The organism is Thermoplasmata archaeon (assembly GCA_036395115.1).
Lineage (GTDB): Archaea > Thermoplasmatota > Thermoplasmata > RBG-16-68-12 > RBG-16-68-12 > RBG-16-68-12.
The window spans coordinates 1-56,951 of the sequence record DASWDU010000016.1 but is presented as its reverse complement, the minus strand read 5'-3'; the positions used below and the strand labels follow the sequence as shown (position 1 = coordinate 56,951).

58 protein-coding genes, 1 tRNA gene and 1 pseudogene (1 of these 60 running past the window's edge) are annotated in these 56,951 nt (G+C 66.0%); 30 read left to right on the top strand and 30 right to left on the bottom strand.

Translation table 11 applies throughout. From position 1 onward, the window contains the following. Positions 1–1,318, bottom strand: partial view of a tetratricopeptide repeat protein gene (locus VF992_03725; GenBank protein HEX9340265.1) — the 5' portion only. The gene continues 638 nt to the left of window position 1, outside the view; 1,318 of the gene's 1,956 nt are visible here — the first part of the coding sequence; the start codon lies at positions 1,316–1,318; its stop codon lies off the left edge, out of view. Between the two features lie 119 nt (positions 1,319–1,437). Between VF992_03725 and VF992_03720 the strand changes: the two genes are divergently transcribed. Further along, positions 1,438–2,199, top strand: a complete 762-nt coding sequence (locus VF992_03720) for a hypothetical protein (GenBank protein ID HEX9340264.1) — start codon at positions 1,438–1,440, stop codon at positions 2,197–2,199. On the opposite strand, the gene VF992_03715 is transcribed toward VF992_03720, so the two are convergent. The 4 genes from VF992_03715 to VF992_03700 form a co-directional block, all read right to left on the bottom strand. Further along, positions 2,189–2,665, bottom strand: a complete 477-nt coding sequence (locus VF992_03715; GenBank protein ID HEX9340263.1) for a DUF1922 domain-containing protein — start codon at positions 2,663–2,665, stop codon at positions 2,189–2,191. The two genes, VF992_03720 and VF992_03715, sit on opposite strands and share 11 nt — an antisense overlap. 1 nt (position 2,666) lies before the next feature. Then, positions 2,667–3,134 (bottom strand): pyruvoyl-dependent arginine decarboxylase, encoded by a 468-nt coding sequence (locus VF992_03710; GenBank protein HEX9340262.1) that lies wholly within the window; start codon positions 3,132–3,134, stop codon positions 2,667–2,669. Positions 3,135–3,224: 90 nt separating this feature from the next. Continuing rightward, positions 3,225–3,731 carry an N-acetyltransferase gene (locus tag VF992_03705; protein ID HEX9340261.1) on the bottom strand — a complete coding sequence of 169 codons (507 nt, stop codon included), beginning with the start codon at positions 3,729–3,731 and terminating at the stop codon, positions 3,225–3,227. 34 nt (positions 3,732–3,765) lie between these two features. Beyond that, the gene (locus tag VF992_03700) at positions 3,766–4,599 is read right to left on the bottom strand and encodes a hypothetical protein (GenBank protein HEX9340260.1); all 834 of its coding nucleotides are present in this window, start codon (positions 4,597–4,599) and stop codon (positions 3,766–3,768) included. 180 nt (positions 4,600–4,779) lie between these two features. On the opposite strand from VF992_03700, the gene asnS reads away from it, so the two are divergent. After that, positions 4,780–6,069, top strand: coding sequence for an asparagine--tRNA ligase (gene asnS, locus VF992_03695; GenBank protein HEX9340259.1), 1,290 nt, complete (start codon positions 4,780–4,782; stop codon positions 6,067–6,069). 40 nt (positions 6,070–6,109) lie between these two features. Next, positions 6,110–6,607: a hemerythrin domain-containing protein gene (locus VF992_03690; GenBank protein ID HEX9340258.1), complete on the top strand. Its 498-nt coding sequence runs from the start codon at positions 6,110–6,112 to the stop codon at positions 6,605–6,607. Here the strand turns inward: VF992_03690 and VF992_03685 are convergent. From VF992_03685 to VF992_03675, 3 genes are all read right to left on the bottom strand, one after another. Then, the gene (locus VF992_03685) at positions 6,601–7,044 is read right to left on the bottom strand and encodes an HIT family protein (protein HEX9340257.1); all 444 of its coding nucleotides are present in this window, start codon (positions 7,042–7,044) and stop codon (positions 6,601–6,603) included. The genes VF992_03690 and VF992_03685 overlap by 7 nt on opposite strands. Positions 7,045–7,058: 14 nt before the next feature. Beyond that, positions 7,059–8,219, bottom strand: coding sequence for an acyl-CoA dehydrogenase family protein (locus VF992_03680; GenBank protein HEX9340256.1), 1,161 nt, complete (start codon positions 8,217–8,219; stop codon positions 7,059–7,061). Between the two features lie 78 nt (positions 8,220–8,297). Next, positions 8,298–8,468 carry a hypothetical protein gene (locus VF992_03675; protein HEX9340255.1) on the bottom strand — a complete coding sequence of 57 codons (171 nt, stop codon included), beginning with the start codon at positions 8,466–8,468 and terminating at the stop codon, positions 8,298–8,300. A gap of 116 nt (positions 8,469–8,584) precedes the next feature. Here VF992_03675 and dcd point away from each other — a divergent pair, with 116 nt between their 5' ends. Beyond that, positions 8,585–9,067, top strand: a complete 483-nt coding sequence (gene dcd, locus VF992_03670) for a dCTP deaminase (GenBank protein HEX9340254.1) — start codon at positions 8,585–8,587, stop codon at positions 9,065–9,067. Positions 9,068–9,227: 160 nt separating this feature from the next. Here dcd and VF992_03665 read toward each other — a convergent pair. Then, positions 9,228–10,037 (bottom strand): annotated as a pseudogene (locus tag VF992_03665) (tRNA (guanine-N1)-methyltransferase). Positions 10,038–10,204: 167 nt separating this feature from the next. Here VF992_03665 and dph5 point away from each other — a divergent pair. Next, positions 10,205–10,981: a diphthine synthase gene (dph5, locus tag VF992_03660; GenBank protein HEX9340253.1), complete on the top strand. Its 777-nt coding sequence runs from the start codon at positions 10,205–10,207 to the stop codon at positions 10,979–10,981. On the opposite strand, the gene VF992_03655 is transcribed toward dph5, so the two are convergent. After that, entirely contained in the window at positions 10,969–11,730 is a 762-nt protein-coding gene (locus VF992_03655; GenBank protein ID HEX9340252.1) for a class I SAM-dependent methyltransferase, read from the bottom strand. The genes dph5 and VF992_03655 overlap by 13 nt on opposite strands. 164 nt (positions 11,731–11,894) lie before the next feature. Between VF992_03655 and VF992_03650 the strand changes: the two genes are divergently transcribed. Further along, complete coding sequence (locus VF992_03650) at positions 11,895–12,506, top strand: winged helix-turn-helix transcriptional regulator (protein ID HEX9340251.1); 612 nt, start codon at positions 11,895–11,897, stop codon at positions 12,504–12,506. A 257-nt stretch (positions 12,507–12,763) separates the two neighbouring features. Beyond that, entirely contained in the window at positions 12,764–13,066 is a 303-nt protein-coding gene (locus VF992_03645; GenBank protein ID HEX9340250.1) for a hypothetical protein, read from the top strand. Between the two features lie 32 nt (positions 13,067–13,098). Here VF992_03645 and VF992_03640 read toward each other — a convergent pair whose 3' ends face one another. The 3 genes from VF992_03640 to VF992_03630 all read right to left on the bottom strand — a co-directional run bounded on the left by VF992_03640 (position 13,099) and on the right by VF992_03630 (position 14,466). Further along, positions 13,099–13,437: a transcriptional regulator gene (locus tag VF992_03640; GenBank protein HEX9340249.1), complete on the bottom strand. Its 339-nt coding sequence runs from the start codon at positions 13,435–13,437 to the stop codon at positions 13,099–13,101. Between the two features lie 13 nt (positions 13,438–13,450). Continuing rightward, complete coding sequence (locus VF992_03635) at positions 13,451–14,119, bottom strand: hypothetical protein (protein ID HEX9340248.1); 669 nt, start codon at positions 14,117–14,119, stop codon at positions 13,451–13,453. Positions 14,120–14,214: 95 nt separating this feature from the next. Continuing rightward, positions 14,215–14,466 carry a hypothetical protein gene (locus VF992_03630; protein ID HEX9340247.1) on the bottom strand — a complete coding sequence of 84 codons (252 nt, stop codon included), beginning with the start codon at positions 14,464–14,466 and terminating at the stop codon, positions 14,215–14,217. A gap of 312 nt (positions 14,467–14,778) precedes the next feature. Here VF992_03630 and radA point away from each other — a divergent pair, with 312 nt between their 5' ends. Then, positions 14,779–17,292, top strand: a complete 2,514-nt coding sequence (radA, locus tag VF992_03625) for a DNA repair and recombination protein RadA (protein HEX9340246.1) — start codon at positions 14,779–14,781, stop codon at positions 17,290–17,292. 73 nt (positions 17,293–17,365) lie between these two features. Beyond that, complete coding sequence (locus tag VF992_03620) at positions 17,366–18,451, top strand: alanine--glyoxylate aminotransferase family protein (GenBank protein HEX9340245.1); 1,086 nt, start codon at positions 17,366–17,368, stop codon at positions 18,449–18,451. A 5-nt stretch (positions 18,452–18,456) separates the two neighbouring features. Here VF992_03620 and VF992_03615 read toward each other — a convergent pair whose 3' ends face one another. Then, a complete protein-coding gene (locus VF992_03615; protein HEX9340244.1) occupies positions 18,457–20,256 on the bottom strand; it encodes a S9 family peptidase in 1,800 nt (599 codons plus the stop codon). Between the two features lie 71 nt (positions 20,257–20,327). On the opposite strand from VF992_03615, the gene VF992_03610 reads away from it, so the two are divergent. The 4 genes from VF992_03610 to VF992_03595 are packed head-to-tail and all read left to right on the top strand — an operon-like array spanning position 20,328 to position 22,719. After that, positions 20,328–20,813 carry an NUDIX domain-containing protein gene (locus VF992_03610; protein HEX9340243.1) on the top strand — a complete coding sequence of 162 codons (486 nt, stop codon included), beginning with the start codon at positions 20,328–20,330 and terminating at the stop codon, positions 20,811–20,813. Positions 20,814–20,852: 39 nt separating this feature from the next. Next, positions 20,853–21,473, top strand: coding sequence for an L-threonylcarbamoyladenylate synthase (locus VF992_03605; GenBank protein ID HEX9340242.1), 621 nt, complete (start codon positions 20,853–20,855; stop codon positions 21,471–21,473). A gap of 4 nt (positions 21,474–21,477) precedes the next feature. Further along, complete coding sequence (gene map, locus VF992_03600; protein HEX9340241.1) at positions 21,478–22,365, top strand: type II methionyl aminopeptidase; 888 nt, start codon at positions 21,478–21,480, stop codon at positions 22,363–22,365. A 60-nt stretch (positions 22,366–22,425) separates the two neighbouring features. Continuing rightward, positions 22,426–22,719: a DUF211 domain-containing protein gene (locus VF992_03595; protein HEX9340240.1), complete on the top strand. Its 294-nt coding sequence runs from the start codon at positions 22,426–22,428 to the stop codon at positions 22,717–22,719. A gap of 13 nt (positions 22,720–22,732) precedes the next feature. Here the strand turns inward: VF992_03595 and VF992_03590 are convergent, their stop codons facing one another. Beyond that, positions 22,733–23,017: a signal recognition particle subunit SRP19/SEC65 family protein gene (locus VF992_03590; GenBank protein HEX9340239.1), complete on the bottom strand. Its 285-nt coding sequence runs from the start codon at positions 23,015–23,017 to the stop codon at positions 22,733–22,735. A 109-nt stretch (positions 23,018–23,126) separates the two neighbouring features. Here VF992_03590 and VF992_03585 point away from each other — a divergent pair, with 109 nt between their 5' ends. Both VF992_03585 and VF992_03580 read left to right on the top strand, forming a co-directional pair. Further along, positions 23,127–24,545, top strand: a complete 1,419-nt coding sequence (locus VF992_03585; GenBank protein ID HEX9340238.1) for a TldD/PmbA family protein — start codon at positions 23,127–23,129, stop codon at positions 24,543–24,545. Positions 24,546–24,549: 4 nt separating this feature from the next. After that, positions 24,550–25,863, top strand: a complete 1,314-nt coding sequence (locus VF992_03580) for a TldD/PmbA family protein (protein ID HEX9340237.1) — start codon at positions 24,550–24,552, stop codon at positions 25,861–25,863. Between the two features lie 6 nt (positions 25,864–25,869). Here the strand turns inward: VF992_03580 and VF992_03575 are convergent, their stop codons facing one another. The 5 genes from VF992_03575 to VF992_03555 all read right to left on the bottom strand — a co-directional run bounded on the left by VF992_03575 (position 25,870) and on the right by VF992_03555 (position 30,029). Continuing rightward, entirely contained in the window at positions 25,870–26,262 is a 393-nt protein-coding gene (locus VF992_03575; protein ID HEX9340236.1) for a 30S ribosomal protein S8e, read from the bottom strand. Positions 26,263–26,369: 107 nt separating this feature from the next. Continuing rightward, the gene (locus VF992_03570) at positions 26,370–27,365 is read right to left on the bottom strand and encodes a presenilin family intramembrane aspartyl protease PSH (protein ID HEX9340235.1); all 996 of its coding nucleotides are present in this window, start codon (positions 27,363–27,365) and stop codon (positions 26,370–26,372) included. A 7-nt stretch (positions 27,366–27,372) separates the two neighbouring features. Then, positions 27,373–27,984 (bottom strand): translation initiation factor IF-2 subunit beta, encoded by a 612-nt coding sequence (locus VF992_03565; GenBank protein ID HEX9340234.1) that lies wholly within the window; start codon positions 27,982–27,984, stop codon positions 27,373–27,375. Between the two features lie 49 nt (positions 27,985–28,033). After that, on the bottom strand, positions 28,034–29,620 hold the full coding sequence (gene pyrG, locus VF992_03560) for a CTP synthase (glutamine hydrolyzing) (GenBank protein ID HEX9340233.1): 1,587 nt from the start codon (positions 29,618–29,620) through the stop codon (positions 28,034–28,036). Between the two features lie 49 nt (positions 29,621–29,669). Further along, the gene (locus VF992_03555; GenBank protein ID HEX9340232.1) at positions 29,670–30,029 is read right to left on the bottom strand and encodes a hypothetical protein; all 360 of its coding nucleotides are present in this window, start codon (positions 30,027–30,029) and stop codon (positions 29,670–29,672) included. 179 nt (positions 30,030–30,208) lie between these two features. Here VF992_03555 and VF992_03550 point away from each other — a divergent pair, with 179 nt between their 5' ends. Continuing rightward, positions 30,209–31,456, top strand: coding sequence for a transposase (locus VF992_03550; protein ID HEX9340231.1), 1,248 nt, complete (start codon positions 30,209–30,211; stop codon positions 31,454–31,456). Positions 31,457–31,517: 61 nt separating this feature from the next. Beyond that, a complete protein-coding gene (locus VF992_03545; protein HEX9340230.1) occupies positions 31,518–32,081 on the top strand; it encodes a thioredoxin family protein in 564 nt (187 codons plus the stop codon). Positions 32,082–32,094: 13 nt separating this feature from the next. Here VF992_03545 and VF992_03540 read toward each other — a convergent pair whose 3' ends face one another. The 3 genes from VF992_03540 to VF992_03530 form a co-directional block, all read right to left on the bottom strand. Next, positions 32,095–32,697: a hypothetical protein gene (locus tag VF992_03540; protein ID HEX9340229.1), complete on the bottom strand. Its 603-nt coding sequence runs from the start codon at positions 32,695–32,697 to the stop codon at positions 32,095–32,097. An 80-nt stretch (positions 32,698–32,777) separates the two neighbouring features. Then, entirely contained in the window at positions 32,778–33,584 is an 807-nt protein-coding gene (locus tag VF992_03535) for a 4-phosphopantoate--beta-alanine ligase (protein HEX9340228.1), read from the bottom strand. After that, a complete protein-coding gene (locus tag VF992_03530; protein HEX9340227.1) occupies positions 33,581–34,636 on the bottom strand; it encodes a DUF1611 domain-containing protein in 1,056 nt (351 codons plus the stop codon). The genes VF992_03535 and VF992_03530 overlap by 4 nt, the downstream gene beginning before the upstream one ends. A gap of 162 nt (positions 34,637–34,798) precedes the next feature. On the opposite strand from VF992_03530, the gene VF992_03525 reads away from it, so the two are divergent. The 7 genes from VF992_03525 (at position 34,799) to VF992_03495 (ending at position 45,021) form a co-directional block, all read left to right on the top strand. Continuing rightward, positions 34,799–38,110, top strand: coding sequence for a hypothetical protein (locus VF992_03525; protein HEX9340226.1), 3,312 nt, complete (start codon positions 34,799–34,801; stop codon positions 38,108–38,110). Between the two features lie 52 nt (positions 38,111–38,162). Further along, positions 38,163–39,353 (top strand): redox-regulated ATPase YchF, encoded by a 1,191-nt coding sequence (locus tag VF992_03520; protein ID HEX9340225.1) that lies wholly within the window; start codon positions 38,163–38,165, stop codon positions 39,351–39,353. A 382-nt stretch (positions 39,354–39,735) separates the two neighbouring features. Next, positions 39,736–41,913: a DNA polymerase domain-containing protein gene (locus tag VF992_03515; protein ID HEX9340224.1), complete on the top strand. Its 2,178-nt coding sequence runs from the start codon at positions 39,736–39,738 to the stop codon at positions 41,911–41,913. A gap of 161 nt (positions 41,914–42,074) precedes the next feature. Next, complete coding sequence (locus tag VF992_03510) at positions 42,075–43,028, top strand: carbohydrate kinase family protein (GenBank protein ID HEX9340223.1); 954 nt, start codon at positions 42,075–42,077, stop codon at positions 43,026–43,028. A 71-nt stretch (positions 43,029–43,099) separates the two neighbouring features. Continuing rightward, complete coding sequence (locus VF992_03505) at positions 43,100–43,849, top strand: DNA methyltransferase (GenBank protein ID HEX9340222.1); 750 nt, start codon at positions 43,100–43,102, stop codon at positions 43,847–43,849. A gap of 3 nt (positions 43,850–43,852) precedes the next feature. Then, complete coding sequence (locus tag VF992_03500; GenBank protein HEX9340221.1) at positions 43,853–44,269, top strand: hypothetical protein; 417 nt, start codon at positions 43,853–43,855, stop codon at positions 44,267–44,269. A 128-nt stretch (positions 44,270–44,397) separates the two neighbouring features. Then, positions 44,398–45,021 (top strand): 50S ribosomal protein L15e, encoded by a 624-nt coding sequence (locus VF992_03495; GenBank protein ID HEX9340220.1) that lies wholly within the window; start codon positions 44,398–44,400, stop codon positions 45,019–45,021. Here VF992_03495 and VF992_03490 read toward each other — a convergent pair whose 3' ends face one another. Continuing rightward, positions 45,022–45,882: a THUMP domain-containing protein gene (locus VF992_03490; GenBank protein ID HEX9340219.1), complete on the bottom strand. Its 861-nt coding sequence runs from the start codon at positions 45,880–45,882 to the stop codon at positions 45,022–45,024. It lies immediately after the preceding gene. A gap of 69 nt (positions 45,883–45,951) precedes the next feature. On the opposite strand from VF992_03490, the gene VF992_03485 reads away from it, so the two are divergent. Next, on the top strand, positions 45,952–46,761 hold the full coding sequence (locus tag VF992_03485) for a sulfite exporter TauE/SafE family protein (GenBank protein HEX9340218.1): 810 nt from the start codon (positions 45,952–45,954) through the stop codon (positions 46,759–46,761). Positions 46,762–46,807: 46 nt separating this feature from the next. On the opposite strand, the gene VF992_03480 is transcribed toward VF992_03485, so the two are convergent. The 3 genes from VF992_03480 to VF992_03470 are packed head-to-tail and all read right to left on the bottom strand — an operon-like array spanning position 46,808 to position 49,436. Further along, a complete protein-coding gene (locus VF992_03480) occupies positions 46,808–47,608 on the bottom strand; it encodes an ABC transporter permease (GenBank protein HEX9340217.1) in 801 nt (266 codons plus the stop codon). Next, positions 47,608–48,387: an ABC transporter ATP-binding protein gene (locus tag VF992_03475; protein ID HEX9340216.1), complete on the bottom strand. Its 780-nt coding sequence runs from the start codon at positions 48,385–48,387 to the stop codon at positions 47,608–47,610. Before VF992_03475 ends, VF992_03480 begins: the two co-directional genes overlap by 1 nt. A 2-nt stretch (positions 48,388–48,389) precedes the next feature. After that, the gene (locus tag VF992_03470; GenBank protein ID HEX9340215.1) at positions 48,390–49,436 is read right to left on the bottom strand and encodes an ABC transporter substrate-binding protein; all 1,047 of its coding nucleotides are present in this window, start codon (positions 49,434–49,436) and stop codon (positions 48,390–48,392) included. A 151-nt stretch (positions 49,437–49,587) separates the two neighbouring features. Between VF992_03470 and VF992_03465 the strand changes: the two genes are divergently transcribed. Together VF992_03465 and VF992_03460 are read left to right on the top strand one after the other, a co-directional pair. Continuing rightward, positions 49,588–50,898 carry an MFS transporter gene (locus VF992_03465; protein ID HEX9340214.1) on the top strand — a complete coding sequence of 437 codons (1,311 nt, stop codon included), beginning with the start codon at positions 49,588–49,590 and terminating at the stop codon, positions 50,896–50,898. A gap of 32 nt (positions 50,899–50,930) precedes the next feature. Beyond that, positions 50,931–52,112: a saccharopine dehydrogenase NADP-binding domain-containing protein gene (locus tag VF992_03460; protein HEX9340213.1), complete on the top strand. Its 1,182-nt coding sequence runs from the start codon at positions 50,931–50,933 to the stop codon at positions 52,110–52,112. A gap of 105 nt (positions 52,113–52,217) precedes the next feature. Here the strand turns inward: VF992_03460 and VF992_03455 are convergent, their stop codons facing one another. Both VF992_03455 and VF992_03450 read right to left on the bottom strand, forming a co-directional pair. Beyond that, positions 52,218–53,672, bottom strand: a complete 1,455-nt coding sequence (locus VF992_03455) for an aspartate aminotransferase family protein (GenBank protein HEX9340212.1) — start codon at positions 53,670–53,672, stop codon at positions 52,218–52,220. Positions 53,673–54,041: 369 nt separating this feature from the next. Beyond that, positions 54,042–54,126: transfer RNA gene (locus tag VF992_03450), tRNA-Leu, on the bottom strand. 97 nt (positions 54,127–54,223) lie between these two features. Here VF992_03450 and VF992_03445 point away from each other — a divergent pair. Next, entirely contained in the window at positions 54,224–54,718 is a 495-nt protein-coding gene (locus VF992_03445; GenBank protein HEX9340211.1) for a hypothetical protein, read from the top strand. Positions 54,719–54,740: 22 nt separating this feature from the next. Here VF992_03445 and VF992_03440 read toward each other — a convergent pair whose 3' ends face one another. Beyond that, complete coding sequence (locus VF992_03440) at positions 54,741–54,965, bottom strand: hypothetical protein (GenBank protein HEX9340210.1); 225 nt, start codon at positions 54,963–54,965, stop codon at positions 54,741–54,743. Between the two features lie 132 nt (positions 54,966–55,097). Here VF992_03440 and glmM point away from each other — a divergent pair, with 132 nt between their 5' ends. Then, entirely contained in the window at positions 55,098–56,402 is a 1,305-nt protein-coding gene (gene glmM / locus VF992_03435; GenBank protein ID HEX9340209.1) for a phosphoglucosamine mutase, read from the top strand. Beyond that, on the top strand, positions 56,399–56,951 hold a 553-nt coding region (locus VF992_03430), incomplete at its 3' end, for a sugar phosphate nucleotidyltransferase (GenBank protein ID HEX9340208.1). The genes glmM and VF992_03430, both read left to right, overlap by 4 nt.

Below are 56,951 nucleotides of genomic sequence, written 5' to 3'. Positions count from 1 at the left end.
CGGTGGCCGGACTGACCGCGGCGACGAGGGCCAGGCCCGCGAGGGGGATCGCACCCGCGACCGCAAGGAGGTCCCTCCAGCGGCCGACCGCCAGACGTCGGGTCGACCAGGCGAGGGGGACCACGGAACCGAGCGCGAGTCCCACCGCCGTCGTCGTCGCCCGGGGGTCCGCCCCGAGGGAGACCCCGCCCACCTGGAGGGCGATGCCCGCGATCAGCAGGAGTCCGTCGGGCCGGGGGAGACCGGAGATGCCGTCTCGGAGAAGTTGCAGGACGAGCACCCCGCACACGGCGAGGAAAACCGCCACGACCCCCGCCGCGACGAACGGCTGCCGCAGGATCCCGGATAGGGCCAGGCTCGCGGCGCCTGCGAGGACGATGCCACTCGCGGCTTCCGGTGATAGGCGGAGTTCGATCCGACGCGGCCGTGCCGCCCGGCGGACACGCGGGCTCGGCGCGGGGACCCGGACCTGTTTGGTCGGCAGGACGGGAGGCGTCGGCGGCTCGGACATGCCCGCCGAGCGGCGATTCGGCGGGGGCGCGGGGAGATCGGGCTCTGGCGGCGTGGGCTTGATTGCGGGCGTCGGTTGGATTGCGGGCCTTGGTAGGGGTCTCGGGACCTTCACGGCGACCGGCTCGGGAAGGCTCGGCGCAGGGGCCGGGGCGGCGGGCGGACGTGGTACTGGCGCGACGTCGGGCTCCGCGGGTGGCGAGGGCCGTTCCGTCGGAGGTTTCGGGGTCGGCGTGGGCGGCGCCACTTCCGGCGGGGGAGGTTCGAAGTGTTCGAGGAAGTCATCGACCCGAGCGAGCACCTCCTCCGTCGTGAGCGCCTCGGGCGCCTTCGCGGGTTCCGGCGTGGGCTTCGGCAAGATGCCCTCCATTAGAGGCTCTCCGCAAATCTCGCATTCCGGCGTGGCAACGTCGTTGTCGGCGCCACAGATCGGACAGAGGACGATGTCGAGGATGTCTTCCTCGGCCGCGCCGACCTCCTCCGTATCCGGCTCGAATTCGGCGGAGCATCGGGGACACTTCAGGTCGCCGCCCGCCACGAAGCCTCCGCAGTTCGTGCAGATGAACAACAATCCGACCTCCCCGTTCTCCAGGACGGCATCCGGGTCGCGGTCCCTCAGTTGATCCGGATGACGGAACCCCTGTTCGAACAGCTTGAGCGCCTTTTCGCGGTCGAGCCCTAGGGCTCGGCTGAGCCGGACGACCGCTTCGTCGATGACGAAGGCCCCGCAGTTCTCGCACTCCGTCTCGTCCGGAGGGATGGGCTCCTGGCAGACGGGACACAGGACCCGGGGCTGTTTCCCGGGCATATCGGTGCGGCGATTCGAGCCGCCGGGAAGCGCATAAACCATCGCGTCTTGTTGTCACGCCCGATAAGTGGCAGGTCCGCGCGCTTAAGTAGCCGCGGCGGGCTTTCCATTCGCATTCCATGGTCTCGCGCGTCGACTTTCTCGTCGCGCTCGCGATCGGCATCGCGCCCGCGCTCTTCCTCGTGTGGTTCTCCCTCCGCCGATTCGACCGACCGTTCGTGGACCGCACCCTCTTCGACGATCGCCGGGTATTCGGAGGCTTCGCGGTCGGCATGGTGTTCGGGACCGTCGCGAGCGCGCTCAACCTCGCGATCGGCTCGGGCTACGTCACCAATCTGGCCGGCTCGATCGCCCTCCTCGCGAGCATCCTGTTCTTGGAGGAGCTGTTCAAGGTCGTGTACCTGAACCGGCGCGGATACCGCGAGCGGTTCGACACGACGTTCTACGGCGTGCCGATCGGGGTGGGCATCGCATCGACCTCCGTCGTCGCCACGATTGCCTGGGTCGTCGGGGACGCGCTGTATTCCGCTCTCGCGTTCCCGCTCATCCTCCTTTTCTCCGTCAGCCTGAGCTTCGTCCACGCGGACTCGGGCGCCCTCATCGGGTTCGGCGCCTCGCGGGGCGATCTCTGGGGCGGCTTGCGGAAGGCGCTCGCGGTCCGGTACGCGCACATCGCGTTGATGCTGCCGTTCCTCCTCCTCTCCGGCCAGGCCGCCGGCACCGACATCCTGATCCCTGCCCTCCTCGGCCTCCTCTCTTCGATCGCCTTCGCGGCGATCGTCTACGACTACGTCTATCGGCTCGTCCTGCCCGGGACCCTGCCGGAGGATCTCCGGCGCGAGCTGCGGCGGCAGAAACGCGCGCGACCCGTCAGGCCGTGAGCCCGACGGTCCGGTAGAAGCCCCGTTTCGGTTCGAAGACGACGTTCGCCTGGATCAAAGCGTCGAGGGCGGCCTGGGGGTCCGGGATGCCGAGCCCTGAGAGGACCTTGTTCCAGTCGTCGAGCGTGAACAGCTCGAGTTCTCGCGAGAGCTCGACGGCGGCGGTGCGGACCCGGACGGACCGGTCGCCTTGCCGCGGGACCGCGGCGACGACCCGGGCGTGCACGTCGCGGCTCCGTGCCCGTTTGCCTGGGGCGAGCGCCCGCTCGAATTCCCGGGCTCCGCCGGCGATCTCCGCGCTGACGCGTGCGACAAGGGGCGCGAGTTCTCTCGGGGAGTCCGCCCGCGCGCGGACCCTCGCCGGCATCACGCGAATCTCGAAACCGCACGCGCAGCTCGTCGTCTTCTGGCGGAGGTCCACGCCCTTCGCGCGTCTGCAACGTGGGCACACGATGACGCCGTACATGTCACGGGAGGAACACGAGGCCCGCGAGACACACCCCGTAGTGGTCCATCGGGATGCTCAGCTCTTCGATCCGGTAGTCGATGGCCCGGAACTTGATCCCTCGCAGCTTCGCCATGCTCCCCATCTTCCATTCCATGACCTCTCGGAGGGAGGTCTTCGTGCCGTGCATGTGCCCCTCCGCGACGTACCCGCCGAATCCGTCGTCCCGGAAACCGTAGGCGATCCCGGCGGAGATCGTCTCCCCCTCCCCTCCCCGTTGCTGCGCGAGGACGCAAAACGTGATCGCGCCCATCGGCAGGTCCCTCTTCCGGACGGGTTTGATGCCGATCGGGAGCACGGACGACACGGACACGATGTTCTGTTCCGACAGGCCGGCGTTCTGCAGCGCCTCATCGAACGCGTTCAGGTCGGACACCTTGGAGACAGCCTTGCCCGACGTGACGAAAAATTTCGTGGGAATCGGGAGCATGGGGGTCCGTGAGGACCGCGCATTGTACGTCGGGACTTAAGGGTTTGCAGGCGTCACGCACGGAAGCGGGTCGCTAATATTCACGTATTTCTATTTATTACGGAAGATGAATCCTGCGCGTCGGCGGACCGCGACCGGCTCCGCGGGCATGATCGTCTTCCGCATGCTGTAGGCGTCCTCGCCCCAGGAGTAATAGCCGTACAGCACGCCGTCCGTCCGGTATCCGAGCCGCCGATAGAACTCGATGGCTCCCAGGTTTTCCGTGCTGACTTCGAGACGGACTGTCGACACGCGTCGCTCGCCGCAGATCGCCTCGGCGGCGTGCATCATCGTCGTTCCGGTCCCGCGACGGCGGGCATCCGGGGCGACCGCGATGGAGAGGATTCGGCATACGACGCCCTCGAACAGGAGCATCACCGCGGCCTCGACGCCTTCGGGGCCGTCCTCGACGAGGGTGAGGGCCTGCCGGTTCCGCAGGATCCAGTCCACATGGTCGCGGCGGAACCGGTGCTCTTGGAAGCAAAGGACCTCGAATCGATAGAGCGCCTCGAGATCGTCGGGACCGGCGGTGCGCAACAAGGCGCCGTCGGACCGCACTAGGGGTAGTTGTGCTTTTCGACCGCGAAATTGATTACAGCAAGACGCGAAGGCCGAACAGTCCTTCCCAGATTACGAATCCGACTCCCGCCGCAAAGTACCCTCGGACGCGCCAGTCCGGGGGCAAAGATCCTCGACGTGCTGAGATTCGACGTACCTCCCTCCAGCAGTATGTGATTTGTGTCAGTCCTAGGACAACATATGCGGCGACCGTCCCGACGCCAATCACTGGAGCGCGGAGGACTCCGATTAAGAGAAGCTGGCCGGTCAACAATACGTTTACAGAGGGGCCTGCTACGGCCATCGCGCTGTAGAACAACGGTTCGAATTCCGGAGAGGTTGTGGAAATGTCCCCGTCCGTCGCGAGGGATGGGTCCCATCTGACCGCCTCCAGGCGGCCTACACGTCGGACGTTGGATGCGTAACGGGCCACAAAGCCCGCGACCCGTTCGGCGATGTCCCGGTGGTTGATTAGGTCAACGACCAGAATTCGTAACAAGAGGCCTGCGCGAAAGACGAAGACAAGAGACGTCGGAGCACCTGGAGGTCCGCCGGTCCGGAGTCGAACTCGTGACAAATCCCGCCAAAGGAGTACTCGGGGCACGAGTCCTCCGCCTCTGGATTGGATCCCGGCTGCGTCGAACTCGAAGATCTGTGTCTGTTTCCCCATCCGGATTGTGAACTCCACACCGAAGATGCTCATCCCGTAACAAAAGGCAAGGATTCCGACGAGGGCGGTACCGAAGCCCGGCCCTACGTAAAGGGCCCCCGACACTCCGACAGGAGCAACCCCGGCAAGGAGCAGGTAGACCGTCCAACGGAACGAGCGCCATCGGTCGGTCGAGTTGTTGACTTGGAGGCGGAGCACCGGAGCCCGTGAGCCCCTTTCAAACTAAGAGGCTTCCTCAAGTCCCGCGAACACAAGTCGCTCAGCATCCTCCTGTTGGAATTTTGTTCGCCCTTTGGTCCCACGGGCCAAACCGAACGATGAGACAAATCGCCGTCCGCGAAAGGGTAATCTAGCCCATGGCGGATTGGACGCGGGTTCATGGTCTCCGTCGGAGACATCCTGAAAGGGCGCCACGTCGGCGAGACGGTCGAGCTGCGCGGCTGGATCTACCGCACGCGGACCGTCGGAGGCAAAGCCTTCGTGGTCCTCCGGGACTCGACCGGGATTATTCAGACGACGATCGCCAAAGACGTCGTGCCGCCGGACGCATTCGCAGCCGCCGAGAAGGCGCTCATCGAGTCCGCGGTCGTGGTGAAGGGGACGGTCACGAAAGACAAGCGCGCCCCGGGCGGCTACGAAGTCCGGGCGACGGATTTTCGGGTCGTGCACTTCGCGGAGAAGTTCCCGATCCAGGAGGACCCAAGCGAGGAGTTCCTCCTCGACATCCGGCACCTCTGGGTCCGCTCCCAGCGGATGACGGCGATCTTCCGCGTCCGTCATACGGCGTTCGAGGCGGTCCACGATTACTTCCGCGAACAGGGATTCTGGGAAGTCCACCCGCCCATGATCACGTCCGCGGGGAGCGAGGGCGGCACGACCCTCTTCGAGTTGGAGTACTTCGGCCGCAAAGCCCACCTCACGCAGTCGTGGCAGCTGTACGCCGAGGCGCTCGTCCTCGCGATGGAGAGGATCTACTACATCGGTCCGTCGTTCCGTGCAGAGAAGTCCCGGACGACCCGCCACCTCACGGAGTATTGGCACGCGGAGATGGAGCAGGCGTGGGCCGGCATGGACGAGGTGATCAAGCACGCCGAGGGCGTGATCTCGCACGCGTGCCAGAGGGTCGCCGAGGAACGACCGGACGACGTGGCGGCGCTCGGCCGGACGCCGGAGTTCCTGAAGGCCGTCAAGCCGCCGTTCGAGCGGCTGACGTACGACGAGGCGCTCAAGCGCCTCAAGGCGAAGGGCCTGGACCACCAGTGGGGCAAGGACCTCCGGACGCTCGAGGAGCGCGCGCTCACGGAAGGCACGTCGAAGCCGATCGTGGTGACGCACTACCCGCGGATCACGCAGGCGTTTTACAAGGCGCGGGACCCCACGCACCCGGATCTCGTCCTCGCCTTCGACGTGATCGGCGGCGACGGCGTCGGCGAGCTGGTCGGCGGGAGCGAGCGGGAGACGGACCTCGAGACGATCAAGAAAGCGCTCGTCGAGCAGGGCGAGGATCCGAAGGCGTACGAGTGGTACCTCGATTCCCGCCGATACGGGAGCGTCCAGCACGCAGGGTTCGGGATGGGGATGGAGAGACTCCTCCAGTGGATCTGCAAGCTCGAACACATCCGCGACGCCGTCCCGTTCCCGAGGACGCCCGCGCGGTTCGCGCCGTAGAGCGCATCCTTTTACGCTGGAAATTGGCTAGCCCCCGTCGATGGGGGACGTCCCGGACGACGATCCGTTCTCCTCGGTCCTCGCGGGCCACGCGGACTTCGTCGACAAGCTGACGGAGCTCGAGGCGACCCTCGATGAGATGATGGCGACGCGGGAAGCGAGCGAAGAGAACGGGATGCTCCTCGACGAAGCGATCCGGTTTTTCGACGAGGAGCTGCTGCCCTTCCTGGCGGCGGAGGACGAGGCGATCCTCCCCAAGCTCGAGGCGGCGATTGGTCGGTATGGGACCCTCGTGAACGTCGTGGCCTACGAGCACGCCGAGATCCACCGGGGCGTCGAGAAATTCAAGGCCGCCCGCCAGGCGCTGAGCCGCGACCCTTCCTGGTCCGCCATCCAGGAGATCAACCGCCATGGGATCTTCCTGGTGCAGTTCCTGTGGGACCACTTCCGGAAGGAACGGACGAGCCTCTACCCGACAGCCCGCGAGCGCCTCCCGCCGTCGGACCTGGAAGCGATCCGAGTCCGATTCGCTCACTGATCGCCCATCGCGCCGCGAATCTTGCCCGCGAGATCGTCAAGGTGCGCCCGTTCGACGATCCGCCCGTAGCCGGGGCTGACGCGCAACCCGAACCCATCCCCGCGGAACCGCGGGATCACGTGGAGGTGCACGTGGAAGACCTCTTGACCCGCCTCTTCGCCGTTGGCCAGGTAAAGGCTCACAGCCTCGCACCGAACCCCGCTCCGTCGGAGGGCCGCGGCGACCTTCCGTCCGACTTCCAGGATCGGACCGACGCTCCCTTCCGGCAGGTCCTCCAAGTACGCGCCGTGGGCTTTCGGGACGACGAGCACGTGCCCCGGATTCATCGGACGGATGTCCATGAACGCCATGGTGGTCCGGTCCTCGTGGATGAGGCTCGCGGGCGCCTCCCTTCGGACGATCTTGCAGAAGATGCAGTCCGGGTCGTTCGACGGCATCGAGCGGGTGCCCCTCACGCCTTCCCCGACGGTCCGAGGATTCGCTCCGCGATGATCAGTTTCTGGATCTCGTTCGTGCCCTCGTAGAGGCCCAGGATTCGGGCGTCGCGATAGTACCGTTCGACGTCGAACTCCCCGCTGAATCCGTACCCGCCGTGGACTTGGATCGCCCAGTCCGTCACCCGCTGGGCCATCTGGGCGCCGAACAGCTTCGCCATCGACACCTCGAGGGTGTTGTCGAGGCCTTGGTCTCGGAGGTGCGCCGCGCGGAGCGTGAGGAGCCGGGCCGCGTCGATCTCGACGGCGGACTGCGCGATCATCTCGCGGATGAGCTGGAAGTCCCCGATCGGCCGGCCGAACGCCTTGCGCTCCTTCACGTACCTCGACGCGGCCTCGAGCGCCGCCCGTGCGACGCCGACCGCCCCGGCGGCGATGCCGATCCGGCCGCTGTTCAGCGTCCTCATCGCCTGCGTCCAGCCGTCGCCCTTCTTGCCGATGAGGTTCTCCTTTGGGATGCGGCAATCCTCGAAGGCCAAGTCGGCGGTCGGGCTCGCCCGGAGGCCGAGCTTCGACGTCGTCTCGACGTTCGTGACCTTGAACCCGGGCGCGTCCCTCGGCACCAGGAAGAGCGAGATCCCCTCGTGCCGTTTCGTCCCCGGCTCTCGCGCGTACACCTGGACGAAGTCCGCGATGCTCCCGTTCGAGATGAACCGTTTCTGACCGTTCAGGACCCATTCGTCCCCATCGAGGCGCGCCGTCGTCTGCAAGTTCCCCGCATCGCTTCCCGCCTCCGGCTCGGTCAACGCCCACGCACCGAACTTCTCGCCCTTCGCGAGCGGCACGAGCCACCGCCGTTTCTGTTCCTCGCTCGCGAACCACATGAGGGACGTCTCGGAGAGGGACGTCTGCACGGAGACCGTCGTGCGGACCGACGACGACCCGCGGCTCAGCTCCTCCACGAGGAGCATGAACGACACGTAGTCCATGCCCGCGCCGCCGTACTTCTCCGGGACCGGGGCGCCGAGGAACCCGAGGCCTGCCATCTTCCCGTAGAAGGATCGAGGTACCTCGCCCTTCGCCTCCCATTCGCGGACGTGGGGGATCAGCTCGCGGTCCACGAAATCGCGAGCGGTCTCCTGGACGAGCCGCTGCTCGTCCGTCAATCGGAAGTCCATCGGCCGGCCTCTCGCGGCCTAACTTGTGCAAGTCGCTTAAACCTTCGGAACGGGGTTATCAGGAGGGCATCGAAGCGATCAGTGCGCCGCCGGACGGATCGCCCACGCCCGGCCTCGGTGGCGGACGAGGACTTCGCCGCAAGAGACGCAGCGGCGGAATTCGGCGTCCCGGTCGAAGCCGAGTTCCTCGGCGTCGGGGTGACGGCACACCCTCCGGTCGGTCTCGCGGCCCTGATCGGGGTCGCTCATTCGCGCACCGAACTCGTTTCGGGCGCGCCTCGACTTGAACCCATCGCAAATGGCCTTCTCCCTTCGAGCGCCGTCCCAAACGAAGCCTTATCCCGTCGCTCCCGGATTGCGTCGGCATGAGTGTCCTGTCGGATGCCGACGTACGTCAGTACCTCGCAAAGGGGGAAATTCAGATCGAGCCGTTCGAAGAGTCGAGCCTGACGCCCAACGGGTACGACGTGTCGATCGAAGAAGTCCTCGTGCCCTCGACGCGCCAGAAGGCGACGGGGGGCGTCGCCCAAATCCCGCCGACCACGCGATTCGTCGTGAGCACGCGGGAGCGGGTGCGGCTCGGCCGACATGTCGCCGGTCAGATCTGGCTCCGGACCACGTGGGCGCGGCGCGGGGTGATCGCCTCGTTCGGCATGATCGACGCCGGGTTTTCCGGCACGCTGACGTTCGGCGCGTTCAACGCCTCGGGCGACCCGATCGAGATCCCGATCGGCGACCGGTTTGCTCAGATCGCCTTCCTGACGCTCGATTCGCCCGCCTCCGAGACGTACGACCAGCGGTCGGGGACCTACCAGGACCAGAAAGGCGTGACCCTCGGGCGACCGTGACGTCAAAGGCCGTCTGATTCTGCGTCGGCGAATACGCGCGGACGTGACGCCGCCTCAGGTCCGTCACCCGCAAGCCTGCGGCGCGGGCGGCGGTTCGGATGTGCTGGATCGTCTGGACTTCCTCGGCCTCCGGCAGGATTCGATACAGGTGGATCGTCCCGCGGGCCCCGATGGCGGCCAACGCGTCCGGCAAGAATTCCAGGGCCGAGTGAGGGAGATCCAGGACGATCCGGTCGACGGGCGCGATCTCCCGTAGGATCGTCCGGGCGTCACCCTCGCGGGCCTCGATTCGATCCGCCCGGTTCGCCGCGATGTTCGCCCGCAACAGCGCCACCGCAAGCGGATTCGCGTCCGACGCGTGGACCGCCCGCGGCCGACGGCGTCTCGCGATCAGGATCGCGTACGGCCCCACGCCGGCGAACGGGTCTGCGACGATCTCGCCCTCCTGCACGGAGTCCGCGATCCGTTTCCGCTCGGAAGCGAGCCGCGGGCTGAAGTACGCCGCCGCGAGATCGACCCGGTATCGCAGGCCGTGCTCCACGTGGACCGTCGTGGTCCGCCGCTCGCCCGCGATCACGCCGATGTCCCGAACCCGATGGTCGCCTTTGACCCCCCGATCGTCCATGACGACCCGGATCCGCGGATTCCATCGGAGGATTGCACCACCGATCGCCTCCTGGTCCGGACGGAGTTCTTCCGGGATCCTCATCACGGCGATGTCGCCGATCACGTCGAACGAGCTGGGCAGCGATGCGCGAAGGCGATCCGGCACCTCGACGAGGTCCTTGTAGCTCCGGATGGCCACGAAGCCGGATTCGAATTCCCGTTCCTCCGTCGGGAGGCCGATCTCCAGCCGCTCCGTTGTCGGGAGCAGGATGCGATCCCCCGCTTGGACGATGCGGAGATGCTGCATCAGGACTCCTCGCTCCGTGAGCATGCGACGGATCTCCTCGGCCCGGCCCCGTGGCACCGCGACGCTCCACGCTCGCACGACGCGGCGATGCCCGAAGTTCCGTTAAGGATTTTCGCGCGTTTCCGGGAAGCGTCGTGAGGGCGAGCCCGTCTTCACCGCGGCCCGCGTCGACGTCGACCCGACCGTCGAAAAGGTATAGACACCCCAGCCTGCTCACCGCCCCGATGGGGGAACTCCTCTTCATCGGACTCGGGCTGCACGACGAGAAAGGCATCACCCTTCGCGGATTGGAGGAGGCGCGGGCCGCGGACGTCGTCTTCGCCGAGTTGTACACCTCCGGGCTCGCGGGGGCGTCGCCCGAAGCGGTCGGGCGGCTCGTCGACAAGCCGATTCGAAAGGTCTCGCGTGCCGAGGTCGAAGATGGCAAAGGCATCCTGGAGGCCGCGACAACCCGTCGCGTCGCGTTCCTGGTCGTCGGCGATCCGATGGCCGCGACGACCCACGTCGACCTCCGGCTGCGGGCCGCGAAGGCGGGCATCCGTACGCGGGTCGTTCATGGCGTCTCGATCCTGACGGCGGCCGCAGGCGCCCTTGGGCTCCAGGCGTACAAGTTCGGCCGGACGACGACGGTGCCGTGGCCGTCGCCCGGGTTCGCGCCGACGAGCCCCCTCGAGGCGATCCTGGAGAACCGTCGTGCCGGTCTCCACACGCTCGTCCTCCTCGACGTCCGCGAGGACGGGACGTCCCTCGAGCCGCGCGATGCGATTGCGTCCCTCCTGCGCATGGCGGTCGATCTCCGTACTGAGGCGATCGGCCCGGACACCCTGGCCTGCGTCCTCGGTCGCATCGGCTCCCCCGACGCCGTCGCCCTCGCGGGCCCTCTCGCCTCGCTGGTCGCCTGGGACGCGGGACCGCCCCCGCACTGCCTCGTGGTCCCGGGGGCGTTGCACTTCCTCGAGAAGGAAGCGCTCGTGGTCTTCGCGGGGGCTCAGGGCCTCTGACCGTCCTCGGCCTCGGGGATGCCCGCGAGCCGGGAGACGTCCCACGACGCGATCTCGTACGTCGTGGTCCACGTGAGCTCCTTCCCGCCCCACCGCTTCCGCAGCGCCCGCACGGCGTCGCGGTGCAGCTCCTCCGGGACCTCCCACTGCGTCGTGAACGCGCGTTGCTCGATCTCCGCGATCGCGCGGTCCGCCGGGAGCCTCTCCGGGAACGGCCCGACCGGCATCACGAGGTCGGGTTTGAGCCGCTCGGGCAGCTTTCTCTCGTGGAGCCCGGGCGGCTGCCAGTGGAACCCGCCGTCCTCCACGAGGGCGTGGTACTCCCGGTTCAGGTCGGGACCGCTGGAGCGGCCGATGACGCTGAAGTACGTCTCCGCGGTCACGCGCGCGATCTCCCGCAAGACGTCCCTCCAATCGGCGATGAGGTGGAGTACGTGATTCGACGTCGCGACGTCGAACGCCCGCGCGGGGAAGGGGAGCCGGGCCGCGTCCGCGAAGATGACGTTCCGCAGGCCTTTCGCCAAGCCGAGATCGACCATCGCATGGGAGATGTCGATGCCGACGAGGTCGATGCCGCTCTTCTGCAGCGGGACCGCGAACCGCCCCGTCCCCACGCCGACCTCCAGGACGCGCTTGCCGCGGAGCTCGTCGACGAGGACGCCGAGGACTCGCGACAGGATTCGAGGCGGCAGGCCGCGCGTCTCGTCGTAGATAGTTGCCACTCGGTCGAACGAGAGGCGTTCGGGCATCCGGCGGGCCATGGCGTTGCCATGGGAAAACGTCTCCGCCGCAATCGGGGAAGCCATTCCCTGGAGGCGCGCGCGGCCGCAAAAGGCCCGTGGACGCGTACCGAATCGGACGCCGCAGGGCGTAAACGTTACGCCCAAATACCCGAAGTTTGTGGGTCGAGGCCGTGCCAGAGCCAGCCCCGGCAGACACCGAATCCGACGCGCACCCCGCGCGGAAAGCCCGCGTCCCTGGGCCGATTGGCGATGAGGCGCCGCCGGCCTCCCGCCTTCCCGAGGAGCGGTCCGACGATGAGCTCTTCCGAGACCTGATGGACCGGTTTACCGTGCTCGCCGAGACCTGCGCGCGGTTCTCCCAAGACGTCTACCGGTGGACCGGCGCACGACCCGACGTGGACATCGACGACACGATCCGCCGGAACCTCCGGATCGTCCGCACCATCTTTGGGAAGTGGTCCCTCGAGATCCTGGCGATCATCCACTTCGACCGGTCCGCCTCCTTCCTGCAGATCAAGAAGGCGTTGGGTCGAATCACGCGCCCCGTCCTGAGCGCGAAGCTCCGGGAGCTCGAGAGGGCGGGGCTCGTCCAGCGCTCCTCGGCGACCGCGCGTCCCACGGCCAGCCGGTACACGCTGACGCACAAGGGCCTGATGATCACCCGCCTCGGGGAGCCCGTATTCCTGTACTTGCGGGTCGCCTCGGGCTGGCGCGGCCACACCGAGAGGGAGCCGGCGGAGGCCACCGCGGGCCCCGAGCCGTCCTCCCCGATTGAGCCCTGAATGAGTCGGCGTCCCCGCGCGCACGCCACAGGCTTATCGATGCTCTAGGCTATCAGGGATCAGAGGGGCTCGGCTCCTCTGACCGTCATGCGATTCGCAGTGCCCGTCTTCCTCGCCGTAGCCGTCTTGGCCAGTTTTGTAGGCTCGGCTCCCGCGCCCGAATCCGATCGGACGCCTATTCTGCGCCTGGACGGCGTAGACCTGTCGACGATTCGCGGGTTCGAGGCCCGGTTTCAGTGCGGGGGCGCGCATGGTGCGTGACCCTCGCGACCGCCGCGCGATGGGATTTCGAGAACGGCTGGGTGGACCAGCTCGGCTCGGGGATGTCCCAAGACACGTCACGGGTGAGCTGCGACTTCGTCAACCACCTCGCGCCGAGGCCGCAAACGGCACTCACGATCGTCGCGCAACTGGTCTGTCTGTCCAGCGACGGCGGGTCCCCGCCTGTGCTGCGCGCAACGGTCCTCGTTCACTTCACGGTCGACTCGTCCACCGCCCGGATTGTCCACGGCACGTTCCTCGCGACGTCGGACGCCGATGCGGAGCTCGTCGTCACCTGAAGAGAAATGTGTCCCGTGTCCCGCGTGCACGCTCACGACGGTGCGGAGGGCGGGACACCGCCTTCGACGTGCGGCTCGACCGGCTCCGTGAGAAAGTAGGCGCGCAAGGCTTCGAGGTAGGCGCGAAACGCTACGTCGCCTTCCGAGGTGATGCGCAGGCGGACTTGGAAGCCCGCGGTCGTAAGGACGCGTCCCCTGAGGATATAGCCCGCCTCCTCGAGCCGTGTCGCATGCGTGTCCAAGTTGCCGTCCGTCAGCCCGAGCGTGTCTCGTGCCCACGTGAACGCAGCGGTTCGGTTCCGGAACAGGAGGGTCATGATGCGCAGGCGCGTGGCCTGGTGGATCACCGGGTCCAAGCTGGGCAACGCCACACGATCGCCGACCTCAGGCGCGTCGGGTGAGGTAGACTCCGCCTCCGAACAGCACGAGGGAGCTCGCGAGGGGGGAGATGACCATGAAGGACTGGCGGGCCTGCGAGATGTCCCCGCCGAGGACGAGGCTGCCGATCAGGCTCGTCACCAGGAGGAGGATGCCCCCAAGGACCCAGAGCCGCCGCTCGGTCACGTCGTTGCAGTTGAGCCCAAGGAGCCCGACGACGGTCAGGCCCAAGCCCTGCGCCATGAGGACCCAGGCGAGCTCCACGATGGGCGCTCGGGTGAGGGCGATCGCGACGAACCCCGCGAAGATGAGGGCGACGATGATGACGCCCGAGACGATCCCTTCCCGCATCCGGGTCGAGCGAACCGGTAGGACGAGACCCACGGAGCGCCACAGGGTCGCGGTGGCGGCCAATCCAAGGGCGGCCCACGGCATCCAGAGGAGGGGGAACAGCGGCGCCAGCGCGTGGTTCGCGCCAACCTCCGATGGGAAACTTGCGACGATGCCGAGGAGGCTGTAGCTGACGAAGATCGCCGGCGCGATCACGCCCCAAATCATCCACGTGAGTCCGCTCGCGCGCTTTCCGAGGGCGTCGTGAAGTCCCTCGATCCGCCGGATTTCCGACACGGCGTCGCGGGGCGAGAGCGTCTCGGTCTCGTGCGATTTGGCGTTCATGAGGAGGGAAAGGGCCCCGGGACACAAGCCGACATCGGTTCTCTGCGGCTCAGAGGGCCGGGGCCTGGGGAGCTCACGGCGACCGCGCACGGCCGCTACGCCGTCTCGACCGACGGGCTCCCGCGGAATCGCACGCCGACGAGGGACACCAGGAATCCGAGGGCCGTGATCCCGATCCCCGCGAAGATGACCAGGTGGGGTGTCGCGAAGATCGACTCCACTTCTCCCGCGTCCCTCGCGACTTCGTGAACGTAGAAGTCCCAGGCGAGCCCGATCCCGGACGTCGCGAGCCCCGAGCCCATGAGCCCCATCGCCGCCCGCCATCGGGTGATGGCGAAGCGAGGCACGTTCACAAGCGCGGCATTGCCTTTCGTACCGATTTCGCTGCGTTGAGGTTTCATGCCGAGATGGAAAGAGGTCCCGCGATAGGTCGAACTCGATTCTCTGCGAGGCAAAGCGACTCTGTCCCACAGAGGATCGATTTTGGCTTGTCTCCCGGCCGAATCCACGACGTACCAGGCAATTCCGGACTACGCTGGCCTCCGCTATGGAACACGATTGTGGCTCTTCGCCGGCCGCGAGCCGAGTCCAATTCGCACCGCATCGGGTGCCTCAAAAAACGATAGTTTCACCCACCCCCCTGTGTTACCGCCTTAAGGATGGCCAAGGATGAGAAGAAGGGTGAAAAGGTGGCCATTGCGGTCAGTGCGGTCAAGTCGATCGAGGAACTTCCCGGGGTAGGCCCCGCGACGGCGGAGAAGCTGCGCGAGGCCGGGTTCACGGACCTGATGGGACTGGCAGTCGCCTCGCCCACGATGGTCGCGGACGCCGCCGAAATCGGTACGAACGTTGCCCAGAAGATCATCATCGCGGCCCGGGAGGCCGTCGACATCGGCGGCTTCGAGACCGGGGACGTGATCCTGGAGCGGCGTAAGTCCGTCGCGAAGCTCACGACGTGCTCGAAGGCCCTCGACGAGCTGCTCGGCGGCGGCCTCGAGACGCAGGCGATCACCGAAATGTATGGCGAGTTTGGCAGCGGAAAGTGCGTGACAAGGAATAGCATGGTCCTCTATCTTAATGACCGACATCCTCACATCGAACCCATCGAGGACGTTTACGAGAAGTACGCCCGATCGTATGGTGAGACCCCCTTGGACGACGGATTTGTGGTTCCTGGCGCCCCCGTACAGGTTCTAGGTCTTCCCTCAACGGGGTTCGGTCTTACTGCAGCGAGCGCCATCTATCGAGAGCGTGCTCACGAGGTGTATCGCATTCGCACATCACGTGGAGCCCTTTTCGAAGTCACGGGAGCCCATCGGTTTCTCACGGTTACCGATCAAGGGGTCCAATGGGTGCCGGCTGCAAAACTCTCTGCTGGCGACCCTGTCGCGGGGCCGAAATCGATTACGATTGAGGGAGGTGGTCTCTCGGAGGACGATGCGTATTTCCTTGGGCTGTTCGTCGCAGAGGGCACCGCGAACCCCGTTTCTCTGTGCAACGCCGACCAACGAATCATTGACTGGGTTCAGGCGTACGTCGGGAGACGTTTCGGCTACTCGCCACGGGTCCGCCCGCATGGATCGGCACCACATGTGAGGGTTGTCTTTTTCCGCCGACCGACCGTGGCGTTCCTCGGCAGCCTAGCGCGGTCTCGGGCGGGGACCAAACGGGCCCCGATGGATGTTCTCTCGGGAAGCGAGGAGGTCGTCCGAAGCTTTCTCGCCGGTTACCTCGACGGCGACGGCTCCATTGAGGAGAAGATCGTTAGCGCGACCACGAAGAGTTCCGGCTTGGCTACCGACTTGGCGTACCTCTTCGGGCGGCTCGGGGTCCGCGTGACGCGGAGCGAGAAGGTTGTCGACGGGGCCACCTACTTCGTGGTCTTTGTTGTCGGCTTCGGCCGGGATGGACTGCAGATCCCGATGTTGACGAAAAAGATTCCCGCGTTTCGGACCCGCAACTCATCGCACGGGTATCCCACACGGATTCCCCAATTTCTTGCGCTGACCTATCGGAAAACACTCGGAGGAAATCGTGGCCGGCGCCGGAAGGCAATTGGCAGAGCAGCGAACGAGGCGGAGACGTTCTATCACGTTTTGACGCGGAGTCGCTATGAAGGGAAGACAATCAATGACGTTACCTTCCGCCGGATCGTCCACGAGTTTTTGACGGGACGCGAGAGGCTACGGAAGGCCCAGAGCCTGGCCGAGACCTTGGACGGGCTCACAAGTCAGGAGTTCAACGAGCTCGTGGATCTCATACCCTTCCCATACGAAAGCCTCGCTGCCAATCTCGGGCTTTCGCCGTCCGCCCTGCGAAACTATCTCTGGCGCGGATTGCCAAAAGATACGACACTACGGCGTCGCCTGCGGGAGGCGCTACTGCCTCGAATCACCGATCGGCTGCGCCTCCTCGAGGAAGCATTTCCCCAGATCAGCAACATCCATGCGATGGCTTGGGACGAAATCGTGTCGATTGAGATTCGTCCCTATGACGACTGGGTGTACGACTTCGTGGTCCCGGATGGTCACGCATTCGTCGGCGGATCAGTCCCGACCTTCATGCACAACTCCCAGCTCGGGCACCAGCTCGCGGTGAACGTCACGCGGCCCGAGGACGACGGCGGGCTGAACGGCGACACGGTCTGGATCGACACGGAACAGACGTTCCGGCCGGAACGCATCCGCCATATGGCGGACGCCCTCGAGCTCGACGCGGACGCAATCCTGAAGCGCATTCATGTTGCTCGCGCGTTCAACAGCCACCACCAAATGCTCCTTGTCGAGAAGGCCCAGGAGCTGACACAGGACTTCCCGATTCGTCTCATCGTGATCGATTCGCTGACGGCGCACTTCCGCGCCGAGTACATCGGTCGTGGCGTCTTGGCGGAGCGCCAACAACTCCTGAACAAGCACATCCACGAGTTGATGCGGTTCGGAGACATCCACAACGCCGTCGTCTACGTCACGAACCAGGTCCATGCGAAGCCGGACGCGTTCTTCGGAGACCCCACGAGGCCGATTGGCGGTCACATCGTCGGCCACAGCGCGACGTTCCGCGTCTATCTCCGCAAGTCGAAGGGCGGCAAGCGGATTGCCCGTCTGATCGACTCCCCGAGCCTTCCCGAGGCCGAGGCGGTCTTCAGCGTGTCGGAGGAAGGGATCCGCGACTGAGCCGGCGGCGACCCGTGACACAGCGTGTCGGGACAGCTTGAAGTAGCGTCGAACCCATCCTTGAACGATTCAAATGGATCCGGGTCTCCTGTTGATACCGGGTCCCGTGCCTCTGCATCCCCGGGTCCTCGAGGAATTCGCGAAGCCGGCGCTCCCTCACTACGGCGACGCGTGGGTCCAGACGTTCACCGAGACCCTCTCCCTGATGAGGTACCTCTGGTCCGCCCCCGACCACCGGGTGTTCCCGCTCGCCGGACCCGGCCACACGGGCCTTGAGTCGCTCGCCTACACGTTCCTGCGTCCGGGCGATCGCGTGGTGGTCGTGTCCAACGGCTTCTTCGGGGATCGGATCCGAGAGGTCCTCCTGACGCACCGAGTCAAGGCGGACGTCGTCGCCTCGCCCTGGGGCTCCGGGCCGGACCTCGACGGGCTGCGGAGTGCGCTGAAGTCGCCGACGAAGGCCGTCGCCCTCGTCCACAACGAGACCTCCACGGGCGTCACGAACCGCCTTGAGCCGATCGTCGAGGCCGCGCACGCGGTCGGCGCATTCGTCGTCGTCGACGCGGTCTCGTCGCTCGGGGGCATCCGCCTGCCGGCGGCCGCGATCGGCGTCGACGCGGCGTTCGGCGCGTCCCAGAAATGCCTCGCAGCACCGGCGGGGATCACGCCGGTCACCGTCGCACCGTCGCTCTGGGAGGCGACCGATCCGAAAGGCGCGGAGGGCTGGTACCTGAACCTCTTCACCTGGGAGCGGTACGCACGCGAGTGGGGCGAGTGGCATCCCACGCCAACGACGGTCTCCTCGAACCTGTTCTACGCGTTCCACCGCGCGCTCGTGCTCGTGAAGGAGGAAGGCCTCGACGCCCGCTACGCCCGTCACGCGAAGGCCTCCGCCCGACTCCGGGACGGCCTCGCGGATCTAGGATTCGCGCCGCTCGCCCCGCCGGACCTCGTCTCGAATACCGTGACGTGCATGACGCCCCCGCAAGGAATCGACGCCAGTGCACTCGTGAAGCGCCTCCAGGCGGAGCACGGCATCACCATCTCGGGCGGGCTCGGACCGCTCCGCGGCCGGACGATCCGGATTGGCACGATGGGCACGCAGGCGGAACCGGACATCGTCGACCGCCTGCTCGACGCGGTCCGGTCCCTCGTCTGACCGGGTCACGCGTCCGGCAGATATCGCGTCAACCAGTCGATCACGCGTTCGTACAGCACGATCTGGTTCGAGACCTTGCGGGGCGCATGTCCCTCGTCGGGGAACTCGAGATAGTCGACGACCTTGCGCATCCGTTTCATCGCCTCGACCATGGCCCTCGCCTCCGTCACGGGACAGCGGGGGTCGTGCGCGCCGCCCGTGAAGAGCACCGGCGCCCGGATCCGGTCCAGGTAGAAGATCGGCGAAAGCTTCCGGAAGAGGTCCGCGTCTTCGTCCGGGTGGCCCATCTTCTGTCGGTCGTATCGCTGGAGGTACCCGCGCTCGTTCGTCGTCGCGGTCGTCCAGTTGAAGTAGCCGACGATGCTCACGCCGACGCTCCACAGCTCCGGGGCCTGCTCGAGGCAATGGGCGACCGCGTATCCACCGTAGCTCCCACCGATGATCCCGAGCCGGTCCGGACGGCAGTAGCCGTTTTCCACGAGCCACCGCCCTCCGGCGATGATGTCTTGCATGTCCGCTCCGCCGAGGTCGTGGTCGCTGAGCCGACGCCAGGCGCGGCCGTAGCCCGTCCCGCCGCGGTAGTTCGGGGCGAGGACCGTGAAGCCTTGGGCGACGAGGAGCTGCGGCCGGATGTACCATTCGTTGACCGTCTGGGACTCCGGGCCGCCGTGCGGCCACACGAGGGCCGCGTGGCGCGAGCGGCGGGCCGGCGGCACGAACAGCCACGCGGGGATCTTGCGGGCGTCCAACGTCGGGTACCACACGAGCTTCCCGTCCGCGAGTTCCCTTGCCGGAAGGGCCGTCCGCACACTCTCGATGAGGCGCGTCGTCCGCGGTCCCCGCCGCGCGACGAACCGCTCCGGACGCAGGAAGTTCGATTGCAGGTAGAACAGGGTCCCTCCGTCCGGCGACCAGAGCGGCCGGAACGCCGACCCGCTTGCCGGAGACTCGGCGACGGATTCGGGGCCTCCGCGGCTCACGGACTTCAGCCGGATGTTCCCGTCGTGGTTCTCGAGGAACGCGATGCGCCGGCCGTCGAGAGACCACACGGGCATCGTCTTGTCCCAGCGGTTCTCGACGAGCCACCGCACCGCGCGGGTCTCGAGGTCTAGCACGCCGATGTCGAGGTGGTCGTGGACGTTCGAGACGAACGCGAGCTCCCGGCCGTCGGGCGACCACGGCCGCGGACGACCGACGTCGCCGCCGATCGAGCTCTCGGACTCGGGGAAGGCGACGAGCTTCTCCATCCGCCCGGTGATGTCGACGATCCCGACGTAGTCGTGCAGTCCGACGCCGGCGGAAAAGGCCAGGCTCCGGCCATCGGGGCGCCACGCGATCTCCGTCACGATGTCGTCCACGTCCGTGAGTTGCTTCGCGTCTCCTCCCGCGGCGTCGACGGCGAACACATTGTCGCGGTCCCCGTCTCGGTTCGAGACGAACGCGATTTTCGTGCCGTCGGGCGACCACCGGGGGAACGAACTGTCGAATCGGGTGTCCGTGATCTTGCGGACGCCCGTCCCCTTCACGGATACGACGTAGACGTTGTAGTTCTCGTCCCCCTCGAAATCGGATTGCACCGCGAGCGAGCGGCCGTCCGGCGAAAACTCGGGATTCACGACGGACTGCTCGGACTTCACGAGGATCCGCTCGCGCTTCGTCCGTAGGTCCATCAGGTAGACGGACCACTGCTCTCGCTTGTTCGCGGCGTACGCGAAGCTCCGGCCGTCCGGCGAGACATCGAAATTGCCCAGCTGCCAGATTTTGCGCAGGAAGCGACCGGGCGTGAAGGTGACGGTCCTCCCCATCGTGCCACCGAGGAAGCCGGAAGTCCGCGGCGGGCATAAAAGCCATCTCCCCGAATCCCTTCGCCGGCCCCATGGCCCTGGACGTCGCGTCCCTCCCCATCACGGTCGGCGTTGGCGCGTTTCTGATCCGAGAAGGCGGCTTGCTCCTCGTGCGTCGGACGTACGGCCCCGCGAAAGGTCTTTGGACGATCCCGTCCGGATATGTCGAGCCGCGCGAGTCGGTCGCTCAGGCCGTCGAGCGGGAGGTCCGCGAGGAGACGGCGGTCGTGGGCCGCGCAGACGCCCTCGTCGGCGTCCGGAACCGCGTCACCGCGACGGCGAACGACACGTTCTTGATCTTCTCGATGGCCTACGAATCCGGAGAGCCGCGGGCGGATGGCGGGGAGGTGAGCGAGGCCGCCTTCCTTCCGATCGAGGAGGTATCTCGGTCCGAGGACTCGGCTCCGTTCACGCGGGCGATCGTACCGAAGCTCCTGCAGGCTCGGGGCATGCGCCTCGAGGCCTACGCTCCGTCGCGGGACGCCTCGGTCACGCTCGCCTATCTGCTGTATCTCTGAGGCCGTGAAAGCCTTTAGGCGGACCGCCCTTGCGCGACCGTGGCCGTCACGATCGTCGCGCAGTCGCTGGGCACGAAGTACGTCCTGGATGCCGCGGCGCTGGGCCGCCTCCGCGAGGTCCTACGGATCGGCGGTCTCGTCGTGCATCCCACGGACACCGTGTACGGTCTCGGAGCGGACCCGTTCCAGCGGGCGGCCGTGGATCGCGTCTTCGCGGCGAAAGGCCGTCCGCGGGACCAGCCGATCTCCATTGCGATCGCTGACCCCGCCGACGTGTTCCGGTTCGGCGCCAAGTCGGCCACCGCCGAGGCGTTCTGCGCGAAGAACCTCCCGGGCCCCTTCACGGTCGTCCTGCGGGCCACACCGGAGGCGCCCGCGCCGATCGTCGGACCGGACGGCCGGATTGCGATCCGCGTCCCGGCCCACCCGATCCCGCGCCTCCTCGCGAAGGCGTACGGCCCCATCACGTCGACGAGCGCGAACGTCCACGGTCGGCCGTCCCCGGTGACGTGCCCGGAGGCGCGCGAGCAGCTCGGCGACCACGTTGACATCTACGTGGACGGAGGCCCGACGCCTCTCGGCGGCGAGTCGACCGTCGTCGACCTCTCCGGCGACCGGCCAAAGGTCCTTAGGCAAGGGGTCCTTCCGACGGGGGCGTAGCCCCATGGACGCCTCCGCGCGCGAGTCCCTGCTCCGGGCCGGCCGGATCTCGCGCGAGGCGCGCGAGCACGCCGTCGGGCTCGTGAAGGAGGGCGCGCTCCTCCTCGACGTCGCGGAGGAGGTGGAAGGTCTTTTCCGCAAGCGCGGCGCGCGTCCGGCGTTCCCGACCTGCCTCTCGATCGACGACATCGCCGCCCACTACACGCCGACGCACGACGACGCGCTCCGGTTCCAGCGTGGGAGCGTCGTCAAGCTGGATCTCGGCGCCCACATCGACGGCTGGATCGCGGACACCGCGGTGACGGTCGAGGTCGGGACGCAGAACTGGACGACGCTGATTCGGGCGTCCGAACTCGCGTTGCAGACCGCGATCGAAGCGGTCCACGGGGGCGTCGCGACGCAGGCCATCGGCGAAGGCATCCAGCGCGCGATCGAGTCGGGCGGGTACCGACCCGTGCGAAACCTGACCGGGCACACGATCGAGCGGTACGTCCTGCATGCGGGGAAGAGCGTCCCGAACGTGCCGCACGGCCACGACGTGCTCGAGGCCGGGGAAGTCGTCGCGATTGAGCCGTTCGCCTCGGCTGGCGCGGGTCACGTCGATGGCCGCAAGAGCGGGAACATCTACCGCGTGCTCCGGCCGAAGGCGCACGGCCACGCGGCGCCGGACGATTTCTTGCAGATGTTGTCGGGGGAGTTCAAGACGCTCCCGTTCGCCGAACGTTGGGCGCATCGCCTCGACCCGCGCGCGCCGGCCCTCCTGAACCGGCTCGTACGCAGCGGCGCCGTGATGACGTACCCCGCCCTCCTCGACGTCGACGGCGGGATCGTCGCGCAGACGGAGCATACGGTGATCGTCGGCGTGGACGGCGCGGAAGTCACGACCGCGTGAGCCACGGAACGTTTATAGTCGAACGCCCCCATCGACGCCGTCCCTCGGAGCGGCCCTCGGTTGAGCGACATCAAGCGGATCGTCCTGGACGTGCTGAAGCCCCACAGGCCGTCCCTCGTGGACATGTCGCTCCGGCTAAGCGGCCTCAAGGGGGTGGACGGCGTGAGCCTCACGCTCGACGAGGTGGACCAGGAGACCGAGAGCGTCAAGGTGACGATCGAAGGGTCGGCGATCAACTACCCGAGCGTCGAGGAGGCGTTGCGGGAGCTCGGCGCCGTGATCCATTCCGTCGACCTCGTCTCGTCGGGCAAGCGGCTCGTGGAGGACGTCCGGACCGGGCAGGACCACGGCTGATCCGCGGTCTGCCCTAGCGGGCCTCCTTGATCCGCTGCGCGACCTTCTGCACGATCGACGTCTTGAAATAGTCCGCCCGGACGAGCACGCGGCCCTCCTTCCGCCACGGCGTCGAAGGGAACGCCTTTCCATCCTCGATCTTTGGCTCGAGGCCGAGCACCTTGGCGGCCGTCGCGATCTCCTGCACCGTCGGCGATTCCACGGCCCACCGCTTCGCGACCCGTCGGCCGCCGTCCCGTGAGCGTCCCAGGTCGAAGTACGCCGGATACAGGACGATCGGGCGGTCTCCCTTCGGCATGGGCGCCGTCCGAATCGCGGCGCCGTCATAAGCCTTTGGTCGGCCGACGCGCGCCGCCGATATCTTCATTCGTCCGACCGCTTTGTCGGGCGCGTTTCGGGGGAGCTCGATGGAGGACGATCGCTCGGAGCTCGTGGATTTTGCGGTGGATCATGCGACCAAGAGGGGGGCCTCGTACGCCGAGGGGCGGTACGAGGGCCAGGAGCAGGAGTCGTTCATCCTGAAGAACGGCGTCCTAGACGCCCTCTACATCGGCGACGATCGGGGGATCGGGGTGCGGGTCCTCGTCGATGGCGCCCTCGGATTCGCGGCGACGAACTCCCTGACGAAGTCGGACGTGCGCGGAGTCGTCGACGACGCGGTGAAGATCGCGAAAGCATCTCGACGGAAATCGAGGATTGTCTTCGCCCGCGAGGATGCGATCACGATGAGCTGGTCCGTCCCGGAGCAGAAGAGACTCGCAGACGTCTCGGTCGAGGAGAAGATCGCGGAGATCCGGTCGGTCGACGCGGACCTCGTCGCGCTCGGACTCAAGATCCCGGCTCGTACCTTCCAGCTCACCGGCAACCGGATCTCCAAATATTTCGCGAACTCGGAAGGATCCCGCATCCGGTCGTATAGCCCGCGGCTGCGGGCGTTCTACTTCCTCACGGTCACGGCGGAAGGCGGCGTGGAACAGACCCACCGGAACTACGGCTGGTCCGGCGGTTGGGAAGGCGTGCAAATGTGGGACCTGAGCCGCCGCGTGGTCGAAGAGGCCCGCTCCATGCAGCGCTCGCTGAAAGAAGGCAAGAAGTCCCCCGAGGGGAAGATGGACCTCGTGGCGGGACCGCAAGTCGCCGGCATCGCCTCGCACGAGTCGTGCGGCCATCCGACCGAGGCGGACCGCGTCTTGGGGCGCGAGGCGAGCCAGGCAGGGAAGTCGTTCATCCCGCCGGACGGCGCGGGGATGCGGGTCGGCTCCGACCTCGTGAACGTTGTCGACGATCCGACCGTCGAGCACGCGATCGCGTACTACGCCACTGACGACGAGGGCGTCAGGGCGAGACGGCGGTACCTGTACAAGGAGGGCCGCGTGACGGAGTTCCTCCATAATCGGGAGACGGCGGCGGCACTCGGCACCCGGAGCAACGGCGCCTCGCGGGCGGTCAACTACAACGTCGAGGCGATCGTCCGGATGGCGAACACGTTCGTCGAGCCGAAGGACTACGCCGTCGACGAGATGCTCGAGGAGGTGAAGTTCGGCGTGTACATGAAGAGCTTCATGGAATGGAACATCGACGACAAGCGCTACAATGCGAAGTACGCGGGCCGGGAGGCGTACCTCGTCGAGAACGGGGAGATCAAGCACCCGGTCCGCGGGACCGTCATCGAGCTCACGACCCCCGCCTTTTGGTCGGCCGTCGACGCTGTGGGGAAGGACCTCGATTTCGAGGCGGGATTCTGCGGCAAGTCCGATCCGGGTCAGGCGCTCGACGCGGCCATGGGTGGACCGACGATCCGCCTTCGCAACGTGTACCTGAGGTGATCCGATGGAGGATATCGCCTCGCGGATCGTGGAGAAGGCCATCTCGCTCGGCTGCCAGGATGCGGTCGCGGAGATCGTGGCGAACCGCTCGTACCAGATTCGCTTCGCCCGGAACGAGCCCGTGATCAGCAATCGCTGGCGCGAGTCCAGCGCATCCGTCTTCTTCGTGTACCGGAAACGGGTCCTCGCGAGCGACATCAAGGACCTTACGCGGGCGGACGAGGCCGTCGAACGCCTCGTGAAGATTGCCAAGGGCTCCCAGGAGAATCCCGACTATGCGGGCATCGCGAAGGGACCGTTCAAATATGCCCGCACGCGACCGGACCCGAAAGTCGTCGCCCTTGGCGAAGGGGGCAAGTACGTCGAGGCGGCGATCGGCGGCGCCTTGGACGAAGGCGCGAAGGAGTGCGCTGGATCGTTCTGGAAGTACGAAGACGAGCACTTTCTCTCGACTTCGAACGGCGCGGAGTCCCATGACCATCGCGCGAGCCTCTACCTGTCGATCCGCGCGCTGGTGGCGCTCGAGTCGAGCGGCCACGGCGTCGCCGCCGCCACGAAGCTCTCGCAGTTCGATCCCGCGAGCGCGGGCCACAAGGCGGGGCGGATTGCGGCGCTCGCGCGAGACCCGAAACCGGGCAAGCCGGGTCGATATCCCATCATCTTCGACCCGTTGATCTTCGGCTCGCTCTCGGAGCAAGTCGGCGGGCGACTCAGCGCCTGGGCCGTCCTCGCCGGGCTGTCGCCGTACGGCAAGAAGATCGGCAAAGCGGTCGCCTCGTCGCAATTCACCCAGTACGACGACGGATCCGCCGACTCGATCGCCCGGAAGCGGTTCGACGCGGAGGGCGTGCCGACGCGGCGGAACGTCCTCGTCAACAAGGGCGTCCTGAAGACGTACCTTCACAACACGACGACCGCGAAGAAGTTCAAGACGAAGACCACGGGGAATGCAGGACTCGTCTATCCGGAGCCGCACGCGTTGTTCGTGAATCCGGGCGACTGGACGAAAGACGAGATTTTCTCGGAGGTCAAGGACGGCCTCTGGCTCACGAACACTTGGTACACGCGCTACCAATCGTACGTCACGGGAGACTTCTCGACGATCCCGAGGGATGGCATCTTCCACATCCGGAAGGGAGAGGTCGCCGAAACGTGGAAGGACGTCCGGTTGACGGACAACATCCTCCGCATGATGAAGAACATCGTGGCCCTGAGCAACAAGACGGAGCAGATGATGTGGTGGGGCGAAGTCAGCATCCCGAACTTCGTGCCCTACGCCCTCATCAAGGACGTCGGCATCACGAAGTCCGCGGAGTGAGCGATCCTAGCTCGCCGGGCCCTCGATGAGGACCGCGTTGATCACGCCGTCCTGACCCGGGCGCGACGTCACCCGCGCGAGGCCGATTTCCGTCTGCACCGTGGCGCCGCGCGTGATGATGTTCCGCGTCACGAAGTTCGGATTCGAGGGGTTCGCCTTGACGGTGATGATCTTGACCTTCTTCGTCGCGGCCGTGCGGCGGTCGAGGACGTTCGCGTGTTCCGCCTTCAGGACGCGCACCTTCCGGTTTCCGCCTTTCGTTCGGTAGAGCTTGAGGCGCTGTGGTCCGATGAATGCGTACTGCTGCTCCCGCCCGATTTCTCGCCTGCGCTTCTTGCGTATCGGTCGGTATCGACCGCCGGTCGGCTTTCGTTTCGAGCGTCCTTGCCAGAGGGCCACGTTCGACCTCGAGGGGCGTTGCGAAGGTCGGGCGCTACAAAAAGCTTTGTCTCGCCCGTCGTCGAGTCGGCGTCCCCCGATCTTGGAGATTTGGTGCGATCGGATCCCTACAGGAGTCCGAAGGAATAGGCCGTCCCATAGACGAGTGCGAAGGAGAGGAGGTACCCGGCAATCGTGCCTCCGTTCAGCAGGGGCAATCCCGCCTGAGGATTTCCTCGCACGACGAACCGCATGAGGAACGCGAAGCCGATGAGGCTCCCGATGATCGCGCAGATTGAGATGAACAGGTTCGATGGAAGGCCGAAGATCATCCGGATGTCCGGCACGGAAGCGCCGATCCCGGGGTCCCATTTCAGCGGGGGAAACGTGAACGCGGAGACGCTCAGGATCCCTGGGATAATGAGGTCTCCGAGGCCCATGAACATCGCCTCCCGTTCTTCTCCGGACGCGACCTGCTCTTTGAGGCTCTTCTGCTCGCGGAACGAGTAGCCCGCTTTCTTCGGGATGACGAGGAGGATCGGGAGTCGCTGACTCGTCAGCTCGTCGGCGAGGGTGATCATGTGCTTCGTCCGGTACACCGCCCACGCATCGTAGACAGCCAGCGCGACGAGCAGGAGGAACGCGGGCAAGATCCCGAACGATATCCCGAGGATCGCCGTCACCCCGGCCGCCGTCAGGAAACCGATCGCGTCGACCACGTACCACTCCGGGAACTTGACCAGCAGGAAGACAAGGAGCGCCGCGACGAGGAACGAGAGCAGCGTCGCCACGTATCCGAGCACGTCGCCGTCGAGCGCGCCTCCGCTGGCGTAGTACAGCCCGTAGTACAGCGGAAGGAGGAGGATGAACGCAAGCGTGAGAAAGATCGACGCCATGATGACGTACTTCGCGAGGTGCTGCTTGCGGTACCGCACGAGGGCGAGGATCGCGCCCGTGAAGGCGAGGATCATGACGACGTAAATGACCGTGTTCGTGACGTCGCCGGGATTTGCAAACGCCTGGAAACTGTTCGCCTGGAACAAGCCCGAGAGGGAGAGCGCCACGAGCTGGCTGCAGAGGAGGATGATCGCCATCGCGGCGATCGACGCGTACTCCCGGCGCATGCGCCGCCTACTCCCGCGTCACGCGTCCGAACGCCACGGTCCCCGCGATTTTCTCGATGAAGACCTTCACGATGGCGCCCTTCGCGGTCCCCGGTACGTAAATCACGTACTTGTCGAGCTTCGCGATCCCGTCGCCCTTCTTCCCGATGTCCTGGATCATGAGCTCGTAGACCTTGCCCTCGACGAGGGGCGCCTCCTCGACCTTGGCGGCCTTCTTCACCGCCTTCACGGGCCGCCGCGCGCCGCACGCGTCGCATTCGAGCATCGCGATGCGGTCCTCCTTCACGAGCCGCGTGTCGGGGCGGCCGCACTCTTGGCACAGGACGTACGCCTCGACGTAGGACTTGATCCGCTCTTCGATCTGCTGCGCCGTGACCTTGCTCTTGAACACGACCCGCCGGCCTTCCAGGGCTCCCGAGGTCCCGAGTTCCCGCAAGAGGTACGTGAGGACCATGTCGGGGTCCCGTCGGATCGCGCCGACGATATCCTCGAAGTTCCGGAGGAGGGTCGTCTTCCCCTCGATCACGACGTCGGGGCCGGGGACCTGGAACCGCTCTCCGCTGCTGAGCGCGGCCGGAAGGGCCTTCTTGGCGCGAGCGAGGAGTTGGTCGTAGCTCAGGGTGGACACGGACGACGCCTAAGGGCCGGGTCGGTTTAAAGGTTGCGGGCTACGACGCGGCGGCGCGAACAAGGCCCAGGTGGATCGGCGACGGCCGAAGCGGGCGGGATCGCAACTCCGGATGGAATTGGGACGCGACGAAGTACGGATGGCCTTCGAGTTCGAGGACCTCCATTCGACGGCCGCCATCGGAGCGGCCTACGTACCGCAATCCGGCGTCCTCGAGCTTGGCGATGTACGCCGGGTTGACTTCGTAGCGGTGTCGGTGCCTCTCGAAGATCTTCGCGGACCCGTAGAGCTTGGCGGTCATCGAGTTCGGCGCGACGTCGATCTCGTGGGCGCCGAGCCGCATCGTCGCGCCCATTCCCTTCACGGTCCGCTGCTCCGGGAGCAGGTCAATGACGGGGTGCGGCGTCTTCGGATTGAATTCGGAGCTGTTCGCGCCTTCGAGATGGAGGACGTCCCGCGCGAACCCGACCGTCGCGAGCTGGAACCCGAGGCATACGCCCTGGAACGGGATGTCGTTCTCCGCCGCGTAGCGGGTGGCGGCGATTTTCCCCTCGATCCCGCGATCCCCGAACCCGCCGGGCACGAGGATGCCGTCCGACCCCTCGAGCGCCTTCGTCCCGTGCTTCTCGATGTCGAGCGACTCCACCCAGTTCAGGTTCACGCGCACGCGGGCGTGGGCGCCCGCGTGGTGGAACGCCTCGATGTGGCTGATGTACGAATCCTTGAGGTGGGTGTACTTGCCCACGAGCGCGATCGTCACCTCCTTCTCGGGATTCTTCAGCTTGTCGAGGTATTCCTTCCACTCCCGCATGTCCTCCGCCTTCGGCTCCAGCTGGAGCGTCTTCATGATGTACTCCGTGAGGCCCTGGCCGTCGAAGAGGAGCGGCACGTCGTAGATTGTGGAGGCGTCCGGCGCGCTGATGACGCCCTCGACGGGGACGTCGCAAAAGAAGGCGATCTTCTTCTTGATGTCCGGCTCGAGGGAGTGCTCGCCGCGCGCGATGATGACGCTCGGTTGGATCCCCATCGAGCGAAGTTCCCGTACGCTCTGCTGGGTCGGCTTCGTCTTCTGCTCCCCGACCGCGCCCATGATCGGCACGAGCGTCGTGTGTACAAAGAAGACGTTCTCCTTCCCGATCTCCTGGCCCAGCTGGCGGACGGCCTCGAGGAAGGGCATCCCCTCGATGTCGCCGACCGTGCCCCCGACCTCGACGAGGACGATGTCCGCGCGCTCCTTCTCCCCGACGCCGCGCAGCTGCGCCTTGATCTCGTCCGTGATGTGCGGGATGATCTGGACCGTCTTGCCGAGGTAGTCGCCGTGTCGCTCCTTCTCGATCACCGAGCGGTAGACCTTCCCCGTCGTGATGTTGTGGTCTCCCGTCAAGTTGACGTCGAGGAATCGCTCGTAGTTACCGAGGTCGAGGTCGACCTCCGCGCCATCGTCGAGGACGAAGACCTCCCCGTGCTGGTACGGGTTCATCGTGCCCGCGTCGACGTTCAGGTAGGGGTCGATCTTGATCGGGCAGACCTGCAGTCCTTTCGACTTCAGCAGGACCCCGATGGAAGAGGTGCTGATGCCTTTGCCGAGTCCGGACAAAACGCCGCCCGTGACTATGACGAACTTCACGTCAATTCACGGGATTCGTCCATTGGGCGAGTTCCACTTATAGTTTATGTCATGAATGGACGAACACCGCCTCGGGATTCACGCGCAGGCTCGCGACGAAGGCCGACGCGATCCGCCACATGTCCCGGCGCGGGATCATGCCGACGAACGTTTTCGGGTCCGCGCTCAGTTCCGTGAGCCCCTCGACGTATGCCTCGACTTGGACGTTCGCGCCGCCTTGTGCGTCCCACGCGCCGACCGTGAGCACTCGCTTGCCCGTCACCCAGATGCTCCCTTTGACGAGGGTCACGTGGTTCGCGGACGAGGCGTCGGCGCGCATGCCTACGGACGGGCCGTACGCGTTCGCGACAGAGAGGACCCCCGCGGCCGTCTGTCCGGCCAGGAAGAATCGCGCGACGCTCCTCCCCACGCTCCCGCGAGGACCGTGACGCGGGAATAACCTTGCGGTGGCGGGGTTCTGTAACAAGTCGGGTGATGAGCAATGGTAAGCACGGTAACGCTATCTCTGATTGCTCCCCAAGCCGGATTTTCACATTCGGGCACCTCCCCCAGGCACCTTGACGCCAGCCTCTTCCCTAGTAGAGAAACGTGCTCGCCCACCGGGCCCTTGTCTTTCCAGTCACGTCGGAGGATCCCCGTCTCGTTTGGCTCCTCGCGGAGTTCCGCCTCCTCGTGAACGAATCGATTCGGATCGCCCTGCGGGACGACATCCGATCTCGCGCTCGACTCACACGGGCCGCGTACACGGACCTGAGCGCGCGCCACGCGGTGTACAAGCAGTACATCCCGTCTGCCTTCGAGGTCGCCTTGTCGGTGCTGAATGCCCATCGCCGGCGCCTGAGAAGAAAGAACCGGTCCTCCGTCCCCTACATGCGGAGGCTCATGCTCAAGGCCGAGAACCAGTCCTATTGGCTCGACCGGGAGACGGGCCGGCTTCGCATCCCGATCCGGGGGACGGAGGGGGTGCAGCTCCACCTGTCGCTCTCCGAGTGGCACCGATCAATGCTCAGCGACCCATCATGGAGTCTCGGATCCCTCACCGTGGTCCCGGGGAAGATCATCGTCGTCCTGCGCAAGGAAGCCCCGAAGCCGTACGAGCCCCGGGGCGCGATCGCCCTCGACACGAACGAGGATTCCCTCGATGGAGTCCATGTGTCGGGCGATTCTGCGGGGCTCGTCCGCGTGTCGTTCGACGGCGTGCGGCGCATTCAGGAGACTCACTTCCGACGACGGAGGAGGCTTGCGAGGAAAAAGTCCCAGGACCGACGCGTCCAGCGGATCCTCCTCGATCGAGAGGGCCGCAGAGAGAGGAACCGAGTTCGGCAGAGGCTCCATCGAGTGTCCAAGCGGCTCGTGGGGTCCGCGATGTCGCGTCGAGCCGCAATCGTCCTCGAGAATCTAACCCTCCACGGCGCGGGAGGCCGCTCCCACCGGATGAACCGTCGCTTGTCCGCCTGGCCCCGTTCCGAGATCCACCGTCAGATCGAGTACAAGGCCGCCCTCGCCGGCGTGCCGATCATCAAGGTCAACCCCCAATGGACGTCCAAGACCTGCCCAGTATGTGGCGCCCGGCGCCGAGATAGGGTGGGCCAGGATTTCGTCTGCGAGATGTGCGACTGGGAGATGGACCGGCAGATCAACGCGGGCATGAACATCCTGAAGACCGCCTTGGCCTCCAACGAGGCCTTGGCAAGGGCCGTACGGTTCCGGCCCGGTGCCCTCCGCCATGACGTCGTGAGTCCCCTCTACGACTTGGTCCGAGGAGGACCGAGCGCACGGGACGAGCCGAGCGGAGTGGAGTCGCAAGTGGGCGTGATTCCATCACCCGATTTGTGACAGAACCCGGTGGCGGTAAAATCCTTAACGGACGGTCGCGTTAGTCGGTCCGGTTGAGACAATGGAACTGAAGCAGTATGAGGGCCTTCCGCTCGGATCGGCGGCGATCGACTTCTCCTTGCGCGGCGTCGATGGCAAGACCTACTCCCTCGCATCGTTCAAGGACAAGCCGATCCTCGTCGTCGCCTTCTGGTGCAACCACTGCCCGTATGTGCAGGCGTGGGAGGACCGGACGATCGCGGTCCAGAAGGACTTCGCCGGAAAGGGAGTGCAGTTCGTCATGATTAACGCGAACGACGAAGAGAGCTATCCCGAGGACGACTTCGCCCACATGGTGGAGCGGTCGAAGCGGAAGGGCTACAACTTCCCGTACTTGCGCGACGAAGCCCAGAAGTCAGCGGAAGCGTATGGAGCCGTGTGCACCCCCGATTTCTTCGTCTTCGATGCGGCCCGTAAGCTTCGATACCGCGGGAAGCTCGACGACTCGAAGGATCCGGAAGGGGTCCGCCAACATGTCATGCGGGATGTCCTCAATGCGCTCGCGGCGCACAAGGATCCTCCAACGACGTTCGTGCCTCCCATGGGCTGCTCCATCAAGTGGAAGGCTGGTCACTGGAACGCGTAGGCAGCCGGAGTCGTCATCCACACGCCGAGTATGGAGTCGAACCTTCCGAGCCCGGATCGGGGATGTAAAGGCAAGTTGCCGTTTCGCCGCGGGAGGCCACGGGATAGGCTTGGAACGGGGTCGCGTAGCACCAGATCAGGAGGGCATCCACATGGGCTTCCATCGTCGCGTTCTCGGCGAACCGGACTGAGTTGAGAAGGAAATCGGCACTCCCCTGGAAGATCGCCTGGCTCGCCAGCCCTCGCTCTCCCTGCACGCTCCAGGTGAAGTACGCGCCCCCGTCGTCCCAGTTCACATAGCCCGCCGGAAGCTCCAGGGCGATCGTTTGCGGGGACGACCCGTCAAGAAGCCACTCAAACCTTTCCATCCGACCGTGATCGCCTCCCATCGGCAACCAACCCCCCAACGTCTGCCCACCGCGCGTGGAGATGTTCACCTCGATGGCGTACGGGACGATCGAGTCGGAATTGACTCGGTTTTCTATGTGAACCCAGAACGTATAATAGTCATACGCGGAGTCGCCGTCGCTCTGTCGATACCAGGTCGCGCTGACTTGGACGGCCCCCTCGGGCAAGGTCACCGATGAAGGGCCGAGGCGGATGAGGTCCGCTCGCAAAGCGGCGAGTACCGCAATCGTGCTCATCAGGACTACCAAGATTACCAGGATGACCCGTCGTCGGTCCGCGCGAAGACGCCCTAGTCTTTTGTAGACCGGATTCTGCGCGGCCGTGGTGACGCCCCTCGCACAACCTTGGGGACCTCGCGGAGGCCCCTCAGTCGCCAGTCTAGGAATGCGAACAGGGCCTTCATGTTTTCCGATTTCCGGTAGGTCTTGATGAGTCGTGCGATTTCTCCCGGATCGCTCTGCAAATCCCGGGCGAACCTCTCCATGTTGGGGAGGGCCCGGGTCAGTTCGTCGACCACGGGGATCGTGGCCCGTTGGGATGTGCGTGACAAGGGATTTAAGTCGATGCTGATGACGGTCTTCCCCATTCGCACGAGCGCCTCGGTGCGATCCCCGTCCTCGAGCGGCACGACCACGACGTCGGCCCCGAAGACGCCTTTCTGGCTGGACAGGGCGCGTCGGGATTCCAACCCCGGGATACGCGCGTCCGGATCACGTCCGAGGACGTTCGTCGCCCCGGCCGCGCGCAGCTTCCGAACGATTCGACGCACCCGCGTCTCGGTGCGGTGAAACAGGTTCACTTCGATCCCCGCGGAAACGATGTTTGCCAGGCCTACAACCTCCCTGGTCGCGAGCGCGGCCACATTCCCGTTGACCGAGATCATCGGCCTTCGAGCGCGCAGGAGGAACGCCGCAGCGGCACGTTCGGCGACGAGCGCTGGAGCCGACGTTGTTTCTCCGAGCAGATAGTCGAACGCCTCGCCGCGACCGTGGGCGATGAGCCCTTCGGGGACCACGATGCCCGCCTTCCACGCGCGCACGAGCTCCTCCCGTCGCATCAGCGACTCGTACCGCGGGTGCGACTTCGGGATTTTCACAGCATCGACCGGATCCGCTCGACGAACTTGTCGCACCCGTGCCAGAGCGGGTCCGCGGCGGGCAGGCCGTACCGGGCCTCCCACTCCCCCACGGTGGCTTCGACCTCCTCGCGCGTCATGTTCTCGTGGTTGACGCCGAGCCCGAAGACCTTCGCGCCGGCCGAGAAGAACTCCAGCCACCGCATCTCGTCGTCCACGGTCGGCATCGGCCACGCGACGACATCGCGCCGGAAGCTTCGTGTCTTGCGAGCGGGCGCGTGCATCATCACCATGCCCGAGGGCATCGAAGCGTTGATGATCGCGCGGGTTCCGCAGACGTAGGCGGGATGGGAGATGCTCCCTTGTCCCTCGACGACGATCACCTTCGGCTTCGTCTCGGCGTACGCTCGGACGATTTCCGACTCGAGCTCGCCGACCATGAAATCGCCTTTGATCGAGTCCAGGGGTACGCCGTACGCCGATCCTTGCAGGAGGCCCGTCTGGCCGGTCGCGACAAACGTCGCCGGGATGCCCGTGGCGTTCAGGGCGTCCGTCAGGAGGAGGGCCGTGGTCCGCTTCCCGATCGCCCCGTCCGTCCCGAGGACGGGGATTCGGAGGCATGGAAGCCCTCTCGATAGATCGCTGAACTGCTTCGACTCGCGGACCGGACGCGGCTTTCGGACGTCGATCAGGCGGACGCCGTGCCGAGCCGCGAGCGCCGCGAACTCGGGGTCGTCGCCCAAGTATTCGTGGAGCCCCGCGACGACGTTCAGGCCGCGTTCGATCGCGTGGCGGATGACCGCTCGGAACTCCGTCGGAATGTAGCCGCCGAACGTCGCGACGCCGATCACGAGGAACTCCGGCCGTCCTTTCTCGATCGCCTCGTCAAGTCCCGCGACGATCGGGATGCCGTTCGGGCGACCGTCGAGGACCTCCCCAGCGTCCCGTCCCGCTTTCGTGCGGTCGATGACCGCGGTGATCTCGTACCGTTTCGAATATCGCACGAGGCCGTTTGCCGTCTTTCCCGTGCTCTGGCCGAAATACCCGTCGCACAGGATCACGGCCCGCTCCATCGAACCAATCCCTCGTGATAACGGCGGGCGAAAGTCCATAATCTCGTATAAAGGCTGGGCGCGCAGGCGACACGTGAACGTCGCAGGATTCCGCCGCACGGAGAGGGCACCCTCCGCCCCCGCTTCCGGTCGGGAGCGAGCCGCTCGCCGGGAGCCCCTTGGGTGAGCGCCCGCGTCGAGGACTTTCCGGCGTGCGCCGCCTGCGGTGGCAAGCTCTTCCCGCTTGTCCTCTGCGATTCGTGCGGTGCCGCGTCGATCCTCCACGACGCCGACGAGCTCGAGTGGGCGGCACGATGTCCGGAGTGCGGGACCTTCAGCCCGTGGCAGCTGATCTGCGACGAGTGCCATTCCCGCTTCCCTGCGCCCGGCGCCGCCCCGGAGGCTCTTGCGGAGCCGGAAGCGCCGACGCCAGAGGCTCCCCCGGCGGCGGCGCCACAGCCGCCCCCGGCCGTCGTCGCGGAAGGCCGGACGAAGCGCAAGCTCCGCGGCGAAGTCGACCCGACCGTCGTCATGGACACCCTCAAGGCGTTCGGCCTCGACCCGTCTCGCGCCCAGGCGCTCGTCGATCGCGGCTACAACGCGATGTGGAAGCTCGCTCGGGCGAAGGAAGTCGAGCTCGGCCGAATTCCGGAGGTCGGACCACTCGCCGCCCGGAAGATCACGGCATCGCTTCGGCTTCTGAAGTACTCTCCTCCGCAGCGGACCAGGGAGCAGGTCGCGAAACAGGAATACGAGTGCCCTCTCTGCGGCTGCATGACCTCCGCTTTCGCCGCATCCTGCTCCGAGTGCGGCGCCTCCTTCGACGAGGAGGAGATGGACGAGGAGATTCGGCGGCAATTCGCGGCGGACGGGAAGGCGGGGCTCCTCGCGTTCTACGATGGCGGCCTCGCCGACAAGCCCGAGGACGCAGACATCCTGTACGCCCGCGGGTTGTTCCTCGAATCACTCGGTCGAATCGACGAGGCGATCGAATCCCTCGATCGGGCTCGATCCAAGCAGCCGGACGCCCGAAAATTCAAAGTTGCCCTCTTGCGGATCCAAGCCTCGCATGCGCGCAATCCCGGCGTTGCGGAGAAAATCCGGACGACCGCCGGATCCCTCCTCGATGATGTCTCCTGGGATCAGGAGGTCGCGGAACTCGACGACATCCTCGCCCGCGCGGGCCGGTCCTGCGACCGATGCGGACGGGCGCTGCCGGAAGGCGCGGACCGGTGCCCGGCGTGCGGCGCGCCGGTCGGGAGTGCCGAGGAGCCGGCGCCTCTGCCGCGGGCCGAGCGCGCGTCGCCGGAGCTCGACACCCTGGTCGACGACCTGCTCGTCGGCGAGCTCGAGGAATCCCTCTCCCCGGATGAACTCGACCGCACGAAGGCGGCGGTGCTTGACTGGCTGATCGAGGAGCTCGAGGAGTCGATGCGGCCCGAGGACAAGACGTCCTCAGTCCCCACGGAGGAGCCAGGCGAGGCAGAGGCCGCGACGCCATCCCCCCTCGCGTCGTCTGTCGGCTTCCTCTCGGGCTGGATGCGCGGCGGCCGGGGCCTCGTCAGCGGGGCCCGTCCGAAGAGCGGCGCGCGCCCCGCCGCGGGCAAGGTGAACGGACTCGTGAACGGCCAGGGCCGCGTGAACGGACTCGTGAACGGGATGGGTCGGGTCAACGGGCTCGTCGAGCCCGCGGGCCGCGTGAACGGACTCGTCACGGGCCGTGGACGGGTGAACGGCCTCGCCGGACCCCAAGGGAGGATCAACGGGCTCGTGAACGGTACGCCGTTCCTACGATCCGGCCGGATGTCGGTGCGCCTTGTAGGTCCATCCCGCCGTGTGCGCTACGCGGCGATCGCCTCCGGGACGCTGGTCGCCATCGTGATTGCCGCCCTCCTGTTCGTCCCGGTCCCCGGACCGACGTCTCCAATTTCGATCGATGGCTCGTTCGACGACTGGGGGCCGGTCCCGCGGTTCGACGCCGCGACGCAAGCGGCAAATCCCGACGTCTCGATTGCGCAGTACGCATCCCTTGTCGATCGCGACTCGTTGTATCTCTTCGCTTCGACGCAGGGAGTGACTTTCGGCGACTCGGTCGGATTCGACGCGGCATACTTCCTGATCGACGCGGACGGAAACGCTTCCACGGGCTTCTCGTTCGCCGGGGTCGGGGCGGATTCGGTCGTCGACGTCTTCGGCGGAAATCGCGCGCTGGCGGGAGCGCGGCTCTACGCCTTCCCGCCCGGCGCCGAGGTCAATTGGAGCCAGCGGCAACCTCGGGGCTCCGTGCTCGCGGCTTCGTCCGATCAAGGCGTGGAGGCAAGGGTCTCGCGATACGACCTCGACCGATTCAATTCCACAAGCTTCCGAATCCAGGTCTACATGGACGACTTCCGCGGCGAATCGAGTCGGGGCCTCGCTCGGCTCGGCCCGGAGGGGGGAGGCGTCCTCCTCGAGGTATCGTCCTTGACGCCGGTCCTGAACGCCGGTCCGACCGCCCTCTTCACGATCCGGGTTCGCGTGCTGGGAATTCCGGCCGCGACGACGTGGACCGTTTCGTCGATCCAGTGGAACGCCACCCCGGGCGTCTTCGTTTCCCTCTCGGCGGAATCCGTAACCTTGACCCAGGGCCAGCCGGCTCCCGTGATCACGGGGTCGGTCTCGGCCCCGGGATTTTTGCCGGGGCAGTTCCTCCAGATTGACGTCACCGGCGCGTACGCGAGCGACGGAGCGTCCAAGAAGCTGCCGGTCTTCGTGCACGGCGGGCCGGTCCGCGCCTATTTCGTCTCCTCGCCTGCGGTGGTGCGCATCGACGGCCTGTTCGCGGATTGGATCGGACGGGACGTCGCCGATTCGGACCCCGATCCCGTGAACAATTCGGATGTGAACATCATCCGGTACGGAGCGGCGGTCGACGCGTCGACCGCCTACTTCCACGTCGCCGTCGCCGGCGACCTGCTCGCGGGCGCGGTCCCCGAGCGGATCGTGCCGTGGCCTCCCGGCCAGGGTGGTAACACGTCGGGGCGACCGATTCCCCTTCCCCGCCAGACCGGGGAAGACGTCCTCCGGGTCTACATCGATCTGAACGCGACGGACACCGCCGGCTCGTGGATCGGCGAGATCTACGCCGACTACCTCTTCGAGATCCGGGGCGAAGGGGATCGGGTCACGTCGCGTTCGCTGTACGTTTGGTCCTCTGGATGGACGAACGTCCCCCTCCCCAGTGTGGCCCTCGCAAAGAACGACGCGGAAATCGAAGGCTCTCTCGCGGTCGGGCCGACGACGAGCCGGACTCGGATGGTCTTCGCGGCGACCGACTGGTCCGGGATCGGAGACGCGACTCCGCCGGTGAACGCGACCGTCCAGGCGCCGGCCCCTCTGTTCGAGCGGTCCGGGGCCGTGATCAACGCGCCAGAATTCCATGAGGTCGCGTTGCCCGCCGTCGCCACGGTGGTCCTCGTTTCCATCCTGGCACGCCGACGTCGACGGGGCGCGTGAGTCGGCCGCGGACCCGCCAAGGTACTTGTGCCGGTAGCCCGATGGTCGCCCCGTGGAGTTGGGGGTCGTCGGGAAGCCGAACGTCGGCAAGTCGACGTTCTTCGCGGCGGCGACGCTAGCGCCGGTCCAGATTGCGAACTATCCTTTCACGACGATCGACGCGAACCGCGGCGTCGCGTACGTGCGGAAGCCGTGTCCGCACGCCGAGCTCGGACGACCGTGCAAGCCGAACAACGCGCCGTGCAAGGACGGCACGCGCCTGATCCCGGTCGAACTCCTCGACGTGGCGGGGCTCGTGCCGAAGGCCCACGAGGGCCGAGGGCTCGGCAACAAGTTCCTCGACGACCTCCGGCAGGCGAGCGCCCTCGTCCACGTGATCGACGCAACAGGCGGGACCGACTTCGAAGGCAACCCCGTCCCCGCGGGGACCCACGACCCGCGGGACGACGTCCGCTTCTTGGAAGACGAGCTCGCGCATTGGATCGCGGGCATCCTATCCCGGAACTGGGACAAAGAGGCCCGGCGCGCGGACCTCGACGAGACGCCGCCGGAGAAGCTTCTCCAGACGCGGCTGACGGGCCTCGGCCTCACGGAAACCCAGATTCACATCGCGCTTCGCGAAATCGCCCTGGATCCGAAGATGGCGCGATGGACCGCCGACGATCTGCTGCGGATCGCTCGGGCGGTCCTCCGGCGGGGCAAGCCGATGATCCTCGCGGCGAACAAAGCGGACCTCCTGTCCCGGGCGGCGCTCGACCGCCTGGCGGACATCGAAGGCTACCGCGCACTCCCGACGTCCGCGGAGTACGAACTGGCGCTGCGACGCGCAGCGGGTGCCGGCCTGGTCGAGTACGAGCCCGGCGCGTCCGCGTTCCGAGTCGTGGCCCCGGAGAAGCTCACGCCCGCGCAGGCGAAGGGGCTCGAGCGAATCGAGGCCTTCCTCCGAGAGCGGGGCTCGACGGGCGTCCAGGCGTGCGTCGAGGAGGCAATCTTCAGGCTCCTCGATCTCGTCGTTGTGTATCCGGTGGAAGACGAACACCGTTGGACCGACAAGGCCGGGAACGTGCTCCCGGACGCGTTCCTCGTGCCCCGAGGCGCCACAGCGGTCGACGTAGCCTTTAAGGTTCACACGGACTTGGGCACCCACTTCATCCGCGCCATCAACGCCCGCACGAAGATGGTGGTGGGCCGGGATCACGCGGTCCAGGATGGGGACGTCATCAAGATCGTGGCGAAGGTGTGAGATGGTCACCTACGATGTTCGGATCATCACCGCTTCGTACAGGCGGGAGCCCCGCGACGGTCCCGAGTCGGCCCAGCTGCCGGTCATCCAGCTCTTCGGGCGCACGAGGGAAGGGAAGAGCATCGCGATCGAGTATTCGGGATTCCAGCCCTACTTCTTCGTGGTCGAGCCGTCACACGCTCTCCGGGGAGCGTTCGGGAGGGACCCGCAGGTCGTCAAGCTCGAGGACGTGACCTTGCAGCTCGAAGGAAAGCCGACCCCGTGCGCACGCGTCGTCCTCCGACAACCGTGGAAGACGCCGGAGTACCGGGAGAAGGCTCGGCGGTACGGCTCCATCCCCCTGGAGGCCGACATTCCGTTCCAACATCGGTTCATCTACGACATGGACCTCGGGGCCGCCGTCCGCGTCCACGGGACCGAAATCGACCCCGCCGGACGATACACGACGGACCTGTTCCTCCGCGCGGAGCGCTTCGACCCGTGCGAACCCTTCCGCCCCGAGCTCCGCATTCTTAGCTTCGACATCGAGAATTCGATTCGGGATGGTCACATCTTTTGCATCGGAGTGGCGTATCGGGAGAAGGGAGAACTCCGGACCCACATCCTGACCGGAAAAGAGCGAGAGATTATCGAGAGCTTCGTGGAGCTCGTCCACACACTCGACCCCGACATCATTTCCGGGTACAACATCGACGGGTACGACGTGCCCGTGCTGGTCAAGCGCGCAGAGAACAACGACATCCCGAAACTCCAGCTCGCCCGGGATTTCTCGGATTTCTTTCATCTCGGTGAGCGGTTCTGGCGAATAGACGGTCGCATCATGACAGACGTGTGGTGGGCCGTAAAGGCTGAGCGGCTGAATTTCCATCTGAAGCAGGAAACGCTCGACTACGTCGCAAAACAACTTCTCAAAGAGGGGAAGCACGAGCTCCAGCGCGGGAAGATTGACGAGGAATGGGAGCATGATAGCGACAAAGTGCTTCGGTATTGCATCAACGACGCGGAGCTCTCTCTGAAGATTTTGGAGCGCGTTCGCCGCATCGAGAAGACGCTCGACCTGGCGGCGGTGAGCAAGCTTCCGCTTGAGGATGTCCTCCACGGGAGGACATCGAACCTAATCGACTCAATCCTGATCCGAGCCGCCGACCGTGCGAAAGTCGCAGTGCCGATGATGAAAATGCGCGGTGGTCGCGTCGAACAAATCGAAGGCGGATACGTGCACAGCCTGCAGCCTGGACTGTATGAGTGGGTCATCTCGCTCGACTTCCGCGCTATGTATCCCTCCCTCATCATCGAGAACAACATCTGCTTTACCACCGTCTCGCCGGATGGGACCATCGAGAGCCCGACGGGCGCGAAGTTTCTCGCCGCGGACGTGAGGAAGGGGCTTCTCCCTGTCATCCTTGCGAACCTGATGGAAGACCGCCAAGAGGTGCGCGCGAGGATGCGGGTTACGACAGATCCACAATTGAAGGAGTTCTACGATGGCTTGCAGGCGGCGATCAAGGTCCTCATGAACGCATTTTACGGCGTACTCGCTTCCTCATTCTACCGGTTCAACGACCCGAAAGTGGGCGCATCAATCACCGCATTCGCGCGCGAGCGGATCAGGGGGATCATCGAGGAACTTGGTAAGGAGGGCGTGAAAGTCGTGTACGCGGACACGGATTCCGTGTTCTTCCAATCTCCCCTCCCCAGCCTCGAGGGCTCACTGGAATACGGGCGGAAAACGGCGGAGCGATTTTCACGCGGACGAATCAGTATGGAAATCGACAAGGTCTACCGCAGGTTGTTCTCGCATGGTCGTAAGAAGCGGTATGCGGGCCAGGTTGCGTGGCCGACGGAGGGAGAGATTGTCGTGCGTGGCTACGAGATTCGCCGGACGGACGCTTTCGACCTACAAAGTCGGGCGCAGCTAGCAGTGTTCGAGCGAATTCTCGATGGCTATCCGGACGACGCGATTGAGCTCGCAAGACAGCTCGTTTCTAACGTCAAGGCAGGCCATTTGTCGTCGGACGACATGCAAGGCAGTCCGTTTGAATCGCTCGTGATTTCACGGACGGTTAAGCCCACGGTGACAAGGGAGCTGCTTACTGATTCGCAGTTCTTGGTTGAGGACGAAGACCAGGAAAGGGATACTCGGAAAATGAGTCCTGAAGCGAAGGAGCAGGAAAAGCGAAGAAAGGGTGGTTATCTCAAGCCGGGTTCCCTCAGCAATGTTCTTGCAGCAAGAAAACTCCTCGAGATGGGGGAGGAATTCACACCGGGGATGAAGGTCTCTTGGATTGTCATAGACCACACTCAAAGCCCAATGGAGGTTGAGCCCTACATCTCGGGCCGTCCGTTCGAGAAGCAGCCGGACTGGGAGTACTACGCGCGGCGGGTCGCGCAGACCTTGGCCTACGTGACTGAGGTCTATGGGTGGGACGAGAAAGCATTGCTGACGGGCAAGCGATCGGAACAGAAATCGTTGTCGAGCGAGGAGTTCACCGGTGAGTCGCTCGGAAGTATGGGGCGACCCAAGACCGGGAAGAAGATGACGTTGGAGGATTACTTCTGACCACGCCGCAGGACGCGATTTGCCGCTTCTGTGGGTGGGAAGGTCCGAATGCGGTCCGCGATGCCCACGGGAGTCTCTTCTGCCCGGAGTGCGGTCGGCCGGCGGACTACAAGGTCATCGTCGACGAACTGAAGCGGCAAGGCCTGTGGAAGGCGTGAGGCATGGGGCGGAGGCGGCCGCGCGTCGTCGCGGTCGGCGACGCGATCGTGGACCTCGTCACGCCGCCGCTTCCGGCGATCCCGCACGGCGAGGACTTCCAGGGCCACGTGCCCGCGCTCGACGCCCTGCCCGGCGGGAACGCGACGAACTTCGCGCTCGGGATCGCGAGTCTCGGCGCGCGCACGAGTTTCGTGGGGGCGATCGGGGCGGATCCGAACGGGGCGATTCTGCGGCGCGCGTACCGTCGGTACGGCGTCCGGGCGCTCTTGCGGGTCGATTCGCACCGACCGACAGGGGCGACGATGGCCCTCACCTGGTCCGCGGGCGGGCGCGCGCTCATCACGGCGCTCGGGGCGAACGCGAGTCTCGCCCTGCGGGACGTGCCGTCCCGCCAGTTCGACAGTTCGGACCACCTCCACCGCTCGGGTTTCTGGTGGACGCAGCGCCTGATCGGGCGACCGACCTCCGTCCTCCTTGCGCGCGCCCGGCGGCGAGGCTTGACGACGTCCCTCGACGTCTCGACTGACCCGCACGGCTGGCCCGACGATCGCGTCGAGGCGGTCCGTGCGTGCCTCCCGAACGTGACGACGTTCTTCGGGAGCGAGGTCGAGGTGTGCGCGGTCGCGGGCGGGGGGTCCCCGATCAAGGCGGCGGGGCGTCTGCGATCCCTCGGCCCCGACGAGGTTGTCGTCCACCAGGCGGACCGCGGCGCGACCGTCGTCCACGGGTCCGGCCGCACGGCGTCCGCCGCGTTCTCCGTGCCCGTCGACAACCCGACGGGCTGCGGCGATGTCTTCAACGCCGGGTACGTGTACGCGCGCCTCATCGGCGCCGACCTCTCGGACGCCCTTCGGTTCGGCAACGCCGCGGCCGCCCTCCATCTCCGCGACCGGCGTCGCCCGTACCCGACCGCAGCCGAGGTGCGCCGGCTCGCACGCACATCCACCCGTCCCTAGGCAGATTTTCACTTTCGCCCATCTCCCCCTGGAAGGCCCGTTCATATGGGCGGGCGACGTACGTTGAACTCGTGGCCCTCGCCTCATCCCCCGCCGACCGATCCCTGGTCCCCGAGGCGTGGGCCATGCTCGGGCTCACGGACCTCGAGGCGTACACGTGCTGGGACTTCCCGACCCAATCCGACGGCCATCCCGAAGCCGGGGAGGCCTCGTTCAACGGCGTCACGCCGGCGCGGTGCGCCGAAAACCTCGTCCGCCGTTACAGCCGGCCCGACGAACTGGTCGTGGACCAAATGGCGGGGTCCGGGACCGTCGGCGATGTCGCCCGATCGCTGGGACGACGCGCGGTCTCGCTCGACCTCTCTCCACGCCGTGTGGGGATCATCCGGGCGGACGCCCGCGCCTGGCCCCTTCGCGACGGGTCCGCGGCCCTGGTTGTGGTCGACTCCCCCTATTCGGACAACATCGTGTACAGCCGCGATCCTCGGTGCCTGGGACGGATCTCGTGTCGGGACCCGCGATTCTTCGCGGAGATGTCCCGCGTCGCCCGCGAGGCCGGCAGGGTTCTGCGGCGCGGCGGCGTCCTCGCTTGGATCATCGCGGACGAATATCGCGGCGGCATCTACACGCCGGTCGGGTTCCGCCTTCTCTCCGCGCTTGAGCGAGAATTCGAGATCCTTGACACGGTTGTCCTCGTCCGCCATCACGACCGGTCGGCATCGCCGATGTGGGAGCACCGCGCGCGGCGGTTCAACTTCTTCCTCCGGGGGTTCAAGTTCCTCCTGATTGTTCGGAAACCCGTTGGGGATCCGGGAGGGTGAGACATGGAGACGGCGATGGATCGGACGAGTGACGCGTCGAGGGAGATCGTAGAAGCGCTGCGACGTCGCGTGCGGCTCGCCGCGGCCCGACACGAAGACCGCGTCGACGAACGCGTGAGCCGCTACTGGATCGCCTGGCGAAGCCACAACCGGGACCGCGTCTTCGCGGAAATCCGGCCGCTGAGGAAGCGGGTCGAGGTGTTCATCCTGCCGGGCCTCCGCGACCTCCGCGGAGGGGCGGGGCTGGCGCGTCGGGCACCGAGAACCCAGGGATGGGGCTGGTTCCGCACCCGATTCGACGTGAGGTCGATGAGCGAGATCGAGGTCGCGACGCGGCTGATTCTGCAGTCGTACCTGCACGGCGTCCGGGGGACGAGAGGGAACGGACGGCACGCGATCCGTCGGAGGCAAGGGCTTTAATACCGACCGCTCCTTGGCGCGGCGCTTTCGACGTCCCTGGTCCGGGAGATGTACCTGCGGGCGAATCCGAAAATCCAGGGGGTGTGGCCGTGGCCGAAGAACCGAGCGCTCCGGGACCGGAGCTTGCGATCGCGGGCGAGGGAGGGGAGAAAGCCCCCGCGCGGCCGAGGAATCTCTACGGTTTCGTCAAGCAGGCGTGGAAGAATCCCCGGAGCGGCGTCGTCGAGGAGACGCATTTTGGGCGCCTCGTCGAGTGGAGGCGCGGGCGCGCGTTCGTACGCATCGAGCGGCCCACGCGCATCGACCGCGCGCGGGAACTTGGCTATCGCGCCAAGCAAGGCTATGTCGTCGTGCGCGCGCGGGTCCGCCGCGGCGGTCGCCGCCGGCCAAGGCCGATGGGCGGCCGTCACCCGAAGCGACGCGGACTCGTGAAGATCACGATGGCCAAGTCGATCCAGCGGATCGCCGAGGAGCGGACCGCGAGGCACTACCCGAACCTCGAGGTCCTCAACTCGTACTGGGTCGGCGAGGACGGGGGCCACAAGTACTACGAGGTCATCCTCGTGGACCCGCAACACCCCGCGATCCGAGCGGACCCGAAGATCAACTGGATCTGTGATCCCGCGAATCGCGGCCGTGTGTTCCGCGGGCTGACGTCCGCGGGGAAGAAAGGTCGCGGTCTCTCGTACAAGGGCAAGGGCGCGGAGAAGGTCCGGCCGAGCATCGGAAGCCACGACCGCCGGGGCAAGTGATCAGGCGGACCGGATCCGGGACGCGATTTGCCCAATCTCGTCCCTGGACAACCCGATCACCGGCTCGAACACGGGAACCGGCACCGTCGGACGAAGGGCCGGATCGAAGTCGGGCCATCGGCTGCCGAGAAACACCGCATCCGCGCGGGCAATCTTGACGAGCTCCACGAGGTGCTCCGACCCGCGCAGTTCGAGGACCTTCAGTCCGACGTCCCATCTCCGCAAAGGGTCGGAGAAGGCGCTGTCCCGGGGCGCCGCTACTGTGACGCGGCATCCGCGCTTCATCCCCATCCAGGCGGCGACCATGCCCGCCTCATCGGCGACGACCGCGAGGGCCCTTCCCTGGCTCCCGAGCGGCAGCCCCCCGGGACCCGGCCATGTCTCTCGGAACACGAAGCCGCGATTCTGCCGCACCTCGATATGGATCTCGACATCCGGTCGCGTCAGGTTGACGCGTGCGTCCGGATGGGCCCGTCGAATGTCGTCTCCAAGGATCCTCGCGAGGTCTTGGCTCGTGTACGGATGCGTGCCCACCCGGCGCGTCCGCAAGGCGAACGCCTGGCGCGGTCCGAGAGTCCTCGCCGCCTCCGCGAGGACCGCATCGCGTAGCGCCGCGACGTCCGCTTTCGTCTCTGCGGCGGGGCTGATGGAGACGACGCCGAACACGCGCCCGAGGATCCCGCGCGCCCGCGCGATGTCGTCCGCGTGGACGTAGACCCGTGCCTCGTCCGCTTCCGTGATGCATTCCACGCCTTCGGCCGCGAACAGGTCCTGGATATTCCCCACGAGCCGGTCGCGAAGCTGGCGTCGGACGAACTTGCTTTTCAGCGCGATCTCGCCGAACCGGACGAGGAGCACCACGGTTTTCCGAGCCGTCCAACTCCCGTAGAATCTCGTCAGTAATTAATACGGCCCTGGCTTTCGCGCCTCGTGGACGCGCTTCTCCTGATAGTGCAAGCCGTCCTCATTTTCGGGGTTGCGTTCATCTACTCGAACCTGGGCCTAGGCGGTGGCCTCCTGTTCGTCCCGATCCTCCTGTCCACCGGGGTCGCGGAAAGCTCCATCGCAGTCCCGATCTCCCTCACGTTCACGATCGCCACGGCGGCGTCGTCCACGGTGAACCACTACCGCCAGGGCCTCGTCGACTTCCGGCTCGGCGGCGCCCTCGTTGCGGGAGCCCTCGTCGGCGCGGTCATCGGCAGTCTCTTCACCCTCGTCGTCCTGGTGGACGAGCGCTCATTCAAGGCGTTCTTCATCGCGGTCCTCGCCGTGTTCGGGACGTACATGCTCTGGGACTGGATGCGGAACGCGCGCTCCGTGGACGAGGACGACCCCTCGAAGCTCACCCCAGCCCGGAAGGCAGGCGTGACCACCGCGACGTTCGGGTCCGGGTTCCTCTCCGGGAGCATGGGGATTGGCGGCGGCCTGCTGAACGTGCCGCTCCTCGTGTACGGACTCGGCCGGAAGACCCGCAAGGCGATCGGGACGTCGGCCCTCCTAATCATCCCGACGTCGGCGGTCGGTTTCGTCGCCTACCTCGGAAACCTCGCCCTCGCGCCGTCCGGATTCGCCTGGCCCGGGGACTATCTTCTGATTCCGGTCTTCATGCCAATCGTGTTCGTCGGCTCGTACCTCGGTTCCCGGTGGGGGCTCAAGAAGCTGAAGACGCGGTCGGTCGCCCTAATCTTCATCCTCGTGTTGTTCCTCGCCGCCGGTAAGCTCGTCCTCGATTTGCTCTGATCCGGGATTGCGGACAAGGCCGGCGGCGGGACGGTCCACCTGCGCTTTACCGGTGGGCGACGAGCCCCCAACGCCGGTTGATCCATTCCTGCGAGCGGGAGAAGACCACGCGGTCCACCACGATCCCGAGGATCAGGATGACCAGCATGACGGCCATCACCTGCGCGGTGTTCAGATATTCGCTCCCCTGCTCGACCAAGAATCCGAGGCCGATCGTCGCGAAGATGACCTCCGCTCCGATGAGGGACCGCCACGCGAACGACCATCCCACCTTCGCGGAGGAGATCAGGTGCGGCAGCGTCGCCGGGACCGTCACCCGCAATATGAGATCCATCCCATCGCATCCCATGTTTCGGGCCGCCTTGAGGTAGATCGGGGGCACCGTCCGCAAGGAGTCCGCGGCCGACACCGTGACGGAGAAGAGGGATCCGATGATCGTGACGAAGAGGAGGGCTGTCTCCGAGAAGCCGAACCAGACGAGGCTCAGTGGAACCCATGCGATTGACGGGAATGTCTGCAGCCCGAGGACGTACGGCTGGATCCCCTTCCCGAAGGTGGCGAAATGGACCATGAGGAGGGCGAGGATCGAGCCGAGGACCAGGGACAACAGGAATCCAACGGCGAGTCGAGAGAGCGTCGCCCCGATCGACCGAGCAAGCGTCGAGTTGTTCCAGAGGTCGGCGAAGGCGGCGCCCACCTCCGAGGGGCCTGGGAACAGATAGATTTTCCACACCTGCAATTGGACGAGGACCTCCCAGATCGCGAGGAATCCGACCGCGACGAGCACCATTGGGATCAGATGGACGAACTCCTGCGATGGCCTCCGCTTCTCTGCGGCGGGCGCCACTACAGCGGGTGATGGTTCGCCCATTGGACTTCCGCCTTGAGGATTTCGTTGGCCCTTTGGATTCGGTCCACGATCGTGGGGTCGTTCACCGTTCTCGGCCTCGGGGCGTCGTTCCTCAAGATTGCGCTGACGGTCCCGGGCCGATGGGAGAGGACGATGATCCGATCGCCCAAGACCGCGGCTTCTCGGACGTCGTGGGTGACGAAAAGGGTCGTCGTCAGGTTCCGCAGCCAGAGGTCTTGCACGACGACTTGCATCTCCTCGCGGATCTGGACGTCCAACGCCGCGAACGGCTCGTCCATGAGCAGGACTTTCGGCCGCAGGACGAGCGCCCGTGCGAGTCCTACCCGCTGTTTCATCCCTCCCGACAGCTCGTGAATCCGCGCGTGCGTGAAGTTCTCGAGTTGCACCATCTTGATGAATTCCGCGACGCGCGCTTCCCGTTCGTCTCGAGGTAGCCCGGCCACCCTCAACCCGAACTGGACGTTCCCGTGGACGTCGAGCCAGGGGAACAGCGCGGACTCCTGGAAGACGACGACCCGATCCGGCCCGGGACCGTCGACGCGCTTTCCATCCATCTCGACCCATCCCGTCGTGGGTTCCTCGAGGCCCGCGACGAGGCTGAGGAGGGTCGACTTCCCGCATCCCGAGGGGCCGACGATCGTGAGGAATTCCCCTTCCCGCGTCGTGAGGTTGATGTCCCGAAGGGCTTCCACGCCGCCCGTTTTGCCTTCGAACGTCTTCCCTAACGAGACGATCTTCAGTGTCGCGCCCTTCATCCTCAACTCACCGGAGGCAAGCCCCTAGTCGCAAGGATGTCATTGAGAAGACTCAAGTCGTAGAGACCGTCGGTGCTGACGCCGGTCGGCAGGAGGCCTAGCTCCTGGGCCCACGTGAGGTATGTGGCGAGGGAGGATTCGACCGGATCGTACGTGACGTTCATGTTCGTGAACGCGGAGGCAATCGTCGCGTTAGGGACGCGATTCTTGGTCGCGTTGTAGATTGCGTCGCTAACCACTCCGATCGTGGAAGTGCTCGAGTTCTGAAGGAACAACGTCAGGTTCACGTGGGCCTCCAGGAACCTCTTGACGATGTCTCGGTGGGAGTCGAGATATCGTTTCGTCGCGACGAGGTGCGTAGTCACGAAACGTCCGTTGGGCCAAAGGGACCTCTCGTCTAAGAATACTTTCCCGCCCGCCTCCAACACGAGCCGGGTCGCCCAGGGTTCCGGGACCCAGGCGCCATCGATCTGGTGAAGCTGGAATAGGGACAAGATGTTCGAGTTCGGGGCGTTGATGACCTCCACATCGCCGCCGTTGTCGGACGTCCGGTGGCCCTGCGTCAGGAGGAAGTGCTTCAGCGCGATGTCCTGGGTGTTCCCCAGTTGCGGCGTCGCGAACTTCTTGCCCGAGAAGTCGGCGCTCGTCATCAGGTTGAGCGTTGGCTGGATCACGAACATCGCGCCGCCGCTCGCGCCCCCGGCGATTACGCGAATCACGTCGGGGCCGACGACGACCAAGCTGCTGAGCGTCGGAGACGGACCCAGGAACACGAGGTCGACCCGGTTGGCCAGGAGGGCCTTGATCGCGTCGGGCCCCGCGTTGAAGACCCGCGCCTCGAGTGTAAAGGGACTTCCTAAGGCGTCTTGGTAGGCTCCGGTCGATACGCCGTACAGCGCTTGGGCGTGCGTCACGTTCGGGAGGTACCCGAGCCGGACGACCGTCCAGGACGGCGCCGACTCGAGGTACGCCGCAAGGATCGCAATGGAAAGAAGGACGGCGGAGACGGCGACCGCAGCGAACGCGAGATTCGTACGGAGGCGCGACACACTCCTAGGGAAGCGGCCTCGCGATAAAGACTATCCGCGACCGCCCCAGGCAGGCGTGCACGAATTGGGTCATTTCGCGCTCCGACCTTGACGTCGGGCGCAAAACCCATATAGTCGCGGGGGGGTGCGGCGGCCTCGCTCGACCGAAGGGATGGGTTTGGAGCGAGCGAAAGGTTCGCGCTGGTTCTACTCGTACCTGCCGCAAGGGATTGCGGGCGGCGCGACGTCCGCGCTGATTCCGCTGTTCGCGTACGCCTTGGGCGGAGGCCTCTCCGTCGTCGGCATCATCGCCGCCGCGACGAGCATCGCCTCGGTCCCCGCGTTCATGCTCTGGGGCTCCCTGTCCGACCACCTCGGTCGGCGGAAGATCTTCCTCTTGATCGGGTTCACGGGGAACACCGTCTGCTTCGTCTTCATGGCCGCCAGCCGGTCTCTGTCGGAATTCTACCTGGCGAACCTGCTCATCGGCGCCCTCGGGGCCGCGAGCGCTCCGGTCGGGACCGTTCTCATCATGGAGACCACCGCACGACCGGAATGGCCGTCGCAGCTCGCCTTCGTGAGCCGAATCGGGGCGGCGGGGTGGGTTGCGGGACTCGGCCTCGGGGTCGTGTGGCTCGCGTTCGGCCCCGCGCTCGTCGGATCCGGTCTCGACGTGATGCGAACCCTGTTCTTGATCGGCGCGGCGTTCGGAGCGATATCCGTCTTGCTCGCGTTCCTGTGGACGCAGGAGCCCACGAAACACGTGGACCGGAAGGAGGTCCAGGGCACGTACGCCCGGCCTCGCGTCGAGCGGGGGCGGTACTTCCCGATGTGGGTCCTCCACTACTTCGATGTCCGGGCCCCTCGACCGCCGGACGCCCGGCTGCCGCCCTCGCTGCGGACCTACCTAATCTGCGTCTTCCTGTTCTTCGGCGGCTTCACCGCATTCTACAGCTTCTTCCCGATCTTCCTCACCCAAGTCTACTCATTGTCGAACCCGGAAGTGTTCGCGGTCTACATCGGGAGCCAGGCGATGTCGATCGCCGCGTACCCGTACGTCGGGAAGTGGATCTCGTCGCGCAAAGGTGCGTCGATGCAGATCTACGCTGTCGTCGGGCGCTCCGTCCTCTTCGGTTCCTTCTTCGCGGTGGGCTTCGTGCCGATGCCTTCCGCCGGCCTCTTCGCGCTCATCTTCCTCCTCCACTCCGGCGTCGGGCTCTGCTGGGCCATCATCAACGTCGCGGGTTCGACCCTCGTGTCTCACCTGGCTCCGGCGAAGGGCCGAGCGCAGGCGTTCGGTGCGTACAACGCCGTCCAAGGGTTCGGATCGATCTTGGGGCCGCTCCTCGGCGGCTTCACCGCGGAATGGCTTGGATACGGTCCGGCGATCGCCGTGAGCGTCGGCCTAATCCTATCCGGATCCGCCCTCCTCGCGGCGCTATCCCTCGGCGATGGCGAAGCGTTTCTCGAAAAGGGTAAATGAGGTCCGCGGCTTCTCGCACTTCGGTCCGAGTCGTGAAGATTCTGATCCTCGGGGGATACGGCGCGATGGCGCAATCGACTGTCCCCGATCTTCTCTCGAGCCCCGGCGTGGAGCGAGTCGGCATCGGCGGCCGGAACGCCGACAAGGCGAACGCCGCCGCGAAGACGTATCGGGACGACCGCGCGATCCCCGTCCCGATCGACGCGCGGGACCCCGTCGCCCTCGGCCGAGAACTCCGGAACTGGGACTGCGTGATTAACAGCTCGTGGTACGATCTCAACGTCCCGATCACGGAAGCGGCGATCCAGGCGGCCGTCCACTACTGCGACCTCGGCGGATTGTACCACCAGACGCTCCGCCAACTGAAGCTGGACAAGCGGGCGAAGGACGCGGGCGTGACGTGCGTCCTCGGGATCGGATCCACGCCGGGCACGATGAACGTCCTCGGGATGTACGGGGCGAGCCAGCTCGATCGGGTTCACAAGGTCCAGCTTCGCAGCAGCGGCGCCGTCGTGTCCGGCGGCGAACCCGGGACGTTCGTGCCTCCGTACGCGATCCGCACGATCCTCGACGAGTTCTCGATGGACGCGCCGATCCTCCGGCAAGGCAAGATCCAGTTCGTCCCCGCGCTCTCCGGCCTCGAGCGGTCCGAGTTCATCGCCCCCGTCGGCGTCGTCGAGGGCTACTACACGATCCACTCGGAATTGGCGACGATGCCCCTGACGATCGGGAAAGGCGTGCAAGAGATGGACTTCATCGTGGCGTTCCCGCCGGCGTTCCGTGAGACGATTGCGACCCTCGTTCGGCTAGGCCTCGCGAGCCGCAAGGACGTCGTCGCGGAAGGCTCGAAGGTACGACCGTACGACCTGACGTCCACCGTGATCGACCGGCTGCCGAAACCGCGGGAGCCCGAACTCGACGTCGACATTCAGCGGTGCGTCCTCTTCGGGGAGCGGGACGGTCGCGATGTGACGTTGCGGTACGAGGCCGTCACGTGGCCTCACAAGACGTGGAACGTCGGCGGCGGAGTCGTCGACACGGGGGTGCCTCCCTCCATCGCCGCGCAGTGGGCCGTGAAGGGGTTGATCAAGGAGCGAGGGGTCATCCCCCCGGAAATCGCGTTCGACCCGCTGCCGTATTTCAAAGAACTCGCGAGCCGAGGCCGGGGGATTCGCGTGATCGAATATTCCGAGGAGACGCGCGCATTGAACTGAGTCCGTCCGGGCAGCCGATGCGGACCGAAAACGGCCGACGCCGAAGGGGTCGCAGTCGAGCCGATTCGAAGCGGGTCGGCGAAACCTTTCGAAGCCGACCGGCGTTCACACGCTCGGGGGCGGCTGTGCCTCCCCGTAGAAGGCCGCCTGTTCTCCGACGGCTTGGAGCTGGACCGCTGGGGTCTTCTCCCGGTGGCGTCCCGCCTCCTTCGCGATCGCGGCGAACGCGTTGTCCGCGACCTCGAGCGCCCACTCGATGTCTTCGTCCGTGTGCTCCGTGCAGAGGAACGCCCGCTCCCCCGTGTTCGGGATGCCGAACAGGACGTTGTTCCCGAGGCAGTGGATGAACCAGTTCCACCAGCGCCGGGTGTTGGCGCTGAGGGTGTCGCGGAAGGTCCGGATTTCGTCCTTCGTTGTGAAGTAGACGTTCCCGATCGAACCGACGTACTCGACCCACGCCGGGAGGCGTCGATCGTCCGCGAGGTCCTGGAGGCCCGAGAAGAGTTGCCGGCCGAGGCCGTTGACATGGTCGTAATACTCCGGATGTTCGCCGAGGATCTGCAAGCACTTCAGCCCGGCGGCCACGCTAATCGGATGCCCGTTGTAGGTCCCGGCGTGGAACGTCGCGTACTTCCACCCGCGTCCCGGCTCGAGGACGTCCATGATCTGCGCCTCGCCGCCGAATCCCGCCAGCTGGAAGCCGCCCCCGGCGATCTTGCCGAACGTCGTCATGTCCGGGCGGATGTCGTAGTATTCCTGGGCGCCGCCGTACGCGAGGCGGAAGCCCGTGAGGACCTCGTCGAAGATCAGCACGATCCGCCTCTTCCGCGTGAGCTGCCGCAGCCGCCTCAGGTAATTGCCCTTCGGGACGATCACGCCGGGTCCGCACAGGACCGGTTCGACGATCAGGGCCGCGATCTCGTCGTCGTTCTCCTCGAGCACCGCGGCGGTCCCCTCGATGTCGTTGTACGGGTAGATGACCACGGTGTCCGACACGGCCTTCGGGATGCCGCGGCCGTAGGGCACGGCCTTGTAGCCGTTCATCCGCCGCGCGGTCCGGCTGTCCATGTCGATGCTCTGCAGGACGTAATCGTGGGCGCCGTGGTACGCGCCCTCGGCCTTCGCGATCTTCTCGCGGCCCGTGTAGGCGCGCGCCGTGCGCAGGGCGTGCATCGTCGCCTCCGTGCCGCTGTTCGCGAGCCGCATCTTCTTCATCGACGGCACGGCGCTCTGGACCGCCTCGAGGTAGTCGACGAACAGTTCGCTCGTGACGCCGAGCATCGAGCCGGACTCGAGTTGTTTGATCACCTCGAGCGCGATGTCCCGGTTGTTGTGGCCGAGGAGCAGTCCGCCGAACCCCATCATGAAGTCGAGGATCTTGTTGCCGTCGACGTCGTAGATGTAGCCGCCGTCGCCGTAGTCCGCGAGGAAGGGGTGCGGCTTGAAGAAGCGGATGTTGCTCTCGACGCCCCCCGGGGTCAGGCGGCTGGCGCGGCGCCAGAGCTGGGCGCTTCGCTTGTGTCGCGTCAGATACTTCCGACTGAACTTCTGGGACGGCAACTGATCACCTCCAAGTGAAAATGAGGCCGATCCACTGACCGGCGACCGGGGTCCGGGCGCCCCGGAAACCCGTTCACTTGGCCGTTATTGAGATGCCCTTGGGACTATGAAAAAGTTTCGAGCTTAGTTTGCGGTTTGTATATCAAACGTGAAAGCGCGTAGAATTATATCTCGTACATATACCTCGCGTCCGACGAATGTCGGGCAGTTGGTTTATATGGCGGCCCCGTTCGTCCGTGAAGGCCGCGTACAAAGCGGTCCCTCGATGCCGATTCGGGGGCGCTCGTCAAGACCCCATCCGATCCGCCCGGATGCCCACTTCTGGACCTAGGCGTTTTCGCGAACTTTCGCGCGTGGGCGCGAGTGGAATGCGTGGGGCAGGATTTGAACCTGCGAACCCCTACAGGACAGGGTCCTGAGCCCTGCGCCTTTGACCAAGCTTGGCAACCCACGCATCCGATATCGGTCGCGAATTCGTGTTCGCGTAATAACGTTGCGGTGGCCCTCCGAGCAGGGCCGAAAACCCCAAGCCGATGACGGAGGTTGGACGCGTGATGTTCGAGAAACGCGAAGTCCGGTTCCTCACCGGGACTCGCCGCGACGTCGTGTGGGCGAGGGCGTGGGACTGGTGGGGCCGGCAAGGGTTCCGTTTGACGCAGACGGGTCCGTACCGCGCCCACGGCTCGTCTCGGTACGCTCGGATCGGCCTGCGGCACGAGTTCGATCTGATCCTGGACGAGCAGGGCGGAGGGACGAACGTGGACCTCTCGTTCCACGCCCAGGTCACGGACGAGGGATTAATTGCGGGCGCCGTGACCGCGGTGTTCTTGCTGCCCGTGGCCGTCCTCGGCGGCGCGGTCTCCTACTCGGAATACGAGTCGGATGCCCGGAATTTGATGATCGCCTTCTGGCGATCGATCGAGACGTCCAGCGCCGACGGTCCCACGCCAACCCCTTCCGAGGTGCCGCCCCCATGCAAAGGATGCGGCGCTGCGATGCTGCCCGACTGGAAGGTTTGCCCCGACTGCGGACTCCGGCGCGAGTGACGGCGGACGGAGCGGGCTAGGGTCAGCTTCGTTTCTTCATGATCTTCATGAAGCCGCTCGATTCAAAGACCTCGAGCTGTCGCTCCGCAAGCGTGCTGCGGAAGTCGTCCCAGCTGATCACCTCAATTCGGTTGTTCCGGCCTTTGGTGAACTGTATCCCGTCCGTGCCTCTGACCCGGCCCGGCCGGAGGCCCTTCTTCTTCGCTTTCTCGATGGCGTCCTCGACGCCGACGGGTTCCATGACCATCCGATCCCTCCGGATGCGCGACCCGACCCAGCGCGCCGTCGCGAATTCAGGCATCGATATATAATGGCTTCTTTCCGATTATGAGCCACGGAGTCCGAAGTGCTTTCAATCGCGCACGCCGTATCGCCGCCGTTGACTCGCTTCGGGTCGTCCGGCATCCGGGGCCGGGCGAATGTGGACGTGACCCCCGACCTCGCCCTCCGCGTCGGGATGGCGTTAGGGGAGCTGCACGGCCGCACGATCGTCGGACGCGATCCCCGGCTCACGGGCCCGATGCTGGCCCAGGCGCTGATCGCGGGCGTCTTGTCCGCCGGATCGGACGTCGCCGACGGGGGACTCGTCTCAACCCCCACGCTCGCCCGCGGTGCCGACGAGTACGCGTGCGGCGCGATGATCACGGCCTCGCACAACCCCGCCCCGGACAACGGCATCAAGCTCTGGAATTCCGACGGGATGGCCTTCGACGAGGCGCAGCAGAAGGAGATCGAAGCCCATCTCGAGGCGAACCGGTTCCGTTCGGCCGCGTGGGATCGCGTCGGAGCGGTCGGGTTTCGGCACGATCTCATCGAACGCCACATCGACGCGGTCCTCCGGGACGTCGGCCACGCGACACTCCGCGTCGTCGTCGACTGCGGATGCGGGGCGACGGCCACGATCACGCCTCACCTCCTTCGACGGATGGGCTGTGAGGTCGTCGCGTTGAACGCGCACGCGGACGGCCATTTCCCCGGCCGCGAGCCCGAGCCCACCGAAGAGAATCTCCGCTTGCTCATGTCGACCGTGCCGGCCGTGAAGGCGGATCTGGGGATTGCCCACGACGGCGACGGCGATCGCATGGTGGCGGTCGACCACGAGGGCCGTTTCGTCGGAGGGGACGCGCTGCTCGCACTCTTTGCGAAGCGCGAGGTGCGGCGCGGCCTCGTCGTCCCCGTCGACGCGTCGATGGTCCTCGAAGACGTGCTCCCGAAAGCGAAGATCTGGCGGACCCGCGTCGGCGACGTGTACGTCGCGGCCGAACTCAAGCGGCGCGGGGCCGACTTCGGCGGCGAGCCGTCGGGAACGTGGATCTTCCCCAAGATTTCGTATTGCCCGGACGGCGTGTACGCCGCCGCGCGGCTCGTGTCGCTGGTCGCGGATCACCCGCTCGCGTCGCTCGCGCGCGAGATCCCGCGGTATCCCATGATCCGGGCATCGATCGGATACGACGCATCGAAGCGGGGTTTGATCGAGGCGCGTCTCGATTCGGCGATGCGGGGGATCGCATCGGACGTGACCACGGTCGACGGTTGGCGCCTCCAGTTCGAAGACGGCTGGGCGCTCGTCCGTTTCTCCGGGACGGAACCGAAAATTCGTGTCCTCGCTGAGTCGCGCGATGACGCCAGAGCAAAGGAGATATATTCTACGGTCCTATCGAGCGCAAAAGGCGCCGCCGCATGAAGGCAGTCGTCCTCGCGGCCGGCGAGGGAACTCGGATGCGTCCCCTCACGGCCAATCTTCCCAAGCCGCTTCTGCCGGTGGCGGGCAAGCCGTTCTTGCGCCACACGCTCGAGGCGCTGCGGGCCGCCGGGATCTCGGAGGCGGCGATCCTGATCGGATGGCAGGGCCACCGGATCCGGGAGAGCTTCGGAGACGGCGAGGGGCTGGGCCTCTCGATCGCGTACGAGGAGCAGTCGGAGCGGCTCGGCACGGCGCACGCGCTGGGCTGCATGCGGGCCTACGTCGACGGTCCCTTCCTAAGCGTGAACGGGGACGTCGTCGTGTCGGGCGACGCGCTCGCGGCGATGATCGCCCACCATCGCGCCGTCCGAGGGCCCGTGATGGCGCTCGCGGAGGTCCCGGATCCTCGAGCCTTCGGCGTCGTCGAGATGGACGACGGCAAGGTCGTGGGCTTGGAGGAGAAACCGCGTCGGCCGAAGTCGAACCTGATCAACGCGGGCATCTACATCTTCGACAAGGACATCTTCCCGCTGATCGACAAGACGGCGA

What these genes read in the sequence shown, in the direction of transcription:
- VF992_03720 (HEX9340264.1), top strand. Translation starts at nt 1,438, where the DNA reads ATGGTCTCGCGCGTCGACTTTCTCGTCGCGCTCGCGATCGGCATCGCG.
- VF992_03715 (HEX9340263.1), bottom strand. Translation starts at nt 2,665, where the DNA reads ATGTACGGCGTCATCGTGTGCCCACGTTGCAGACGCGCGAAGGGCGTG.
- VF992_03710 (HEX9340262.1), bottom strand. Translation starts at nt 3,134, where the DNA reads ATGCTCCCGATTCCCACGAAATTTTTCGTCACGTCGGGCAAGGCTGTC.
- asnS (HEX9340259.1), top strand. Translation starts at nt 4,780, where the DNA reads ATGGTCTCCGTCGGAGACATCCTGAAAGGGCGCCACGTCGGCGAGACG.
- VF992_03690 (HEX9340258.1), top strand. Translation starts at nt 6,110, where the DNA reads ATGGGGGACGTCCCGGACGACGATCCGTTCTCCTCGGTCCTCGCGGGC.
- VF992_03685 (HEX9340257.1), bottom strand. Translation starts at nt 7,044, where the DNA reads ATGCCGTCGAACGACCCGGACTGCATCTTCTGCAAGATCGTCCGAAGG.
- VF992_03680 (HEX9340256.1), bottom strand. Translation starts at nt 8,219, where the DNA reads ATGGACTTCCGATTGACGGACGAGCAGCGGCTCGTCCAGGAGACCGCT.
- VF992_03675 (HEX9340255.1), bottom strand. Translation starts at nt 8,468, where the DNA reads ATGAGCGACCCCGATCAGGGCCGCGAGACCGACCGGAGGGTGTGCCGT.
- dcd (HEX9340254.1), top strand. Translation starts at nt 8,585, where the DNA reads ATGAGTGTCCTGTCGGATGCCGACGTACGTCAGTACCTCGCAAAGGGG.
- dph5 (HEX9340253.1), top strand. Translation starts at nt 10,205, where the DNA reads ATGGGGGAACTCCTCTTCATCGGACTCGGGCTGCACGACGAGAAAGGC.
- VF992_03655 (HEX9340252.1), bottom strand. Translation starts at nt 11,730, where the DNA reads ATGCCCGAACGCCTCTCGTTCGACCGAGTGGCAACTATCTACGACGAG.
- VF992_03635 (HEX9340248.1), bottom strand. Translation starts at nt 14,119, where the DNA reads ATGAACGCCAAATCGCACGAGACCGAGACGCTCTCGCCCCGCGACGCC.
- radA (HEX9340246.1), top strand. Translation starts at nt 14,779, where the DNA reads ATGGCCAAGGATGAGAAGAAGGGTGAAAAGGTGGCCATTGCGGTCAGT.
- VF992_03620 (HEX9340245.1), top strand. Translation starts at nt 17,366, where the DNA reads ATGGATCCGGGTCTCCTGTTGATACCGGGTCCCGTGCCTCTGCATCCC.
- VF992_03615 (HEX9340244.1), bottom strand. Translation starts at nt 20,256, where the DNA reads ATGGGGAGGACCGTCACCTTCACGCCCGGTCGCTTCCTGCGCAAAATC.
- VF992_03610 (HEX9340243.1), top strand. Translation starts at nt 20,328, where the DNA reads ATGGCCCTGGACGTCGCGTCCCTCCCCATCACGGTCGGCGTTGGCGCG.
- map (HEX9340241.1), top strand. Translation starts at nt 21,478, where the DNA reads ATGGACGCCTCCGCGCGCGAGTCCCTGCTCCGGGCCGGCCGGATCTCG.
- VF992_03590 (HEX9340239.1), bottom strand. Translation starts at nt 23,017, where the DNA reads ATGCCGAAGGGAGACCGCCCGATCGTCCTGTATCCGGCGTACTTCGAC.
- VF992_03585 (HEX9340238.1), top strand. Translation starts at nt 23,127, where the DNA reads ATGGAGGACGATCGCTCGGAGCTCGTGGATTTTGCGGTGGATCATGCG.
- VF992_03580 (HEX9340237.1), top strand. Translation starts at nt 24,550, where the DNA reads ATGGAGGATATCGCCTCGCGGATCGTGGAGAAGGCCATCTCGCTCGGC.
- VF992_03570 (HEX9340235.1), bottom strand. Translation starts at nt 27,365, where the DNA reads ATGCGCCGGGAGTACGCGTCGATCGCCGCGATGGCGATCATCCTCCTC.
- VF992_03545 (HEX9340230.1), top strand. Translation starts at nt 31,518, where the DNA reads ATGGAACTGAAGCAGTATGAGGGCCTTCCGCTCGGATCGGCGGCGATC.
- VF992_03530 (HEX9340227.1), bottom strand. Translation starts at nt 34,636, where the DNA reads ATGGAGCGGGCCGTGATCCTGTGCGACGGGTATTTCGGCCAGAGCACG.
- VF992_03515 (HEX9340224.1), top strand. Translation starts at nt 39,736, where the DNA reads ATGGACCTCGGGGCCGCCGTCCGCGTCCACGGGACCGAAATCGACCCC.
- VF992_03510 (HEX9340223.1), top strand. Translation starts at nt 42,075, where the DNA reads ATGGGGCGGAGGCGGCCGCGCGTCGTCGCGGTCGGCGACGCGATCGTG.
- VF992_03500 (HEX9340221.1), top strand. Translation starts at nt 43,853, where the DNA reads ATGGAGACGGCGATGGATCGGACGAGTGACGCGTCGAGGGAGATCGTA.
- VF992_03475 (HEX9340216.1), bottom strand. Translation starts at nt 48,387, where the DNA reads ATGAAGGGCGCGACACTGAAGATCGTCTCGTTAGGGAAGACGTTCGAA.
- VF992_03465 (HEX9340214.1), top strand. Translation starts at nt 49,588, where the DNA reads ATGGGTTTGGAGCGAGCGAAAGGTTCGCGCTGGTTCTACTCGTACCTG.
- VF992_03440 (HEX9340210.1), bottom strand. Translation starts at nt 54,965, where the DNA reads ATGGTCATGGAACCCGTCGGCGTCGAGGACGCCATCGAGAAAGCGAAG.